Below are 56,570 nucleotides of genomic sequence, written 5' to 3'. Positions count from 1 at the left end.
CGTGCGCCGGAGCCGCCGTCGGCCGGGGTGAGGGTTGACGGCCGATGACGGCTCCGGGGCTCCGAGCGGGGGTCGGCATCCCCCGCGTGCTCGGGTCAGCGGTGGTCGCTGCCGGCCGACTGGGTCGCCGCCCGGCCCGCCTCCAGACGGGCGACGGGGATCCGGAACGGCGAGCAGGAGACGTAGTCCAGCCCCACCTCGTGGAAGAAGTGGACCGACTCCGGGTCGCCGCCGTGCTCACCGCACACGCCGAGCTTCAGATCGGGCCGGGTCGCGCGTCCCGCCTTCGCCGCCGCCCGGACCAGGGAGCCGACACCGTCGCGGTCGACGGTCTCGAAGGGTGAGACCCCGAAGATGCCCTTCTCCAAGTAGGCGGTGAAGAAGGACGCTTCGACGTCGTCCCGGCTGAAGCCCCACACCGTCTGGGTGAGGTCGTTGGTTCCGAAGGAGAAGAACTCGGCGGCCTCCGCGATCTGACCGGCGGTCAGCGCGGCGCGCGGCAGCTCGATCATCGTGCCGATGGCCAGCTTGAGTTCGGTGCCGGTGGCCTGCTGGACCGCGGTGATGACCTGGTCGGCCTCCTCGCGGACGATCTCCAGCTCCTGGACGGTGCCGACGAGCGGGATCATGATTTCGGCGCGCGGGTCGGCCTTGGCCGCCTTGCGCTCGGCGGCGGCCTCCGCGATCGCCCGCACCTGCATGGTGAACAGACCGGGGATCACCAGCCCGAGGCGTACACCGCGCAGGCCCAGCATCGGATTCTGCTCGTGCAGCCGGTGCACGGCCTGCAGGAGGCGCAGTTCGTTCTCGTGGGTCTCGTGGCGGGACTCGGCCAGGGCCACGCGGACCGACAGTTCGGTGATGTCGGGCAGGAACTCGTGCAGCGGCGGGTCCAGCAGACGGATCGTCACCGGCAGACCGTCCATCGCCTCGAACAGCTCGACAAAGTCCTTCTTCTGAAGGGGCAGCAGCTGCTTGAGGGACTCCTCGCGCTCGTCGTCCGTGTCGGCGAGGATCAGCCGCTCGACCAGTTCGCGCCGGTCGCCGAGGAACATGTGCTCCGTACGGCACAGTCCGATGCCCTGGGCGCCGAAGCGGCGGGCGCGCAGCGCGTCCTCGGCGTTGTCCGCGTTGGCCCGAACCCGCAGCCGGCGTTTGCGGTCGGCGAAGGCCATCATCCGGTGCACGGCCTCGACGAGTTCGTCGGCATCGTCGGCGCCCGGGTGCATCCGGCCCTCGAAGTACTCGACGACCGGCGACGGCACCACGGGGACCTCGCCCAGATACACCTTGCCGCTGGAGCCGTCGATGGAGATGACGTCGCCCTCCTCCACCACCTGCCCGCCCGGCACGGTCATCCGGCGCCGCTTGGTGTCGACCGTCAGTTCCTCGGCACCGCACACGCACGTCTTGCCCATGCCGCGCGCGACCACGGCGGCGTGGGAGGTCTTGCCACCGCGGGAGGTCAGGATCCCCTCGGCGGCGATCATGCCGTCGAGGTCGTCGGGGTTGGTCTCGCGGCGCACCAGAATGACCTGCTCCCCGGAGCGGGACCATTTGACGGCGGTGTACGAGTCGAAGACCGCCTTGCCGACCGCGGCGCCCGGTGAGGCGGCGATGCCCCGGCCGATCTGCTCCGTCTTGGCGTGCTCGTCGAAGCGCGGGAACATCAGCTGGGCCAACTGGGCGCCGGTGACGCGCTGGAGCGCCTCGGTCTCGTCGATCAGGCCCTGGTCGACGAGCTGGGTGGCGATGCGGAAGGCGGCCCCGGCGGTGCGCTTGCCGACCCGGGTCTGGAGCATCCACAACCGGCCGCGCTCGATGGTGAACTCGATGTCGCAGAGGTCCTTGTAGTGGTTCTCCAGCGTCGCCATGATCCGCATCAGCTGGTCGTACGACGCCTTGTCGATGTTCTCCAGCTCGGCGAGCGGCACCGTGTTGCGGATGCCGGCGACGACGTCCTCGCCCTGCGCGTTCTGGAGGTAGTCGCCGTAGACGCCCTGCTGGCCGGAGGCGGGGTCGCGGGTGAAGGCGACGCCGGTGCCGGAGTCGGGGCCGAGGTTGCCGAAGACCATGGAGCAGACGTTGACGGCGGTGCCGAGGTCGTGGGGTATGCGCTCCTGGCGGCGGTAGAGCTTGGCGCGGTCGCCGTTCCAGGAGTCGAAGACCGCCTTGATGGCGAGGTCCATCTGCTCACGCGGGTCCTGCGGGAAGTCCCGGCCGGCCTCCTTCTTGACGATCTTCTTGAAGGCGGCAACGAGCTTCTTCAGGTCGGCGGCCTCCAGGTCGGTGTCCACCGCGGCCTTCTTGGCCTCCTTGGCCCGGTCGAGGGCGTCCTCGAACAGCTCGCCGTCGACGCCGAGGACCGTCTTGCCGAACATCTGGATGAGGCGCCGGTAGGAGTCCCAGGCGAAGCGTTCGTCGCCCGCCTGCTTGGCCAGACCCTGGACGGACTTGTCGGACAGGCCGATGTTCAGGACGGTGTCCATCATGCCGGGCATGGAGAACTTGGCGCCCGAACGGACCGAGACGAGGAGGGGGTCGTCGGTCTGGCCGAGCTTCTTGCCCATCCGCTGTTCCAGGGCGTCGAGGTGCGCACTCACCTCGTCACGCAGTGCCACCGGTTCCTCGCCGCTGTCGAGGTAGACCTTGCAGGCCTCGGTGGTGATGGTGAAGCCGGGCGGGACGGGGAGGCCCAGGTTGGTCATCTCGGCGAGGTTGGCGCCCTTGCCGCCGAGGAGGTCCTTGAGGTCCTTGTTGCCCTCGGTGAAGTCGTAGACGAGTTTTACGTTTTCAATGCGTGCCGGCGCTCCGGCTGGGTGGAGATCTTTGTTTTCCGACACGGGTCTCGACTCTCCTCGGGACTCGGTGGTCTGCCCTGACGGCGGGAACATACCCAGATCGAAGGTGGGTTGGTACGGCTACGCGTGAGTCATGTGTTTGTAACCGGTCGTCTGCCAAGGGATCGAAAGTCAAGGGTTGGCAAGGCGGGGCGGGAGGGCGCCTTCACCTCTTGAACGGGGCGGTGTGCGGAGCGCTGGCAAATCGCTCAGATGAGCAGTTCTGTGCACGGGCGAGTTCGGTCGATGAACGATCACAGGGTGGCACCGAGTGCCAAGCCTTGGAGAAGTGCAGCCACTTGCCATTCGCTCATCTGAGCGCAAGGGGTATCAAGGGTGGCGAGAATCACTCCGTGGGGTGCCGCTTGGTTTCACGATGCGGACGTGGGGTTCACGTCGGAAACGCCGCCGTCACGGAGAAACGACTCGGGCGCCTCCAGGGACACAGCCCGGAGGCACCCGAGGTGCGTCGCGTGTCGTCAGACGGTTGCCTCACGCGCGTAGGTAGTGAAGACGGCCCACTGCCCCCTGGGGAAGGACAGCACCGCCGCCTGCGACTTCGAGTCCCGGACGTGAACGGCACCAGGGCCAGCGGCTACCTCGACACAGTCGCCGCCGCTCGTTCCGCTGTAGCTACTCTTGAACCACGAGAGATCGTTGGGCTGGCCAGAGTGCTGATCGATGCTCATAGCTCCCCTGCAATGCGCTCGATGAGGCAGGCGGATTCCTCGGTGTTGAGGGCCTGTGTTCGCAGCATGCCATGACGCATCCAGAACTCGCTCACCTCGTGCCGGTCAGACCTGACGGTCACGTTGTCCTGAGCCTCCACGTACACGTACTGCTTGCGGTCACCGGACTCAAGCAGCACCATCGCACCGTTGAGCCCGCTGTGGGCACCTCTTTCCGTGGGCATGATCTGCAGCTCCACATTACGCAATGCCGAACACCTCAGCAGGTGCTGCAACTGCCCCTGCATCACGGCCGGGCTGCGCACCACGCGTCGGATCGCGGATTCCTCGACGATGAACACGAAGGCGATGGGCGGCTTTGGGTCGGTCAGAAGCGCCTGGCGGGCCAGCCGGGCGGCGACGCGCTGCTCGATCGTCTCGTCGTCCAGAGGCGGGTAGTGCGCTTCGAGCAGCGCTTCCATGTATTCCTCGGTCTGCAGCAGACCAGGGATCAGCGAGGGGTCGTAGGAGAAGCGGCTGACCGCCTCCGCCTCAAGCGCGGCGAAGTCCTGGAAGAACAAAGGAAACTTGGCCAGGTCCACGTCCTCCTGCAGCGCCTCCAGCGCCCCGCACGCCTCCAACACCCGCTCCACCGCCCGCGTGAACGACGCCTTGGCCGGTCGCCGCCCCTGCTCCACCGACGCGACCGTCTCCACCGAATAGCCGATGACATCCGCGAGGGCCTGCTGGGTGAGTCCGGCGCGCTCGCGGAAGAGGCGGACGAGCTTGCCGTAGGCGATCCATACTGCGGGGAATTCCCTATTCGGCTTGCGGCGGAAAGCCGTAAGGCAATCACGTTCCCGTTCGCTGCTCTTGGCCATGACGTCCACGCCCCCTGCCCGACTCGGGTGTCTGTTCGGGAGGTGCAACGAGCCGACCGCCGTACAGGTGACGGCACGGGACCCGTACAAACGCCGTACGAACCCGTACAACCGCCGTACCGCGCCGCACGTACGAGGGCGTGACCTGTTTGCGCACGTCGCGTGACGGGACGGTTACGCCATGGAATCGCCCGAAGTCGTCGTCGCCGAACAGGCCACGCCCGTCCCACAGTTCACGATCCTCCTCAGCGCCACCGCCCGAGGCGCCCGCCTGGCCCGCCACCTCGCGACGCAGCAACTGGCCTCCTGGGGGATCCCGTACTCCACCGACGCGGCCTGCGCCGTCGCCCTCGTCACGGCGGAACTGGCGGCCAACGCGGTCACCCACGGCCGCCTGCCCGGCCGGAACTTCCGCCTGACCCTGCTGAGGCACCCGGACCGCATCCGTATCGAGGTCACCGACGCCCGCCCCGAGTACGTACCGCCGACGGCCCCGCAGACCGCACCGCCCGCCCCGGAGTCGGACTCGGGACGGGGCCTGCTGCTGGTCGAGGCGTACGCCGACCGCTGGGGCTGCGAGGCCCGGGACAGCTGCACGAAGACGGTGTGGGCCGAGATCGCGCACCGCTGACCGCCCGTGGGCGGCTGGGGCGGGGATCCCTGCCCGAGAGCGTCCAGCGAGAGTCGGCTCTTCCGATAGCTCCGGTGACGACCATGTCGCCCATGTCGAACCCGCTGGCCTCGCCTTGGCCGGGGCGTACCGTGAACTGCGCAGTGATCAAGGAGAGTAACTCATTCCTCTGGACACGGCTGCCGGTTCACCACCGTGCAAAGGGCTCCCGCGCGGCAATGTCCGGACAGGCCCGGTCGAGCGCACGGCGGAAACCATGAGCCAGCGCCGCCAGCATGTCTTCGGCGTCTGAAAGCGAGGCTGTTTCGGTCGCCGGGTCGGGAAGCCAGCTGGTCTGCGTCGTACAGGTCATGGTGATCTGTTCGGCAACCGGGTCGAACGCGATGACCCGTTCGATCCCCTGCCCGTAGAGGTCGATCCGCGCCCGCTCCTTCCGGCGGAGGGCCGTACATGCCTGGGGAAGTTGCTCGATGACCGACGACAGGTCGTAGGAGACATCCACAGGCCACGGATCCTGGCCGAACCCTGCCACGTGGAAGCGGCAGTCCGTCTCGGCCAGGAGCTCGCAGGCATCCATGACCAGCGACTCGTAGTCCTCGGCGAGTTCGAGGTCATGAGTCACGGGGACGTCGGAGGTGGGCGGAGACACAGCCATACGGAAGTGCACGGAGCTGCTCATTTCTTCAGGATCGGGAACGCCGTCCTGTAAGAGCCATCGGGTTTGTGGACCAGCCTCGCGTAGTTGTCCTCGACGATTTCACCGTCCGGCATGATGACCTTCCCCATTCCCGGAGGCAGTTCCACTTCACGCACCCCGCCGTTGGGGTCGTGATGCGTTCTCAGGAAATCCAGGGCCTTATCGTTGTCCACCCATTGCCCCTGCTGATGCCCGTGCTGCGGGCGCGGTCGGTCAGACTGGATGAGAGGCAAACGCCCAAGCTCCGGCCGGCAATTGATCGCGGAGCTTGGAAAGTTCGGCCAGGTAGGCTCTCGGATCGAGGTGGAACCCGCGCTGTTCGGGCTTCCAGACGGCCGTGACGTACTTCATGTGAGACCTTCCGCGGCGAGAGGCGGTCGCCGCCACTTGTGTCCCGTGGTGTCCTCGGCCCCTCTGGGTCCGATACGGCCAACTTTCCGCAGTTCGCTGATGATCCGTCCCTTGATGGCCTTATTCACACCAGGTGGGATCTCGACTTCTGAGGCCTTGATGCCATCAGTAGTAGTCCTCCTGCTTTCGCATCCGGCCCGTGGGCTCGATCTCGTCTCGCAGGAATGTGTACACCTCCTCCTCTCCGTCGAGCAGCACTGCGTAGGCGGGGGAAGCCGATTCGTCAGGCGGCTCCGTGATGCCGAGGATGCCTCCGAGCTTGCCTTCCAGATCGGGCCTGTCGGGGGCCCGGAGCACACGCACTTCCGCATAGAACGGGAGGGTGTCCGCCATTGGGCGTCGGTCCATTTCACTACTTGTGGGTGATCTCGCCGTCGAGTGACACATTAAGGTGGCTGCCGTCCCGGCTGAGCCAGCCCAGCTTGGCCTTGCCCAGCTTGCTCAACTGGACGTCCCACTCGAACGGCTGCCCGGCGGTCCGGGACGGTCCCTTGATCCATTCATTACCGAAGCGGTCGATATAGCCCTTCCTGGGGCCGCGTGGCAGGCCTGTCGTGACCGAGTACGGACAACGCGCCTCGGCATCCTCAGCCGCACGGAGTGATGATCTCCCAGTCCTTTGTGGGGTCCCCAGTCAGCAGGTACTCGCTCAGATACATGTCCGTGTCCTCGCAAAGGTCGTCCTCCAGGTCCCAGACGGACTCGCACTCGGGGCAGAGGAAGAACCTCTGTCCCGTGTCCTTGCGCTCGTAACAGCGCACCCAGTCCTGGCCACAGTGCGCGCAGGCGACCTTATCCATCAGTTCCAGCTCCTCGGGAAGGCCGTGATCACTTCGTTGCCGTGTTCGACGGTGATCGAAATATATTCCTCCCCGGCGTTGTAACCCACCTGTCGGCTCATGGGGATGATGTAGGTGGTACGAGCACCCTGCTGGTTGACCGACACCGCCATGGCGCGCCGGCTCCATGCCTCGTCGACCGTTTCCAGCACACCCTTGTTGCCCGTGTCAAAGACTCCGTGAGCCGGCTTCGCAGGGTTCTCCCGGGTGTGCTGCATGACGTGAGTGATGCGGTGCCCCTCGGCCGAACCCGGACCGTAGTCCAACCCTTCGGGCGAGCGATACCAACTGCCCCCGAGGTCCTCCAGCTCACAGCCGTACAGACCCAGCGGGTCTGACCAGGTGCCGGGATGGCGGACGTAAGCCGAAGGGTTAGGGGCCGGTTTCAGGCCCAGGGGGTCCTGGCTGAGGTAGCTGGCGGTCTCGGCGTCGTAGTAGCGGAAGTAGTTGTAGTGCAGGCCGGTTTCCGCGTCGGCGTACTGGCCCGGGAACCGCAGCGGGCAGTCGACGGCGGGCTCGACCGGGCCGACGATGGTGGTGCCCCACAGCGTGGTCCGGCTCTGCCATGTCGTCTCGCCCTCAGCGGTGACCAACTCGGTGGGCGTGCCGACGGCATCCGTCACGACCACTTGGAAGACGACCGCGTGGCCGGGTGACGACTCCTCTGCCAGTCTGGCGAGGAATGAGGCATCGCGTCCGACGGCCGATCGCCGGTGATCGGTCTGGGCTATCGGCCGGTGGGTGCCGGGCTCATAGTCCCAGGTGGTTACCTTGCCGTCCGGGCCGGTCTGTTCCACCAGCCTGGTGTCGTCCCAGGAGAAGTCGATGCGATCGGCCTGCGTTCCGTCTTCCGCCAGACGGTACTTGCACAGGCGGCGCCCGAACGGGTCGTACGCGTACCTCCAGCGTTCGCCGTCCGGCGTGCCGACCTCGACCAGGCGGTCCTCAGCGGTCCAGATGTACGTCCAGGTCCGCGTCTGTCCGTTGAGCAACTTACGGGTCTTGCGGACCAGGCGTCCCTGGGCATCGTGCTGGTAGGTGCTGCGGCCGGCACGGCGGACGAGGGTGCCGTCGAATTCGCGCTCCTCGGCGGAGCCGTGGCCGGGTGCCGACGCCTGCACCAGATTGCCGACCTGATCGTAGACATAAGTCTCGGTCCAGCCGTGGGCACGCACGCCCGTGACGCGTCCCGTCGCGTCCAGGTCGAACCGGCGGGTGCCCGCGGTGAGCTCGCAGATCTCCGTCAGATAGCCATCGTTGCGGTAGGCATAGGCACGGTGCTGGAGCAGGTTCTGCGCATCGGCCGAACCCGCGGTGAGGGACTGGAGTGTCAGGCGGCCGGCCGCGTCCCACGTCTGGCTGAGCAGGACATCGATACCGAGACGGCGCTCCGTCTCGTGTCCGGCGGCATCATGGGTGAAGGCCAGGGCGCCCGCCTCCGAGTGAAGCCCCAGGGGCCGCCCTGCCACGTCGTACGTCCACAGCGAGGCCAGTCCGGACGGAGCCTCGCGGCGGATGCAGCAGCCCAAGGGATCGTAGGCGTAAGCCGTGACGCGATCGCCGACAGTCTCGCTGAGAGTACGCCCGAGGGCATCCCGGGCGAGGACCACTTCGGTGTCTCCGTTGACCGCCCGGGCGAGCAGCCCGTCCGCTCCGTACTCGAAGGTCGTCGCCTCACCTGTGCTGGTGCGCTGCTCCATGACACGGCCGACCGCGTCCCGGACGAAGCTCAGCGTCTCCCCGGCCCCGTTGGTACGTGAGACGAGTCGCCTCGCGCCGTCGTACGTGTACGTCAGCGTGCGGCCGTTGAAGTCCGTCTCGGCCGTCAGGCGGCCGGCTTCGTCATAGGTGTACGACCATGTCCGGCCCTGCGGGTTGGTAACACCTGTCAGGCGCAATTCCGTGTCGTACGAGAACGCGTAGGTGGCGCCGTCCGGGTCCGTCCTGGTGGCGGGGACGTCGAAGTGGGTCGCCGCGTGGTGGGTTGAGTTGCCTGCCGTGTCCGCGTGTGTCAGCAGGTTGCCCTCGGCATCCCACGTCCACGATTCGCGGGTACCTTCGGGCCGTTCCCGCCAAGAGGGCTTGCCCTCCATTGTCCAGCCCAGGCGTGTGGTGTGGCCCAGAGGGTCGGTCACCTCGACCACCCGCCCGAACGCGTTCCGGCGGATTGTTGTCGTGTGCCCCAGTTCGTCAGTGAGAGAGATGGGCAGACCCGCCGCATCGTAGGCCACCGTACGGGTGTGACCGAGTGCGTTGGTGATGGCGGTCGGGCGGCCCGCCTCGTCGTTCGTGTACCGTGTCTCGGCGCCGGTCGGATCCACGGTCCTGAGCAGGTTGCCTCGCTCGTCGTACATGTGGTGCCAGATCGCGCCACCCGGTTCGACCACCTCGGTCGGCAGGCCGAGCGCGCTGTAGGAGGCCTGGGCAAGCGAGCCGTCGGCGAGGGCGAGGCCGATGAGATGGCCCAAGTCGTCGTACGTGTACCGCCTGGTGCGCCCCAGTGGGTCCGTCACGGCGACCGGCCGGGCTCCGTATTCGTCCCACTCCGTGCGTGTGACATGGCCCAGCGGGTCCGTCTCCTCCACGACCAGGCCGTCGGCGTTGTACCGGTGCGCCGAGACGTGCCCCTGGGAGTCGGTGTACGTCGTGGTGCGGTCGGTGTCATCGTAGGTGAGGGTGCCGGAGAGGATGCCGTCGATGCCCTCGGTGCGGATCACGCGGCCGCGGTCGTCGTAGACGTAGGAGAACCAGGTGCCGTTGCGGTCGGTCCAGCGGGTGACGCGGCCCTCGGAGTCGTAGGTGAAGCGCAGGGGCTTGCCGCTGGAGTTGACGACCTCGGTGAGGTTGCCGGAGGTGTCGTAGCCGTAGCGCATGACGACGGTGCCCTCGTCGGGTGCGGTGTCCGGGTGGTAGCGGGAGGGCGGTTCGTCGAGCAGGCGCAGTGCGGTGATGCGGGGGCCCTGGGTGTCGACGGCGACGTAGTAGCCGCCGGAGTGGCGGATGCCGAAGGGGATGCCTTCGTCGTCGCGTTCGACGTCGACGCGGTTGCCGTTGCGGTCGGTCCAGGAGTCGAGGGCCAGGTGGAAGACGCCGAAGGAGGGGGAGGGGACGGGGGCTGCGAAGGTGCGGGTCACGCCCGTGGCCGGGTCGGTGACGGTCATCGCGCCGTCCGGTTTGCCGTCCCACTCCAGGGGCCAGCGGGCGCCCTTGGCCGGCAGTGTCGGCACGCCGGGTTCCGGCACCGGGTACACCAGGCGCATGCCGTCCGCCGCGGCCAAGACGACGCCTTCGCCGTCGATCTGGAGGCACTCGTCGAGGGTGGAGCTCCAGGTCGGGCCGAAGCAGACGCCGCCCCGGTAGGAGGACAGGTGGGTGCGGGTGAACTCCAGCGGCAGACTGCCCGGCAGGGTGAGGTCCGTCTGCGTCATCAGCATGGCGCCGGTCGCGATATCGATGGGCTCGCCCACGCACGGCGTGCGCTCGGCATTGCGGGCTGCCGGGCCCACCTCGACCAGGTCGGGGCGGAGTGACGGCGGGCGCAGGAGCAGCGGGGTGGTCTCGCTCAGGCCTTCCGCGCCCGCCCGCAGGACGCCGCTGCCCGCGCCGAGGGCGCCGCCGAAGATCATGCCGTCCTTGGCGGCCTGGTCGACCTCGTCCAGGCTGAGGCCGTGCTGCAGGCCGGTGGCCATCTTCAGCGGCTGGGCGACGGCGAGGTCGACGGTGACCGACTCGATGCCGCCGAACGCGGCGGCGACCAGCGTGCCGGCGGCGATCTCGGCGATGGTGGTGGAGACCGCGATGCCCATGCTGGCGCCGAACTCGATGACCGCTTCCGTCGCTGCGGCCGCTGCTCCGGAGGCGATGCCCGCGGTGAAGATGGCGAGCGCCACGCCGCCCGCGATCACGGCTGCGTCGATGCCGATCTGCGTCCAGAGCTTGTTGATCGCGTCGTCGATGGCGTCGGCGAACTTGTCGAGCGCCTTGGCCATCTCCCGCCCGGAGTCCGCCAGGTCCTTCAGCCAGCCGCCGTCCTGGTCCTTGGCGTAGCGGCTCCAGAACTTGTCGAACGCCTCGATCGACTCACCGGTGTTGTGGTGGATGATCGAGGAGGCGCTGCGGTGGACCGGGGAGCGGACGTCGTCCACCGATCCGGCGAACGCGCGCCAGGCCTTCGCGGCGTCCCGCAGCTTGCCCGAATCCGCCTCCGGCCACCACAGGCCCATCTTGAGAAGGATGTGGCGGGCCTCGTCCTCAACGCTCACCGGCACCGTCGCTCTGCTTGCCGGTCTTCACCGCCGTGAACATACCGGCGATCAACTCGTCGTTGTCCACGTGCCCGTCCGCCATGTCCACCATGGCCTCGTGAATGCTCGTCAGTCCCAGCACCAGGACACCCGCGGCGCTCTCGATCTTCTTCTGCAGCGGCTTGTACGCCTTGCCGAACTCGGTGCCCTGCTTGTCGTGCCCCCAGGGCTCGCCCAGGCCGTCCAGGGTGTTGACGAGAGTGGTCAGCGCCTTGCTCAGATCGATGGCTCCCTGTTGGAAGGCCGGTGCCGCCGCCTTGATGTCGGCGGTCTTGATGTCCAGCACCTTGCCGGGGACCTTGCCGTCACCCATCGATGAACCCCCGTTCACGGTCGCGGTTTTCGACCATAGAGTGACAGGTTCAAGGAAAGCCCATGCCTTGGTAATGGAAGGACAACTCTCGTAGTCGTGCCTCAGAGCCGTGCGTAAGTGCCGATCGGACAACAGGGGACTCGATTCGGAGCCGAGGTCCGCTTCATCCGGTGGGCAACTCGTCGACTGCGGCCTTGTACAGCGAGAGGCGTCAATGCGGGAGGCAGTGCTGTCGGGCGTGGGGCCAGGCTCCACATCAGGCACCTACAGCGAGAGCCTCACCCAGAAGACACCGTGGCAGCGACTTGATCTCCCCCACGTTGGACAACGGACGAATGTCGCGCCCTAGAAGCGCTCTGTGACGTCTGCCGCAGCAACGGCGCCCGACAAGCAGCCGTTCCGTGAGAGCCGGGAGGCCCGGGGGCCGGGGGCCGGGGGACTTAGACGCCAAGTGCCGTCAGGCGTTCCTCTATTCGCTCCGGGGCGTACAGGTGTTCCACCACCAGTGCTGCCGCGCCCAGCAGGGCTGCCCGTTCGCCTAGCCGGGAGGTGACCACCTCCAGGTGGGCCGTGGAGCGGGGTAGTGCTCGCTGGTACAGGAGTTCCCGTACGCCGGTGAGGAACGGGGTTCCGGCCAGGTCGCCCGCGATCATCAGGACGCCGGGGTTCAGCAGGGTGACCACGGTCGCAAGGACGTCACCCACCTGCCGTCCCGCCTCCCGCGCCAGCGCCGTGGCCTCCGGGTGCCCGGCCGCCAGCAGGTTCCGTACGTCCTTGCCGGACGCCGCCGGGACGCCTGCCTCCGCCAGTCGCCGGGCCACTGCGCCACCGCTGGCGACCGCCGCGAGGCAGCCCGTCGAGCCGCAGCGGCACAGCGCCTCCGCGCCGATCCGGATATGGCCTATGTCGCCCGCCCCGCCGTCGATCCCCCGGTAGATCGAGCCGCCGACCACCACCCCGGCGCCGATACCCGTCGACACCTTCACCAGCACGAACGCCGAGCAGTCCGGGTGTCCGGTGCGCTGTTCGCCGTACGCCATGAGGTTGGCGTCGTTGTCCACCAGGACCGGCACCCGCCGGGCGCCGGTGTGCTCGGTCAGGGCACGGGCGAGACGGCCTCTTATGTCGTAGCCGTCCCAGCCGGGCATGATCGGCGGCTGTACGACCCGCCCGGTCTCGCTGTCCACCGGGCCCGGTACGGCCAGCCCGACCCCGGCGACCTGATCCGCCGGACGGTCCGCCTTCTCCAGCAACTCCCCGAACCACTCGCCGAGTTCGCCGAGCACCGCGTCCGGGCCGTCCTCCACGACCAGGGTGCCGGAGTGCTCGGCGAGGATCTCGCCGGTCAGAGTGAGCACGGCGGCGCGCGCATGCCGGGTGTCCAGGTCGGCGGCGAGGACGATCGCGTGGGAGTCGTCGAACTCCAGGGTGATCGAGGGGCGTCCGCCGAGCGGCGACTCGACGGGGCCGCCCGCGCCCTCGCGCAGCCAGCCCGCGCGGAACAGCCGGTCCAGCCGGTGGCCGACGGTCGCCCGGGAGAGCCCGGTGGCTTGTTGGAGGGCGCCGCGTGTGACGGCGCGCCCACTGCGCACCAGTTCCAGCAGCTCACCGGCGCCTGCCTGACCGCCGCCCCTGCCCGTACCCGTGCGTCCCGGCCTTCCGGTCATGCGCACCCCCTTGTGTTTCTCAACTCTGCATTACATAGTGAGTTTTGCGTGTTAAATAGACGTAACTCTACGGTAGCCACGGCCGAACCGCTCGGCCGGACGTCTCTCGGGGAGCCCCGAAGTGGATCGCACCACCCAACTCACCGCCCGCCCCACACCGCCCGCCATTGCATACGATCCGTCCGGAACGGCCGATTCCGCCGACTCGTCGGGTCCGGCTGCTCCGGCGGATCCTGCCCCAACGGACGGCTCGCTGCACGTCAGGGCGGCGCAGGTGCTGGAGGACAACTGGACCGGCACCTCCACGGTGCCCTCCCGCGGGCTGTACCCGCACCAGTGGTCCTGGGACTCCGCATTCATCGCGATAGGGCTGCGCCATCTCTCGCCGCTGCGGGCGCAGACCGAACTGGAGACGCTGCTGGCCGCCCAGTGGGGTGACGGACGCATCCCGCACATCGTCTTCAACCCCTCCGTCCCGCTGGACGCCTACTTCCCGAGCCCCGACTTCTGGCGCTCCTCGACGGCGGGGCGCGCCGCCGGCGCCCCGCGCACCGTACAGACGTCCGGCATCGTGCAGCCACCGGTGCACGCGCTGGCCGTCTGGCTGGTGCACCGCGCCGACCCCGGACTCTCGCGGGCCCGCGGTTTCCTCGCCCGTGCGTATCCCCGGCTGGCCGCCTGGCACCGCTATCTGCTGCACCGCCGGGATCTGGGCGGGGGGTCCCTCGCATCCGTCGTACACCCCTGGGAACAGGGTATGGACAACAGCCCCTGCTGGGACGCCCCCCTGTCGCGGATCACCCCGGCCCCGGCCCGCTCCTTCCGCCGCGCCGACCTCGACCACGGCGCCGCCGAGGACCGGCCCACGGATCTGGACTACGGGCGGTATGTGCGGCTGGCCGTGGACTACCGGGACCGGGGGTACGACGACGGGCCGTACGCCAACGCCTCCGGCGGGAGCCGCGCCGCGGACCGGTTCGTGGTCGGCCCCACGGCGGACCGGTTCGCGGTGGAGGACCCCGCCTTCAACGCCCTGCTGATCGCCTCCGAGCACGCCCTCGCCCGGATCTCGCACGAACTGGGCGCCACCGGCACGGCCCGGCACGCGCGCGCGGAGCGGCTGACGACGGCGCTGATCGACCGGCTGTGGGACCCGGCGGAGGGCATGTTCTTCTGCCGGGACCTGCACGGCGGCGGGCTGATCCCCGAGCGCAGCGTCTCCGGTCTGGTCCCGCTGCTGCTGCCCGGCCTGCCCCGCGACGTCGCCGCCGCCCTCACCGCCACGGTGAGCGGCCCGCACTTCGGGCTCGGGACCACCACCCGCCTCGTACCGAGCTACGACCTCCTCGGCGAGGCCTTCGACCCGCACCGCTACTGGCGCGGCCCGGCCTGGTTCAACACCGGCTGGCTGCTGGAACAGGGGCTCCGTACGCACGGCGGCACCGAGCGGGCCGACGCGCTGCGGGCGGCGCTGCTGACCAGCGCCGCTGACTCCGGGTTCGCGGAGTACGTCGACCCGTACACCGGCGAGGCGTGCGGCACGCAGGGCTTCGGGTGGACGGCCGCGCTGACGCTGGATCTGCTCCATGAGCCGCCTGCAGGCGACACGAACAACGCGAGCAACAGCAACAACAGCAACAACAGCAACAACAGCAACAACAGCAACGAACACGACACACACGAACGGCACAGCAAGGGCGTCAAGGGAGGGGACCGGAGATGACGGACCGGCATCATCTGCTCGTGCACGGCACCACCTTCGCCGCCGTGGGTGACGGCGGCGAGATCACCGGGGTCCGGGGCACCGGCTCCCCGGACGGCCTGTTCGCGCGGGACGCGCGGCACCTCAGCCGCTGGCAGCTGACGGTCGACGGCGCGGTACCCGAGACGCTGACGCCCGTCGCCGACGGGGACACCGCGCGCTGTGTCCTCGTGCCGCGCGGCGGCCGCGGCGAGCCGCCCGCGTACGCCGTCTTCCGTGAACAGGCCGTCGGCGAGGGGGCGTTCGTCGAGCTGCTGCGGGTCACCAGCAACCAGCCGGTGGCCACCACCGTCCGCGTCGCCATCACCGCCGACGCCGACTTCACCGACCAGTTCGAGCTGCGCTCCGACCACCGCACCTACGCCAAGACCGGCGTCACCCGTCGCCGCCACGTCCTCGATCACGGCGTCGAGTTCACCTACGTCCGGGGCGACTGGCGGTCCTGTACGACGGTCACCGCCGACCCCGTCCCGGACGGCGTCGAGGAGACCGGCACCGGTGCCCGGCGTCTCGTCTGGGCGCTGGAGCTGGAGCCGCACGGCACCGCCGAGCTGACCCTGCGGGTCATGGCCCGCCCGCACGGCGACAAGCGCGCGCTGCGGGTACCCCGCTCCCCCGCCGCGCTCAACGAGCAACAGCTCGCGCTGGAGGGCGAGTTCGTGGAGGGCGTCGCCTTCCCCACCGGCTGGCCCGAGCTGGCGGCAGCCTGTGCGCGCGGCCTCGCCGACCTCGCCGCGCTCCAGGTACCGGCGACCGGCCCGGACGGCGAGGAACTGCGCGTCCCCGCCGCCGGTGCGCCCTGGTTCCTCACCCTGCTCGGCCGCGACGCGCTGCTGACCTCGCTCTTCGCCCTGCCGTACCGGCCCCGGCCGGCCGCCGCCACCCTGCTCGCACTCGCCGCCACCCAGGCGACCACGACCCGCGCGGAGTCCGTCGCCCAGCCGGGGAAGATCGTCCACGAGGTGCGGTACGGCGAGCTGGCCCACTTCGGGCAGGTGCCGTACGGCCGTTACTACGGCTCGGTCGACGCGACACCGCTGTTCCTCGTGCTGCTCGGCGCGTACGTCGAGCAGACCGGCGACACCGCGCTCGCCCGCAGGCTGGAGTCCCATGCCCGCGCCGCCATCGGCTGGATGCTCGACCACGGCGGGCTCACCTCGCGCGGCTACCTCGTCTACCGCGCCGACCAGGGCGGCCTCGCCAACCAGAACTGGAAGGACTCCCCCGGCGCCATCTGCTCCGCCGACGGCAGCCGGCCCACCGGTCCCGTGATGGCAGCGGGCGCCCAGGGCTACGCCTACGACGCGCTGCGCCGCACGGCGTGGCTGGCCCGCACGGCATGGCACGACGAGGTCTACGGCGCGCTCCTCGAACAGGCCGCGGGCGATCTGCGCGACCGTTTCCAGCGAGACTTCTGGATGCGGGAGCACTCCTTCCCGGCGCTCGCCCTCGACGGTGACGGCCGTCAGGTCGACGCGCTCGCCTCCGACGCGGGGCATCTGCTGTGGTCGGGGCTGCTGGACAAGGAGTACGGGGAGGTCGTCGGGCGGCGGCTGCTGGAGCCTGACTTCTTCTCCGGGTGGGGCGTACGGACGCTGGCGGCGGGGCAGGCGGCGTACCACCCGCTGTCGTACCACCGGGGGTCGGTGTGGCCGCACGACAACGCGCTGATCACGCTGGGGCTGGCGCGGTACGGGCTGCACGACGAGGCGCGGGCGGTGGCGCATGCGCTCGTCGACGCGGCGACGGCTGCGGGGCATCGGCTGCCGGAGGTTCTGGCGGGGTATGCGCGGGACGGGCGGGGGGAGCCGGTGCCTTATCCGCATGCGTGTGTTCGGGAGTCTCGGTCTGCGACCGTACCGCTGGCGCTGCTTACGGCTGTTGGGGGTGCGTAGGGGTTCTGTTGTGTGTTCACCCCGGGCCGGTGGGGGCTGGTCGCGCAGTTCCCCGCGCCCCTTGGGGGGTGACCCTTGTTCGTCCACCGCGGGACGGGGGGCGTTCGCGCAGTTCCCCGCGCCCCTGGGGGGTGACTGTTGTTCGTTCGCCGCGGGACGGGGGCTGGTCGCGCCCGCGCGGCGGAGCCGCATATCGATACAGCCCCGCGCCCCTTGGGTGAGCTGGTGCTGGCCGAGTTGTGAAGTCCTCGGTTTGCCCGGTGTTTGCCCTCGTTGGTGAACGGGGGGTTCGGGGCTGTCGTACCGGAAGGTGTCTGTCACAGGTCTCGCGCGGAAGGACCTTCGGGGTGTCGCAGCACACGAGCGATCGCCAGTCATCGAGTACGGCCACGGCCGTCCAGGAATCGGCCCCGGAGCCGAAGTCGGGCGAGAGTGAGACCGCCGAGGTCCACCGGCTTCGGTGGCCCCGGCTCGGTGTCCGGGCCCGGTACCGGAGTTGGCGGGATGGGCATCCCGCCGCAGTCACGGCGCTGTCCGTCGCCGTGAATGTGCTGGCCGCGCTGCTCGTCGTTCTCGCCCTGCTGTTGCCCAACAGTATGGTCGGGCTGGGGCCCGCGAAGTTTCTGCGGATTCCCGGGGAGGCGATCATCGGGGCGGCCGTGGTGATCGCGCTGCCGCGGCGGCCCCGGATCGTGGTCGCTGTGGTGGCCGGGCTGGCGCTCGGGGTGATGACCGTGCTGAACCTGCTGGACATGGGGTTCAACGAATACCTCGGCCGTGGCTTCAACCCCATCCTCGACTGGAGTCTGTTCGCCGACGCGGAGGCGTATGTACGGGACTCCATGGGCGGCACCGTCGCCGTCACCGCGTCCGTCGGCGCGATCGTGCTCGTGGTGGTGGTGTGCGTGCTGCTCTCGCTCGCCACACTGCGGCTCAGCAACCTGCTCGCCCGGCACAGCGCGCGGGCCAGCCGGGGCGCCCTGATCGCCGGGGTCGTGTGGATCACCTGCACCTCCCTCGGGCTCCGGCTCGGCGGCGTGCCGATCGCCTCGGAGCACACCGCGCAGGCGATGAAGACCGAGGTCCAGCGGGTGTCGGACACGATCAGGGACGAGGCGGAGTTCCGGAAGGTCGCCAAGGTCGACGCCTACGGGAACACCCCGGGCTCCCAGTTGCTGACCGGGCTGCGCGGCAAGGACATGGTCTTCACCTTCATCGAGAGCTACGGCCGCAGCGCCATCGAGGACCCGATCATGGCGCCCGGTGTGGACAAGACGCTCGACGAGCGCACCGCCGCGCTGAAGAAGGCGGGTTACGCGGCGAAGAGCGGCTGGCTGACCTCGGCGACGTACGGCGGCAGCAGTTGGCTCGGGCATTCCACGACCATGTCGGGGCTGTGGATCAGCAACCAGCAGCGCTACCGCACCGTCATGGCGAGCGACCACATGAGCCTGACGGACGCGTTCAAGAAGACCGGTGACTTCGACACGGTCGGTGTGATGCCGGGTGTGCAGAAGGGCTGGCCCGAACAGAAGTGGTACGGCCTCGACAAGGTCTACAACGCCTTCCAACTGGGCTACCAGGGGCCGAAGTTCAGCTGGTCGACGATGCCGGACCAGTACGCGCTCCAGCAGTACCAGGAGCGGGTGCACAGCAAGCGGCCCGCCGACGGCAAGTCGCGGATGTCGCTGCTGATCCTGACCTCCAGCCACCAGCCGTGGGCGCCGATCCCGAAGATGGTCGGCTGGGACGAACTGGGCGACGGCTCGGTCTTCAAGGGCATCGAGGCGGCGGGCAACAAGCCCGCGGACATCATCGCCGACACCTCCAAGTCCCGTGCGGAGTACGGCAAGTCGATTCAGTACTCGGTGACCGCGCTCACCGAGTGGCTGGAGCGCTACGGCACCGACGACACCGTGCTCGTCTTCCTCGGCGACCACCAGCCGATCGCCCGGGTCAGCGGCAACCACGCCAGCCGTGATGTGCCGGTGTCGATCGTCGCCAAGGACCCGAAGGTGCTCGACCGGATCGCGGACTGGAACTGGACGGACGGTCTGCGGCCCGCGCACGACGCCCCGGTGTGGAAGATGAGTTCGTTCCGTGACCGCTTCCTCGCGGCCTACGGCTCCACCCCGCATCCCAAGAAGGGGTGAGCCCTGGAACTGTGCACGGCCCGGTCAGCCGCCGGAGGTGTCCAGTTCCGCGTCCTCACCGACGCCCGCACAGTCGTACGGGTCCTTCAGCCAGCCGTCCGGCAGGACCACCCGGTTGTTGCCGGACGTGCGGCCGCGCGGGCCGTCGGCGGCGCCGGTGGGCCAGGGCTGGTCGAGGTCCAGTTCGTCGAGTCCGGCGCGCAGTTCGGCCAGCGAGGACGTGATGGCGAGGCTCTTGCGCATCTCGGAGCCGACGGCAAAGCCCTTGAGGTACCAGGCGACGTGCTTGCGGAAGTCGATGACGCCCCGCGACTCGTCGCCGAGCCACTCCCCGAGCAGCGTGGCGTGCCGGACCATCACCTCGGCGACCTGGCGCAGCGCGGGCCGGCCGATACCGTCGACGCGGTCCTCGAAGGCGGCGACCAGGTCCGCGAACAGCCAGGGGCGGCCCAGGCAGCCGCGGCCCACGACCACTCCGTCGCAGCCCGTCTCCCGCACCATGCGCAGCGCGTCGTCCGCCGACCAGATGTCGCCGTTGCCGAGCACCGGGATCTCCGGGACGTGCTCCTTGAGGCGGGCTACGGCCTCCCAGTCGGCGGTGCCGCCGTAGTGCTGGGCGGTGGTGCGGCCGTGCAGGGCGATCGCGGTGACGCCCTCCTCGACGGCGATGCGGCCCGCGTCGAGGTAGGTGAGGTGGTCGTCGTCGATGCCCTTGCGCATCTTCATGGTGACCGGCAGGTCCCCGGCGCCGCGCACCGCCTCGCGCAGGATCGAGCGGAGCAGAGGGCGCTTGTAGGGGAGGGCCGAGCCGCCGCCCTTACGGGTGACCTTAGGGACCGGGCAGCCGAAGTTCAGGTCGATGTGGTCGGCGAGGTCCTCCTCCGCGATCATGCGGACTGCCTTGCCCACGGTCGCCGGGTCGACTCCGTACAGCTGGATCGAGCGCGGTGTCTCGGACGCGTCGAAGCGGATCAGCTGCATGGTCTTGTCGTTGCGCTCGACCAGCGCCCGGGTCGTGATCATCTCGCTCACGAACAGCCCTTTGCCCCCGCTGAACTCCCTGCACAGGGTGCGGAAGGGCGCGTTCGTGATCCCGGCCATGGGGGCCAGCACGACAGGCGGCAGGACGGTGTGCGGGCCGATCCGCAGGGGGGACTCGGGCAGGGACTCGGGCGTGGGCATTGCTCCATTGTCGCGTATGCGACGTGGTGCGGGGGCGGGCTTGCGCTGTCGGCGGGGGCAGGCGTCCGCTGCCGGCGGGGCCGGGCGTCCATGCGGGTGGGGCCGAGCGTCCATGCGCGTGGGGCCCGCGTGCCCGTGTCAACCGGGCAGGGGCCCGTCATCCGCACGCGGTCATTAGTTAGACGCACTATCGATTCTGGTCTACGATGGCGGCATGCCCGAGCTGAGTCCTCGTCGACGACTCCTGGTGCTCGCGATCTGCTGTATGAGCCTGCTGATCGTGGGTCTGGACGTCACCATCCTGAATGTGGCCCTGCCGTCGATCCAGCGTGACCTGCACACGAGCACGTCAGGTCTGCAGTGGACGATCGACGCCTACACCCTGGTGCTCGCCGCGCTGCTGATGCTGTCCGGTTCCACGGCCGACCGCATCGGGCGCAAGCGCGTCTTCATGACCGGGCTCGCCGTCTTCACGGCCGGTTCGGTGCTGTGCTCCGTGGCGCCCAGCCTGGGCATGCTCGTCGTCTTCCGCATGGTCCAGGCGATAGGCGGATCGATGCTGAACCCCGTCGCCATGTCGATCATCACCAACACCTTCACCGACCCGCGCGAACGTGCCCGCGCGATCGGGGTGTGGGGCGCCGTCATCGGCATATCGATGGCCGGTGGCCCTCTGATCGGCGGTCTGCTGGTGCAGTCGGTGGGCTGGCGGTCGATCTTCTGGATCAATCTGCCGGTGGGCCTCGCCGCCCTGCTGCTCACCCTGCGTTACGTCCCCGAGTCCCGTGCGCCCAAGGCCCGGCGCCCCGACCCGGTCGGGCAACTGCTGGTGATCGCCCTGTTCGGCTCGCTGACCTACGCGATCATCGAGGCCCCGGACAGCGGCACAGCCACCGTGCTGCCCTTCGCCGCCGTCGCGGTGGCCGCCCTCCTCGCCCTGCTCTGGTACGAGCCCCGGCGCGAGGAACCCCTCATCGACCTGCGGTTCTTCCGCTCGGCACCGTTCAGCGGGGCCACCGTGATCGCCATCAGCGCGTTCGCGGCACTGGGCGGCTTCCTGTTCCTGTCGACGCTGTATCTCCAGAACGTGCGCGGCCTCGACGCCCTGCACGGGGGACTGTGGATGCTGCCGATGGCGGTGCCGATCTTCCTGTGCGCCCCGATATCCGGCCGGCTGGTCGGCAACCGGGGACCGCGGCTGCCGCTGCTCATAGCCGGTACCTCGATGACCGCGAGCGCCCTGCTCTTCGCGGCCTTCGAGGCGGAGACCTCGAACGTCACGCTCTTCCTCGGCTATGTCCTGTTCGGCATCGGCTTCGGCTTCGTCAACGCGCCGATCACCAACACGGCGGTGTCCGGGATGCCGCGCGCACAGGCCGGGGTCGCCGCGGCGGTCGCCTCCACCAGCAGGCAGCTCGGGCAGACGCTCGGCGTGGCGGTGGTGGGCGCGGTGCTGGCGTCCGGGGTGGGCTCCTCGCCGTACCGGGAGGTGTTCGTCTCGGCGGCGCGGCCGGGCTGGTGGATCCTTGTGGGCTGCGGTGTGTCGGTACTGGTCCTGGGCGCGCTCACCAGCGGCCGCTGGGCCCGCAGCACGGCGGACCGGACGGCTGAGCGGCTGAACTCGGCGGAGGTCAGGGAGGCGGCGGGCATCCCGGCGTGACGGCGGCGCGGGGATGAGCGGCCGACAGCCGTGTGGCTGATTGGCTGGCTGACTGACTGGCTGGCTGGCTAATTGTCCGATCGGCGCTCCAGGGCGATGGCGTGGAGCTTCTCCAGGTGCTCCCTGGATTCCTCGTCCGCCGGGACATAGGTCAGCAGACGTTGGCCGGTGCCCTGGGTGAGCCACAGGTCGGTGTGGTCGACGGTGATACGGCCGACGTACCGGTTGCGGAACTCCTTGCGCCGGATGGCGGCGCCGACCACTTCGTGCCGGTCCCAGATCTCGCGGAACTCCGGGGACTCGGTGCGCAGCCGCGTCAGCAGTGACTTCCAGCCGGGCTCGGCGAGATGTCCGGCCATCGAGGCCCGGAAACGGGCGGCCATGAGCCGCTGGGTCGTCTCCAGATGCACGATCGACGACCGCCACACCGGATGCGTATAGGAAAGGATCATGCAATTGCGGTCCTGGGGCGGCACCTCGTCGAGGTCGCAGAGCAGGAGGCCGTAGGTGCGGTTGTAGGCCAGCAGGTCGTACTTGCTGTTCTGCACACAGGCGGGGAACGGCTCGATCTGCTCGAGGAGGAGCCGCAGTGCCGGGGTGATCTGCGCGCACTCGGTGGCCGGGTCGGGGTCGACGGCACCGGCGAGCTGGAAAAGATGGGCGCGTTCGCTGCGGTCGAGCAGCAGGGTGCGGGAGAGGGCGTCGAGCACCTGGACGGAGACCTGGATGTCCCGGGCCTGTTCCAACCAGGTGTACCAGGTGACGCCGACCGCGGAGAGCTGGGCGACCTCCTCGCGGCGCAGGCCCGGCGTACGGCGTCTGCTGCCGCGGGGCAGACCGACCTGCTCCGGCGCGATGTGCTCACGGCGGTGGCGCAGGAACGCGGCGAGTTCATGGCGGCGGATGTCGGCGACGCGGCCCCGGGGCGGTGCGAGCGGTGGGGGCACGGTCTCCTGCGCCGTCTCTTGTGCCATCTCCTGTGCCATGGTCATACCTCCAGCATGCCGTCGTAGGGTCGGACGGTGGACCCTGTTGCCGGGTAGTCCTGGTACCAGGATAAGGAGCATCTGGTACCAGCCTCGAACCAGGCGCAGGCTCGATCTCGTGACCGAAACAACCGCTTCGCACACCATCCGGTCGTCGGCCGGGTCCACTGCCACGGGTCCTGTCCTGGGCGGCCTCGGGCTGTTCACCGTGCTGCTCGCCGCGGCGCTGCCCCTGGTCGACTTCTTCATCGTGAACGTCGCCCTGCCCACCATCGGCCAGGACCTGCATGCGAGCGAGGCCGTCCTCGAACTCGTGGTGGCCGGGTACGGCGTCGCCTACGCCGTGCTACTCGTCCTCGGCGGCAGGCTCGGCGACCTGTTCGGCCGCCGCCGGCTGTTCCTCGGCGGTATGGCCGCCTTCGGGCTGACCTCGCTGGCCTGCGGGGTCGCGCCCACCGCCTGGTCGCTGGTCGCGGCGCGAGTCCTGCAGGGCGCGGCGAGCGCGGCGATGCTCCCGCAGGTGCTGGCCACCATCCAGGCGGCCACGCAGGGGGCGCGGCGGGCCCGGGCGATGGGCCTGTACGGCGCGACCGCCGGGCTGTCCATGATCGCCGGGCAGATCCTCGGCGGGATCCTGGTGTCTGCGGACATCGCGGGCACCGGCTGGCGCTCGGTGTTCCTGGTGAATGTGCCGGTCGTGATCGCCGGGCTGGTGCTGGCCGCGCGTGCGGTGCCGGAGACCCATTCCCCGCACCCGGAGCCGGTGGACGGCCCCGGCACGGTGCTGCTGGCCGCGTCTCTGCTGGCGCTGCTCGCTCCGCTCACCGAGGGCCGGGCGGCGGGCTGGCCGCTGTGGACATGGCTGTCGCTGACGGCGTTCCCGCTGCTGGCGGCGGCGTTCTACACGGTGGAGCGGCGGGCCGACCGGCAGGGCCGCACCCCGCTGGTGCCGCCGAGTCTGCTGGCGCTGACCTCGCTGCGGCGCGGGCTGGCGATGATCCTGCCGTTCTCGATCGGCTTCAGCGGGTTCATGTTCATCATCGCGGTGGCGCTCCAGCGGGGGGCGGGGCTGGGCCCGATCCCGGCGGGCCTGTCCCTCGCCCCGATGGCGGCCACCTTCTTCCTGGTCTCGCTGGCCGGTCCGCGGCTGGTGACCCGGTGGGGCACGCGGGTGGTGAGCGCGGGCTCGCTGGTGCAGGCGGTGGGGGTCGGCGTACTGGCCCTGACGGCCTGGCGCTCGTGGCCGGACCTGGGGCTGGTGGAACTGCTGCCGGGTGCGGCGATCGCCGGAGCGGGCCAGGCCATGCAGCTGCCGATCCTGTTCCGGATCATCCTGTCGGAGGTTCCGGCGGCGCGGGCGGGGGTCGGCGCGGGCGTGATGGCCACGACACAGCAGTCGGCGCTGGCGCTGGGCGTTGCCACGCTGGGCACGCTGTTTCTTTCCCTGGTGCCGGGGATGGGCATGAGGGATGCCCTCGTGGCGACGTTGCTGGTCCAACTGGTGGGCGTTGCCCTGACGGGCCTGCTCAGTCTGCGACTGCCTCGGACTGTCGGCTGACGGTTCGCTGTGCGGCGGGTGCGGGTGCGTTGTGGTTCCTCGCGCAGTTCCCTGCGCCCCTGAGGGTGTTCGCCCACACCGGGGTTGAACCTCTGCGCAGTTCCCCGCGCCCCTGAAGGTACGTTGCGTCCAGCCCCCTCAAGGGGCGCGGGGAACTGCGCGACCAGCCACAACGGACCCGCACCAAACCAACAACCGAAACCCCCACCCCCCAGGGGCGCGGGGAACTGCGCGACAAGCCACCCACAACCCGCACCCAGCCAGCAGCCGAATTACCCCCTAGCTCCTTAGGGGCGCGGGGAACTGCGCGACCAGCCACGACGGGCCCAAACCCGAAAGGTCACCGCTCACGACCTGATCGTCAAACCCCGGATCAGCAGGTCCACCACCGCGGTGAACTCGCCGTCGATTCCGGGCCGCGTCCACTCGTACGCATAGCGAGGGTCGTGGAAGAGCGACGTCGCCTGGAAGACGGCCCGGGCCGTCGCCTCGGGGGACGTCGACGCGAACTCGCCGCGTGCCACGCCCGAGGCGACGATTCGTGTCAGCTGCGACGTCAGGTCGGTGAGGTGGTCGTCGACCACCACCCCGGCCTCCCCCGTCAGCACGGTGTACGTGGCGAACAGCTCCGGGTCGTCGCCGGCCTTGTGCCGCTTCGCGTCGAAGAGGGCCGTGAGCCAGGCCCGCAGACGCGTGGCGGCGGCGTCGCCGTGCACACCCGAGTCGTCCGAGTCCGAGTCCGCTATCACCGCAAGCCGCTCCGACGTCCGGTCCAGCCACCGTTTCGTCACCGCCCCCCGCAGCTCCGCCTTGGTGCGGAAGTGGCGGTACACGCTGCCGTGGCTGACGCCGAGCGCGCGGGCCACGTCGACCACGGTGGCCTTCGCCGGTCCATGGCGGCGCAGCACCTCCTCGGTCGCCTCGAGGATGCGCTCGGCGGTCAGGACTTCGGGGGTCGGGGCCATGGCATAGACCGTACCGGGCGGCGAGATCAGCGCTCGGTGCCCAGGTGGCCCATCTGTGCCGCCGGATACCGGGCGCCCGCCGCCGCACCGGCCGGTACGGCCCCCTCGACGGCCGCGAGATCCGCCGCGTCCAGGGTCACGTCCAGCGCGCCCAGCGACTCCGCCAGCCGCTCCCGGGTGCGGGCGCCGATCAGCGGGACGATGTCGTCGCCGTGTCCCGCGCCCTGCGCGAGCACCCACGCGATGGCGATCTGCGCGACGCTCACGCCCTTCTGTTCGGCGATCTTCCGCAGCGCCTCGACCAGGCCGAGGTTGTGCTGCAGATTGTCGCCCTGGAAGCGCGGCGAGAACGCCCGGAAGTCGTTCGCCGCCAGCTGCCGGTCCCCGGTGAAGTGCCCGGAGATGAGGCCGCGCGACAGGACGCCGTACGCCGTGACGGAGATGCCCAGTTCGCGAGTGGTCGGCAGGACCTCCCGCTCGATGTCGCGCGAGATGAGCGAGTACTCGATCTGGAGGTCGGCGACGGGGGCGGTGGCCGCGGCGCGGCGGATGGTCTCGGCGCCCACCTCGCTCAGACCGACGTGCCTCACATACCCCTTCTCGATCAGCTCCGCGATGGCGCCCACCGTCTCCTCGATCGGCACCGCCGGGTCGAGCCGGGCGATCCGGTACACGTCGATGTGGTCGACGCCGAGCCGCTGGAGCGAGTACGCCGCGAAGTTCTTCACGGCGGCGGGACGGCCGTCGTAGCCGGACCAGCCGCCGTCGGGGTCGCGCAGCGCGCCGAACTTCACGCTGACCTGCGCCTGTTCACGCCGCGCGGGGGGCGCGGTGCGCAGGGCCTCGCCGATCAGCATCTCGTTGTGGCCCATGCCGTAGAAGTCGCCGGTGTCGAGCAGGGTGATGCCGGCTTCCAGGGCGGCGTGGATCGTCGCTATCGACTCCGTCCGGTCCGCGTCGCCGTACAGCGCGGACATGCCCATGCAGCCGAGTCCGAGGGCGGAGACCTCGGGTCCGGTGCGGCCGAGACGGCGGGTGGGCATCGGGCGGCCGTGTGGTGCTGCTGCTTCGCTGTGTGTCGTCATGCCTTCCAGCCTGACATGACAGATGACAGATTTCAATATCTGTCAGTCGTTATCTGTCAGCCGTCACGCGGTCGTCAACTCCAGAGGCGCAAAAAACGCCGGGCGGGCCGATCACTCGGCCCGCCCGGCGTCCGGGGCGGAGAGACGGAGGAGGAACTACCCCCGGCGACGGGTCACGCGCCGATCAGGCGGCCCGCCAGGTAGCTCTCGATCTGGTCCAGCGACACGCGCTCCTGCTTCATGGTGTCGCGCTCGCGGACGGTCACCGCGTTGTCCTCGAGGGTGTCGAAGTCGACCGTGACGCAGTACGGCGTGCCGATCTCGTCCTGACGGCGGTAGCGGCGGCCGATGGCGCCGGCGTCGTCGAACTCGATGTTCCAGTGCTGGCGCAGCGCCTGGGCGAGACCCTTGGCCTTCGGGGACAGCTCGGGGTTGCGGGACAGCGGGAGGACGGCGACCTTCACCGGGGCGAGGCGGTGGTCGAGGCGCAGCACGGTGCGCTTCTCCATCTTGCCCTTGGCGTTGGGCGCCTCGTCCTCGACATAGGCGTCGAGCAGGTAGGCGAGCATGGTGCGGCCGACACCGGCGGCGGGCTCGATGACGTACGGCGTCCAGCGCTCACCGGCCTCCTGGTCGAAGTAGGAGAGGTCGGTGCCGGATGCCTTGGAGTGCGCGCCGAGGTCGTAGTCGGTGCGGTTGGCCACGCCCTCCAGCTCGCCCCACTCGCTGCCGCCGAACTGGAAGCGGTACTCGATGTCGGCGGTGCGCTTGGAGTAGTGGGAGAGCTTCTCCTTCGGGTGCTCGTACCACCGCATGTTCTCTTCACGCAGGCCGAGGCCGGTGTACCAGTTCCAGCGCTGCTCCATCCAGTACTCGTGCCACTTCTCGTCCTCGCCCGGCTTGACGAAGAACTCCATCTCCATCTGCTCGAACTCACGGGTGCGGAAGATGAAGTTGCCCGGCGTGATCTCGTTGCGGAACGACTTGCCCATCTGGGCGATGCCGAACGGCGGCTTGCGGCGCGAAGTGGTCTGCACCTGGCCGAAGTTGGTGAAGATGCCCTGGGCGGTCTCCGGGCGCAGATAGGCGACGGAGCCGGAGTCCTGGGTCGGGCCGAGGTGGGTGGAGAGCAGACCCGAGAACTGCTTGGGCTCCGTGAAGGTGCCCTTGTTGCCGCAGTTGGGGCAGTTGATGTCGGCGAGGCCGCCGGCGGGGGCGTGACCCTTCTTCTCCTCGTAGGCCTCCTCCAGGTGGTCCGCGCGGTAGCGCTTGTGGCAGGAGGTGCACTCGGTGAGCGGGTCGGTGAAGGTGGCGACGTGGCCGGAGGCGACCCAGACCTCGGTGGCCAGGATCACGGACGAGTCGATACCGACCACGTCCTCGCGCGCCGTCACCATGTAGCGCCACCACTGGCGCTTGATGTTCTCCTTGAGCTCGACACCCAGCGGCCCGTAGTCCCAGGCGGCGCGCTGGCCGCCGTAGATCTCACTGCAGGGGAATACGAAGCCACGGCGCTTGCTCAGGCTGACGATGGTGTCGATCTTGTCGGCGGCCACGGTGCTCTCTTCATTACGACGACGGGCGACGAAGCGAGACGCTTCACAGCGAATGCTTCAGCGTACCGGCGGGTGCTGGCCCTCGACCAAATCGTATGGCGGTCCGGAGCCTTGTTGACAACGGTTTCCATATTTGTTGAAAATGACTGTCATGAACGTACGACGACAGCACATATCGGGGGTCGCCGTCGCGGCCGTCACCGCACTCGGCCTCGGCACCCTCTCCGCGTGCTCGGTCGGCAGCGCGGTGTCGGGCAACACGGACAAGTTCGACGTCGTCGCGTCCTTCTACCCCATGGCCTACCTCGCCGAGCAGATCGGCGGCGGCCGCGTCCATGTCATCACCCTTACCAAGCCCGGCCAGGAGCCGCACGACCTGGAGATCAGCGCCCTGCAGACCGCGCAGCTGGAAGAGTCCGACGCGGTGCTCTACCTCAAGACCCTCCAGCCCACCGTCGACAAGGCCGTCGCCCAGTCCGGGGTGAAGACGAAGATCGACGCCGCTTCCCTCACCACCCTGGAGACGCACGGCAGCGAGGTCGGCGGGCACGCCGCCGCGCACGACGACTCCCACGCCTCCCCCGGCTCCCATGGCGAAGAGAGCGGCAAGGACCCGCACATCTGGCTCGATCCGGTGCGCTACGCCGAGGTCGCCCGGGGCGTCGGTGCGGCCTTCGAGAAGGCCGACCCGGACCACGCCTCCGACTACCGGAAGAACACCGCCGATCTCGTCGCCCGGCTCGACGCCCTCAACACCCGTTATGCGAACGGGCTCAAGGACACGAAGACCAAGGTCTTCATCACCACGCACGCCGCCTTCGGCTATCTCGCCGAGCGCTACGGCCTCACCGAGGAGGCCATCAGCGGCCTCGACCCCGAGTCCGAGCCCAGCGCGGCCCGCGTCAGGGACCTGGAGAAGCTGGCGAAGGCCGACGGCGTCTCCACCGTCTTCTACGAAACGCTCGTGAGCGACAAGACCGCGAAGACCGTCGCCGGTGACTCGGGGCTCAGGACGGACGTCCTCGACCCGGTCGAGGGGATCACCGGCGCGTCCCGCGGCAAGGACTACATCTCGGTCATGGACGCCAATCTCGCGGCGCTGAAGACCGCCCTCGGAAGCGACAAGTGACCTGTCCTGCGACAAGTGACCTGTCCTGTATGGAAAGCGACGTGAGCGACATGAGTGAGATCAGTGGCCCGGGAAGCGGTCCGCGCGAACCCGTCGTGGCGCTGCGCGGCGTCAGCGCCGAGCTGGGCACGCGGCCCGTGCTGCGCGGCGTCGACCTCACCGTGCGGCGCGGCGAGGTCGTCGCCCTGCTCGGGGCCAACGGCTCGGGCAAGTCGACGGCGATCCGCACCGTCATCGGCCAGGTGCAACCCAGCGCCGGGGAGATCGAGCTGTTCGGCACCCCGCGCCGCCGCTTCCGCGACTGGGCCCGGATCGGCTACGTACCGCAGCGCACCACCGCCGCGGGCGGCGTCCCCACCACCGTCACCGAGATCGTCGCCTCCGGCCGCCTCGCCCGCACCCGCTTCGGCCCCTTCCGCGGCGCCGACCGGGCCGCCGTACGCCGTGCCCTCGACCTCGTCGGCATGGCGGACCGCGCCAAGGACTCCGTGACCGCGCTGTCCGGCGGGCAGCACCAGCGCGTCCTCATCGCCCGCGCCCTGGTCTCCGAGCCCGAACTGCTGATCATGGACGAGCCGATGGCCGGCGTCGACCTCGCCAGCCAGGAGATCCTCGCCGGAACCCTGCGCGAGCAGGTCGCCGACGGGGCCACCGTCCTGCTGGTGCTGCACGAACTCGGCCCGCTGGAGCCGCTGATCGACCGCGCGGTGGTGCTGCGTGACGGCTGTGTGGCCCACGACGGGCCACCGCCGCGCGCCGTGGGACAGCACGCGCTGCCCGGTCACGACCATGTCCACCCGCACGCATCCGCGGGCACCGAACCGATCCGTACGGGACTGCTGAGCTGATGAACCTCCTCGACTACGACTTCATGCGGCGCGCGCTGCTGGCCGCCGTGCTGGTCGGTGTCACCGCCCCCGCGATCGGCATCTACCTCGTGCAGCGCCGCCAGCCCCTGATGGGCGACGGCATCGGGCATGTCGCCATGACCGGCGTCGGCCTCGGCTTCCTGCTGAACTCCTCCCCCGTGTGGATGGCCACCGCCGTCTCCGTGGTCGGCGCCGTCCTCATGGAGCTGATCCGCTGGTACGGCCGGACCCGCGGCGACATCGCCCTCGCCATGCTCTTCTACGGCGGCATGGCCGGCGGCGTGATGCTCGTCAGCCTCACCCCGAGCGGCTCCACCGCCAACCTCAGCTCGTATCTCTTCGGGTCCCTCTCGACGGTGTCCCCGTCCGACGTCACGGCGATCTCGGTGCTCGCCGGGTTCGTCGTCGTGGTCACCGTCGGGCTGCGCCGCCAGCTCTTCGCGGTCAGCCAGGACGAGGAGTTCGCCCGCGTCACCGGGCTTCCCGTGCGCGCGCTCAACCTGCTCACCGCGGTCACCGCGGCCGTCACCGTGACCGTCGCCATGCGGGTGGTCGGGCTCATCCTCGTGTCCGCGCTGATGGTCGTACCGGTCGCTGCGGCCCAGCAGCTCACCCGGAGCTTCGCCGCCACCTTCGCCATCGCCGTCGCCATCGGGGTGACCGTCACCATCAGCGGCACCGTGACGTCCTTCTACCAGGACGTGCCGCCCGGTGCGACGATCGTGCTGCTGACCATCGCCCTGTTCGTCGTCCTCACCGTCCTCGCCACCCCGCTCACCCGCCGACGCGCCCGCGCCCGCGCCGCCGCACAGCCCGCCGGAGACCCGCTGGAGTGCGCGATTCCGGCCGCGCGGGGCACCGGCGGCACCGCCGAGGAGGCTGGAACCTGACCCTGCACAGGGGCGGCTGGCACAATGGTCCGTCAGGCGCAGACCGTCAGGCGCAGACGTTGAGGAGGCAAACGGTGACCACCGCTGGACCGCCCGTGAAGGGCCGTGCCACCCGGCAGCGGGCCGCTGTCGCGGCGGCCCTCAACGAGGTCGACGAGTTCCGCAGCGCGCAGGAACTCCACGACATGCTCAAGCACAAGGGCGACTCGGTGGGCCTGACCACGGTGTACCGCACGCTCCAGTCCCTCGCGGACGCGGGCGAGGTCGATGTGCTGCGCACGTCCGACGGGGAGGCCGTGTACCGGCGGTGCGTTTCGGGGGAGCACCATCACCATCTCGTGTGCCGGCTGTGCGGGAAGGCGGTCGAGGTGGCGGGGCCGGGGGTGGAGCAGTGGGCGGAGGAGGTGGCCGCGGAGCACGGGTACGTGAATGTGGCGCATACCTTGGAGATCTTCGGTACCTGTGCGGAGTGCTCCGCGGGTTCGGCGGGTTGAAAGTTCCGTCTGCTGTGCAGCAGGGGCTGGGCGGTGTGCTGGGGGCTGCCGCCCCCAGGCCCCCGCTTCGGCCCTGAACGGGCCTTGTCCTCAAACGCCGGACGGGCTGATTTTTGCCGGCCTCGGCCGAATTGGTGCCCTTGGACCCTCCTTACGGGCTAGTTTTCCTCGCCCTTGCCTTCCATGGCCAGTAGTTCCTCGTTCGGGATCGCGCCTCCGAACCTTCGGTCCCTGGAGGCGAATTCCAGGCATGCCCGCCACAGGTCCCTGCGGTCGAAGTCGGGCCACAGGACGTCCTGGAAGACCAGTTCGGCGTAGGCGCTCTGCCAGAGGAGGAAGTTGGAGGTCCGCTGTTCGCCGCTGGGGCGGAGGAAGACGTCCACGTCGGGCATGTCGGGGTAGTACAGGTACTTCTGGAGCGTCTTCTCGTCGACCTTGTCCGGGTTCAACCTGCCCGCGGCGACGTCTGCGGCGATGGCCTTCGTGGCGTCGGCGATCTCGGCGCGGCCGCCGTAGTTCATGCAGAAGTAGAGGGTCAGGCGGTCGTTGTCCTTGGTCTGCTCCTGGGCGATCTGGAGTTCCTTCGCGACCGACTTCCACAGCCGGGGCATCCGGCCCACCCAGCGCACCCGGACGCCGAGTCCGTCGAGGGTGTCGCGGGTCTTGCGGATGAAGTCCCGGTTGAAGTTCATCAGGAAGCGGACCTCCTCGGGCGACCGCTTCCAGTTCTCGGTGGAGAAGGCGTACAGGGAGATCGCCCCCACGCCCATCTCGATCCCGCCCTGGAGCACGTCGAGGACGCGCTCGGCGCCGACCTTGTGGCCCTCCGTGCGGGGCAGCCCGCGCTCCTTGGCCCAGCGGCCGTTCCCGTCCATGACGATCGCCACATGCTTCGGGATCAGCTCGCCGGGGAGCTTCGGCGGGCGGGCGCCGGACGGGTGCGGCTCCGGAATGTTGTACTCACGGCGCCGTCGTCCCAGGAACCCGCTTACGACCATGTCCTTCTCGTCTCCCTCAGAATCGCTTTCCGCCTACTTTTCCACGTACCGCAGCGAGCGCAGGCCACGTTCCAGATGCCAGTGCAGATACGCCGACACCAGTCCGCTGCCCTCCCTGACATGGCGCGCCTCGCACGCGTCCGCCGTCTCCCAGTCTCCCGTGAGCAGCGCACCCAGCAGTTCCAGGGCCGCCGGTGAGGGCACCACGCTTCCCGGCACCCGGCAGTCCGTGCACAGAGAGCCGCCGGAGGCCACCGAGAAGAACCGGTTCGGTCCCGGCATACCGCACTTCACGCAGTCGCCGAAACTCGGGGCGTACCCGTTGACGGCGAGTGAACGCAGCAGGAACGCGTCGAGGACCAGATGCGGGGCGTGCTCGCCCCGGGACAGCGTGCGCAGCGCTCCCACCAGGAGGAGGTACTGCTGGACCGCGGGTTCCCCCTCGTGGTCGGTGAACCGCTCGGCGGTCTCCAGCATCGCCGTACCGGCGGTGTAGCGGGCGTAGTCGGTCACGATGCCGCCGCCGTACGGTGCGATCGTCTCGCTCTGGGTGCACAACGGCAGGCCCCTGCCGACCAGTTCGCTGCCCCGCGCGAAGAACTGGACGTCCACGTGGGAGAACGGCTCCAGACGGGCGCCGAACTTCGACTTGGTCCTGCGCACCCCGCGCGCCACCGCCCGTACCCGGCCGTGGCCCCGGGTGAGCAGCGTGATGATCCGGTCCGCCTCACCCAGTTTCTGGGTGCGCAGCACGATGCCGTCGTCGCGGAACAGGCTCATGCCGTCCATTCTCGCCCACGGCGGCGGGGCCCCAGGCACCCCCGTCGGCACCCCCGTCCTCCTCGCCCTCCCGCACGCTCGCCGCGTCCCGTCGCTCCGCGGCCGTCGCGTCGCGCAGGGCGGCGGGCTCGGCGTCCCACTCCAGGCCGCCGCCGTACGGTCTGAGCTGGATGTAGGGTCCCTCGTGTCCCATCACGAACCCCACCCTTCCGGTGCGGGTGTCGACGACGCAGGTGCCGAGCGGCGGTTGCATGGTGCTCCTCAGGCCGTCCTTCAAGTCCTGTCACACAAGTCCTGTCACGGTCCCATCACAGTCCCGTCCGTCCCGTCCTGTGGCTCCCCACCTGCGTACGGTTTCACTCTTCGGCGTACGGTGACCACGGTCCGCGTCTAGGCTTGGGGCTCGCTCCTTCGGCTCCCGCCGGTGCGCTCTGCCGCAGGAGCCCCGCGTTCCTCCGCTGCAGCCGTGCGCTCCTCCACACCCGCCGTCCGTTCCTCCACTCCCCGGAAGTGCACCGCCATCGCGTGCCGTGCGCCCGCCGCGTCTCCCGCGCGCAGGGCGGTCACGATGTCCCGGTGGCGGCGGACCGTGATCTCGGGTGCGGGGTCGCCGGTCCTGCCGCGGGCGCCCGCGACCCTGCGGAACACCGTCCAGAACACGCCGAGGAGCTGTGGCACCAGGGCGTTGCCGAGGGGGGCGTAGAGCAGTTCGTGGAACTCGCGGTCGAGTTCGGGGAACGGGCGGCCGGTTCCGCTCGTCTCCTCCATCCTCGTGAGCACGTTCTCCAGGCGGTCCAGGTCCGGGGCGCTGACGACCGCCGCCACCCGTCCGACCAGGCCCTCCTCCAGCGCCTCGCGGACCTGGAGGATCTCCGCGAGGGCGCCGGGGTCGTCGTCGCGCCGGGTCAGGGTGCGGAAGGTCAGGCCGTCGACCAGCGGGGTCAGCGACGCCTGGCCGACGTAGGTGCCGTAGCCGTGTCTGATCTCGACGAGGTCGAGGGCCTGCAGCGCCTTGAGGGCCTCGCGGACGGAGTTGCGGCTGACGCCCAGGTCCTCCATCAGCTCCGCCTCGGTGGGCAGGGGCGCGCCGGGTGTGAGGCGGCGGTCGAGGATCAGCTGTACGACCTGGCGCTGTATCCGGCTGTTCCGGGACTCACCGGCCATGCGTGGCATCGTACGCGCAGCGGACGTCCTACGTCCCACCTCTGGCGGTACCCAGGTGCCGCCGCTGCCTGATAAGGCATCAACTCGGCCATTTCACCACGTCATTGGTCCGACCTCTGACGGCTACGCCATTCGTGTGCGATCCCTTGACCGCCCTCACGGCCGCTCCTATGGTCACGCTGATCGGTCCGGACGTAGGACGTCGTATCTCCGACGTCGTATCTCCCCTCCCCCCTCACGCAGAACAGAACGGCCGCACCTCCCCCCGTCCACCAGACCCTCTCCGCTGGAGGAACCGTGCGCGACGTGACCCCTGACGGGCCGGCGTTCCACCGCCGGTCGTTCCTGACGTACACCGGGGCGCTGGGTGTGTCCGCCGCCCTCTCCTCGTCGCTCGCCGCCTGCTCGTCCGGACCGGAGTCGACGAACGACACCGGTGGCGGGGGCGGTGGGAGGAACCGCACGCTGACCGCGGTGATCGGTTACGGCAACGACGGGAGCTGGGACCCGACGCAGACGGCGTCGGCGTTCGCCATGGCCGGCAACAACCATGTCTACGAAGGGCTGCTGGAGACCGATCCGATCACCCGCAAGCCCTGTCCGGCGCTCGGCACGGCTGTGCCCGCCGATCCGAAGGCCACCTCCTGGCGGTTCACCCTGCGCTCCGGGGCGACCTTCCACTACGGGAAACCAGTCACCGCCGACGACGTGGTGTTCGTCTTCGACCGGATCCTCGATCCCAAGACCCAGACCCTGGCGAAGGGGTTCTTCGCGAGCTGGCTCAAGGAGGTCCGGAAGGCCGACGCGCAGAACGTCGAGCTGGTGCTCAAGTTCCCCTTCCCCGACGGGCTCGCGCGGCTCACCCTGGCGAAGATCATGCCGAAGCACGTGTTCTCCCGGCCGGGTGCCTGGGACGACGCGATCAAGGGGCTCGCGGTGGGCTCCGGGCCGTACCGGCTCACCGCGCACCACCCGAAGTCCAACACCGTCTTCGAGTCGTTCGCCGCCTACAACGGGCCGCGGCCGCCCGCGTTCAAGAAGATGAACTGGCTGACGATCGTGGACGCCGCCCCGCGCGTCGCACGGATCTCGGGGTCCGGGGCGGGCGCCCAGATCGCGGACAACATCCCGTACGCCAACATCACGCAGTTGGAGAAGGGCGGAATGCGGGTCGCGGGCGGCGCCGGGATGAACAACCTGTTCCTCATGTTCAACACCTGGCACAAGCCGTTCGACGACGTGCGGGTGCGGCAGGCGCTGCGCTACGCCATCGACACCGCGAAGATGGTCGAGGTGGCCCTCAAGGGGCACGGCAAGCCGTCCTCGTCGTTCCTCGACGAGGCCAACCCCGCCTACCGGCGCGCCAAGACGGTCTACGACTACGACCCCGCCAAGGCGAAGGCGCTGCTGAAGGCAGCCGGGGTGCACGGGCTGAAGGTGGACCTCATGTCGGTGAACGTGAGCTGGATCATGGACTGCCTGCCCACCGTCAAGGCGTCCTGGGACGCGATCGGCGTCGAGACGACGCTGTCCCCGCAGGAGACCACGGCCGTGTTCACGAAGATGGACCAGCAGCAGGACTACCAGGTCGTCGCCGCCGCCTCCAACCCCAACCAGTTCGGCCTCGACGCGGACCTGATCATGCACTACAACTATGGCCCCCAGAACCTCTGGATGCAGTACACCCGGTGGGCCGGTGACCCCGTGGCCAAGCAACTGTTCAAGGACATGGACCAGGCGACCCGGGAGCCCGACGCGACGCGCAAGACGGCGATGGTGCAGGACTACATCGACGTCGTCGCCGAACAGGCCGTGCTCTACCCGGTGGTGCACAACGAGCTGATGACCGCGTGGGACCCGCGCGAGCTCGCAGGTATAAGGGCGCAGCCGTATCCCGGCATCAATCTCCTCCAGGCCAAGTGGGCCTAGCCCTCCCACCTGTGAACAGCCCTCGTCGCACAGGGAGTTGACCGCCCGTGGTCGCCGTCGTCCGTATCCTGGCCCGCCGGGTGCTGCTGCTCGTGCCGCTGATGCTGGGCATCGTGCTGTTCGTGTTCCTGGTGATGCGGTTCTCGGACGTCGACCCGGCGTCCGCGTTCTTCCAGGGCGCCAACCCGACCCCGCAGCAGCTGCACGACTTCCGGGAGCAGAACGGGCTGCTCGACCCGCTGCCGGTGCGCTACGTCCATTTCATCGGCGATCTGCTGCACGGCGACCTCGGCACCAGCGCCCTGACCCGGGCGCCGGTCGTCGACCAGGTCACCACAGCGCTGCCGCTCACCCTCCAGCTCACCTTCCTGGGTCTCGCCATCGCGGTGGTCCTGGCGCTGGCCGGCGGAGTCACCGCGGCGGTTTACCGGGACCGGCTGCCCGACCAGGTCATCCGTGTCGTGTCGCTCACCGGGGTCGCGGCGCCGGGCTTCTGGCTGGCGCTGCTGATGATCCAGTACCTCGCGGTGGACCGCGGCTGGTTCCCGGCCGGCGGCTACATCAACCCCGCCGACTCCTTCACCGGGTGGCTGAAGACCATGACGCTGCCCGCCTTCGCGCTGTCGCTGCCGGTGGCCGCGCAGCTCACCCGGATCGTGCGGACGTCGGTCGTGGAGGAGCTGGACAAGGACTATGTGCGCACCGCGACCGGCAGCGGACTGCCGCCGCGGGTGGTGGTCGGGCGGAATGTGCTGCGCAACGCGCTCATCAACCCGCTGACCGTGCTTGGGCTGCGGGTGGGCTATCTGCTCGGCGGCGCCGTCGTCATCGAGACGATCTTCTCGCTGCCCGGCATGGGCAAGCTGATGATCGACGCCGTCAAGAACGGTGACCCGGCCGTGGTGCAGGGGGTCGTACTGACCACCGCAACCGGGTTCGTCGTCGTCAACCTCGTCATCGACGTGCTCCATCTGCTCGTCAACCCGCGTCTGAGGGAGGCGTCTTGATGCCCCTCACCCGCACGTCCCCTGCCAGGGAGGCGCCTTGATGCCCCTCACCCGCACGTCCCCTGCCAGGGAGCCGTCTTGACGTTCCTCAACCGTGCGTCCCTCACCGCCGCCCTGGCCCGCCCCGGCGTCCGGCTGCGCGGCTGGCGGCGGCTGCCGCCGCTGTCGAAGGCGGCCCTCTGTCTGCTGGCCGTCGTGGTGCTGACGGCGCTGCTGGCGCCGCTGCTCGCCCCGCACGACCCGCTGGACCAGCAGGAGCCCGTCGACGGCACCGGCCGTCCCTCCGCCGCCCACTGGATGGGCCAGGACAGTCTCGGCCGCGACATCCTCAGCCGGCTGATGTACGGGGCGCGCTGGTCGCTGTCGATCGGGCTCGGCGCGACCGGGCTCGCGCTGCTCGCGGGCGCGCTGATCGGCGCGGTCGCGGCCACCTCCCGCAAGAGCGTCGACGAGACACTGATGCGCTGCCTGGACGTGGTGATGGCCTTCCCCGGCATCGCCCTCGCCGCCGTGCTCATCTCCGTGTTCGGCGGCGGCATCACCGTACTGATCTGCGCGATCGCCTTCCTCTTCACCCCGCCCGTCGCCCGTGTCGTACGCGCCAACGTCCTCGACCAGTACGGCGAGGACTATGTGACCGCCGAGCGGGTCATAGGCGCCCGCACCCCGCACATCGTGTGGCGGCATGTGGCGGTCAACTGCGCGGCGCCGGTGCTGGTGTTCTGCACGGTCCAGGTCGCCGAGGCGATCGTCTTCGAGGCGTCGCTGTCCTTCATCGGCGCCGGGGTGCGGCCCCCGGACCCGTCCTGGGGCAGTGTCATCGCGGACGGCAAGAACATGGTCCTCACTGGCGGCTGGTGGGCCACCGTCTTTCCCGGGCTGCTGATGCTGCTGACCGTGCTGTCGCTGAACATCCTGTCCGAGGGCATCTCCGACGCCTGGGCGGCGCCGCCCGCCCGCGAGGTCGAGGCGGACGAGGACCGCCTCCAGACCCCGGAGCCCGGCACCGGCGAGGTGGTGCGGCTGCCCGGTCTCGCCGAGGCGGCCGTACGGCTGCGGGCCCGCGCCCGGCGGGTGCCGCGCGACGGGCAGCCGGTGCTCGCCGTGGAGAACCTCGCCATCGGCTTCGACGCCCGCCACCGCGGCGTCGACATCGTCGACGGCATCGGCTTCGAGGTGCATCCCGGGGAGGTCCTGGGGCTGGTCGGCGAGTCGGGCTGCGGCAAGTCGCTCACCGCGCTCGCTGTGATGGGCCTGCTGCCGCCCGGCGCCCGGGTGCGGGGCCAGATCAGATTCGGCCACCGGGATCTGCTCGCCGAACCGGTGCGGGTGCGCCGTAAGCTGCTCGGCCACCGGATGGCGATGATCTACCAGGACGCGCTGTCCTCCCTCAACCCCGCGATGACCGTCCGCGCGCAGCTGGGGCAGCTTGTACGGCGCGGCGGGCGGCGCAGCCCGCACGAGCTGCTGACGATGGTCGGCCTCGACCCCGAGCGCACCCTGCGCAGCTATCCGCACGAGCTGTCCGGCGGCCAGCGCCAGCGCGTCCTGATCGCCATGGCACTGTCCCGCGACCCCGAGCTGATCGTCGCCGACGAGCCGACGACCGCGCTCGACGTGACCGTCCAGGCCCAGATCATGGAGCTGCTGCTACGGCTCCAGGCCGAACTGGGCTTCGCGCTGATCCTGGTCTCGCACGACCTCGCGCTGATCGCCGACGTCACCGACCGGGTCGCAGTGATGTACGGCGGGCAGATCGTGGAGACCGGCGTGACCGCCGACCTGGTGGCCGCCCCGGCCCACCACTACACGCGCGGGCTGCTCGGCAGCGTGCTGTCGCTGGAGTCGTCGGCCGAGCGGCTCACCCAGATCAAGGGCGTCGTCCCGGCGCCCGCCGATTTCCCGGCGGGCTGCCGCTTCGCCGACCGCTGCCCGCTGGCGAGCACGGTATGCCACACGACGGCCCCCTCCCCGGCCGGTCCGCCCGCCCACACGGTGGCCTGCCATCACCCGGCCATCGACCTGGCGACGACGGAGAGCGAGGCGGTGACATGAGCACACCTCAGGGTGGCATGAGCACACCCCAAGAGGCACCGCCGGACTCCGAGACAGCCGCACTGGTCGAACTGCGCGACGCACACGTCGTCCACCGGGCCCGCAGCGGCGGCCTGTTCACCCGGGACCGGGTGTACGCCCTGACCGGCGCCGATCTCTCCGTGGCGCCCGGCGAGACGGTCGGGGTGGTCGGCGAGTCGGGGTGCGGCAAGTCGACGCTGGCGAAGGTGCTGGTGGGGATCACCCGGCCGACCTCCGGAACCGTGCTGTACCAGGGGCGTGAGCTGTGGTCGCTGGCGCCCGACGAGCGCCGTAGCGCCGTCGGCGCGGGCACCGGAATGATCTTCCAGGACCCCTCGACGGCCCTCAACCGCCGCCTTCCCGTCGGCCGCATCCTGCGCGACCCGCTGGACGTCCACCGGCGCGGCAGCCGGGCCCGACGCGAGGAGCGGGTGCGGGAGTTGATGGCCCTGGTCGGGCTGCCCGGGGTGCTCGCGGACGCCCTGCCCGGGCAATTGTCCGGCGGTCAGCGCCAGCGCGTCGCCATCGCGCGGGCCCTGGCCCTGGACCCCGCCCTGGTCGTCGCCGACGAGCCGACCAGCGCCCTGGACGTGTCGGTGCGCGCGCAGATCCTCAATCTCCTGCTCGATCTCAAGGAACGCCTGGGTCTCGCCCTGGTGTTCGTCTCGCACGACATCCAGACCGTACGGCGGATGAGCGACCGGGTGATCACCATGTATCTGGGCCGGATCGTCGAGGAGGCCCCGGCCGCCGAGGTCACCGGCCGCTCCCGGCACCCGTACACCCGCGCCCTGTTCTCCGCGACACCGGGCCTGCTCACGCCCGTCGACCCGATCCCGCTGACCGGCCCGGTACCGTCGGCCACCCGCCCGCCGAGCGGCTGCCCCTTCCGTACCCGATGCTGGAAGGCGGACGGGATCTGCGCCACGGCGATGCCGGGCTTTACGGTCGAATCACGGACCGAGTCATCAACCGTGTCATCGGCCGGGCACCGCTACCGGTGCCACCATCCTGTACAGGAGGACCGGGCCGGACACGACCTGGTGCACCAGCCGGGCCACCAGCCGGACCCGAAGGAGCCATGATGACCTTGCCCGCCCCGCTCACCGGTGTCGTACCCCCCCTCTGCACGCCCCTGACACCGGATCGCGAGGTGGACGTCCCCTCCCTGCTCAGGCTGGTCGACCACCTGGTGTCCGCCGGGGTGCACGGGCTGTTCGTGCTCGGCTCGTCGTCCGAGGCCGCGTATCTCACCGACCGTCAGCGGCTGCTGGTCGTGGAGTCGGTGACCGCCCATGTGGCAGGTCAGGTGCCGGTGCTGGCCGGGGCCATCGACATGACCACGCCGCGGGTGCTGGACCATGTCGCGGCGGTCACCTCGGCGGGCGCCGACGCGGTCGTGGTGACCGCCCCCTTCTACACCCGCACCCACCCGGCAGAGATCGCCCGCCACTACCGGCTGGTCGCGGCCGCCTCACCGGTCCCGGTGGTGGCCTACGACATCCCGGTCGCCGTCGGCAGCAAGCTGCCCGCCGCGCTGGTCCTGGAGCTCGCCGAGGAGGGCGTGCTGGCCGGGGTCAAGGACTCCAGCGGCGACGTGGCCGGCTTCCGCGAACTGACGACCGGCACCCGCGAACGCACCGGCCTCGCAGACTTCTCGGTGCTCACCGGCTCCGAGGTCGTCGTCGACCTCGCGATGTCCCTGGGCGCGCAGGGCGCGGTGCCGGGCCTGGCCAACGTCGACCCGGACGGCTACGTCCGTCTCCACCGGCTGTGCGTCTCGGGCGACTGGGCCGGGGCACGCGCCGAACAGGAGCGGCTGTGCACCCTGTTCGGCCTGACCGGCGCCGGCGACCCGTCCCGCATGGGCGGCAGCTCCTCGGCCCTGGGCGCCTTCAAGGCGGCCCTGCACCTGCGCGGCGTCATCGCCTGCCCGGCGACAGCGGAACCCCAGGTCCCGCTGTCTGCGGCGGAGGTGGAGCGGGTGGGCAAGTTCCTGGCGGGGGCGGGGCTGCTCTAGCGCTCCGCTGGAAATGCCGCGATGTGCCGTCTGTCGTCTGCGGCACCATCGTGGCTGGTCGCGCAGTTCCCCGCGCCCCTTCAGGGCGCTGCCGAACCGCAGCGGACTTCGCCCGACCTGCTTAGGCGCCGTCCCCTGGCGGTCGTCCTAGGTCGTCCCTCCAACGAGTCCGTCCCCCCTACGAGCCCCCGTACAGGTCCCCCAGCCGCAGCCGACGGAACTCGATCGTGTCGTACGTTCCCGTAGTGCCGGTCTCGTACAGGATGCCGGTGGTGCGGTGGGCGAGGGGGACCAGGTCGGAGTAGGCGGCTCGCTGGTCGGAGAGGGTCAGGGCCCTGGTGAAGGTGGCGCCGGAATCGGTGCTGGTCCAGATCGCCATGGCCCGGCGGGCTGTCGGGACCGACGGGGCGGAGAACAGCAGGGGACCGTGCGGGAGTTGGAGGACGCTGCCCTCGACGACCGGGACGTCGGCCAGCGTGGGCTGCGCGGTGAACGGGCGTTCCAGGGTGCGTCCGCCGTCGCCGGAGTAGCTGTCGAGCCGGTTGCCGGGGTTACTGCCGTTCTGGTCGCGGGCGCTGAAGTAGAGGCGGCCGTCGGGGAGTTCGGCGGCGCTGGACTCGTTGGCGTTGTCGAGGCCGTCGTAGCTGTCGTCGACGAGGCCGAGCCGCCAGCTGCGTCCGCCGTCGTCGCTGTAGATGGCGTGGGCGCCGTACCAGCGGGCCTCCTGGCCGGTGTCGGACGAGCCCTCCGGCGGGGCGGCGGAGTGGTCGCAGGGGACGACGAGACGTCCGGCATGCGGGCCCCGGGTGAGGGCTACGGCGTGCCCGGGTCCGGTGGCGTACCAGCGCCAGCCGGCGGGCTTGACCTCGGCGGTGATGTCGCGCGGCAGGGTGAAGTGCCGCCCGTCGTCCTGGCTGCGCTGTACGAACACCCGACGGCTCTGCTCGGGGGTCGTCTCCCCGCGCATGATCTGTGCTTCGGTGACCGCGCCGCTGTTGTAGCTGGTCACCAGCACGACCGCGCCGGTGCGGGGATCGACCACCGGCGCCGGGTTGCCGCGGGTGTCGCCGTCCCCCGCGGCGACCACCTGCTGCGGGCCCCAGGTGCAGCCGCCGTCGCTGGAGCGGCGCAGCACGACGTCGATGTTCCCGGTGTCCCCGGCGCTGTCGCGGCGGCCCTCAGCGAAGGCGAGGACCGTGCCGTGCGGGGTGGTGACCGCGGCGGGGATGCGGTAGGTGTCGTAGCCGCCGGAGCCGGCGACGTACGGGACCGAGGACGCGCAGCCCTCATCGGCGTGGGCCGCCGTGGCGGTGGCGGTGACCGTGGCGGTGGCGGTGAGCGGGGCCACGAGGAGGGCGGCGCCCAGGAGGGTGCGCGGCAGAAGCGTGCGCGGCAGGTGGGTGCGGCTGAGGGGGGTCACCGTCAGATGCTCCCCGCCCGCCACCGCCGCCACTCCGGTGTCACCGGCATGGGCGACACGGGCGACACGGCCTACGACGGCGTACGCGCCGCAGCCATCAGGCGGGTCACCTCGGTCGAGCAGATGGTGAGCGCCGCGCCGACCGTGGCGAGGACATCGCGTTCGGCCGGGGTGTAGGGCCCGTCGGCGAGGGCGATACGGGCGCCCTGGAGGAGGATCGCCTCGCGGCCCGCGGGGGCGAGGTGCGGGGCGAGCGGGTCGAGGGCCTCGTGGAGTTCGATGGCGAGGCTTGCACCGGACGGGTGGTCGAAGATACGGCCGCCGTCCGCGGCGAGTGCCTCGACGAGGGTGCCGAGCTGTTCCGCCGTGCAGTCGGGGAAGCCGGCGGCGCGGACCGCGGTGACCGCCGCCTCCAGCGACGTACGGGCGCAGGCGCCGCCCGCGGCGAGCACGGCGAGGGCGACGGTGTGCACGGCGTCGCGGAGCATCGCGGAGAAGCGGCCGGTGGTGGGGTGGTCGAGGACGTCGGCGCCGTAGTGGTGCCCGCAGGAGGCGCACTCCACGACCGGTCCCGCGACCCCGCGCGGCAGGAGCGGCACGCCGAGCAGAGTGAGGCGGCGGCGGCCGGTGAGGCGCTGGTAGTTACGGTCGCCTCCACAGCCGGGGCAGAAGAACTCGCCGTCGCCAATCGGTGTCCAGGCGGTGCGGGTCCCCACGATGCGGGCGCGCCTGCTGGCACGGCCGTTTCGTCCCCGGACTGGCAGCACGTCGCACCTCCGTAACCCCGCGGCAACATCGCCGCGCTGGCGTGATGTTAGCCACAGGGGCGGGGCGGAGTCATTACCCCGTACGAGACCTTTCCGTGACCTGAACGCCCCGTTGGCCGGAAACGACCGGGAAACGACCGGGCCCCGGCCGCCGAGCACGGCGGCCGGGGCCCTGACATGCCAGGTCAACCGGGGTTTTCTACGGCTTCAGCGGGTGGCCCGGTTGACCGCGGACACGACCGCCTTGAGCGACGCACGCGTCGTGTTCGCGTCGATGCCGATGCCCCACAGGACCTTGTCGTCGATTGCGCACTCGATGTACGAGGCGGCCTGCGCGTGGGCGCCCTCGCTCATCGTGTGCTCCTGGTAGTCCAGCAGGCGTACGTCGACGCCGATGGAGCCCAGGGCGTCGAAGAACGCGGAGATCGGACCGTTGCCGGAGCCGGTGAGGACGACGTCCTCGCCGTCCACGGTGGCCTGCACGGTCAGGGTGTCGACGCCGTCCGTGTCGGTCGTGGACTGGCCGTTGCGGACCTGGATACGGCCCCACGGGTTGTCCGGGTTCGGCAGGTACTCGTCCTCGAAGACCGCCCAGATCTCCTTCGGCGTGACCTCGCCGCCCTCGGCGTCGGTCTTCCCCTGGATGATCTTCGAGAACTCGATCTGCATCCGGCGGGGCAGTTCCAGCTTGTGGTCGTTCTTGAGGACGTACGCCACACCGCCCTTGCCGGACTGCGAGTTGACGCGGATGACGGCCTCGTAGGAGCGACCGACGTCCTTCGGGTCGATCGGCAGATACGGCACCGCCCACTCCAGGTCGTCGACGGTGACGCCCCTGGCCGCGGCGTCGGCCTCCATGGCGTCGAAGCCCTTCTTGATGGCGTCCTGGTGGGAGCCGGAGAAGGACGTGTAGACCAGGTCGCCCACGTACGGGTGGCGCGGGTGGACCTCCATCAGGTTGCAGTACTCCCACGTACGACGGATCTCGTCGATGTCGGAGAAGTCGATCTGCGGGTCGACGCCCTGCGAGAACAGGTTCATGCCCAGGGTGACCAGGTCGACGTTGCCGGTGCGCTCACCCTGCCCGAACAGACAGCCCTCGACGCGGTCGGCGCCCGCCATCAGCGCCAGTTCGGCGGCGGCGACGGCGGTGCCGCGGTCGTTGTGCGGGTGGATGGACAGACAGACGTACTCGCGGCGGGACAGGTTGCGATGCATCCACTCGAAGCGGTCGGCGTGCGTGGACGGGGTCGAACGCTCCACCGTGGCGGGCAGGTTGAGGATGATCTCGCGGTCCGGGCCGGGCTGCCAGACGTCCATGACCGCCTCGCAGACCTCCAGCGCGAAGTCCAGCTCGGTGTCGGTGAAGATCTCCGGGCTGTACTGGTACCCGAACTCCGTTTCGGGGCCCAGCAGTTTCTCGGCGTACTCCATCACCAGACGGGTGCCGTCGACGGCGATCTGCTTGATGTCGTCCTTGGAGCCGCGGAAGACCACCCGGCGGAAGACCGGGGCGGTGGCGTTGTAGAGGTGCACATTGGCGCGCCGGGCGCCCTTCAGGGACTCGACGGTCCGCTCGATCAGGTCCTCACGGGCCTGGGTCAGCACGGAGATCGTCACATCGTCCGGGATCGCGCCCTCCTCCTCGACGATGGAGCGCACGAAGTCGAAGTCGGTCTGGCCTGAGGCCGGGAAGCCGACCTCGATCTCCTTGTAGCCCAGCTTGACCAGTTGGTCGAACATCCGGCGCTTGCGCTCGGGCGACATGGGGTCGATCAGGGCCTGGTTGCCGTCGCGCAGGTCGGTGGAGAGCCAGCGGGGGGCGACGGTGATCCGGGTGTCCGGCCAGGTGCGGTCCGGGATGTCTACCTGCTCGTACCGGCCGTACTTGTGGATCGGCAGGGAACTGGGCTGCTGGCGGTTCGCCATGATTGCGTGGGCTCCTCGGGTGTCCGGCGTGACCGGTGGGACCGGTGTCCGATCGGGGACGGCCGACGACACAACGCCAAGCACCGCGGGGAGGGGGTCGGCCTTCGACTACAGGCCCTCGCCGCGGCAGCTAAGGAGAAGCAGCCCGAAATGCATGATGCTCCGCAGCCTAGCCGAGCCGCGCCCGATGCGCGGCCCCGTATCACTATGCGGGACCACATCAGCATGCGGGACCACACGGATCAACAGGACAAATCAACGGGACAAAACGTACGCCATAGCACGCCACGCCACAGCCGCGTGTCAAATGTCCGGCTTTTTCATCAATCATGGTGGCCGGTAGTGACAGGGTGATAACGCAGTGCCAAGGTGCCGGTCATGACGACCAACGGGGGCTTCGAGCCCGTCTTCTGCACGATCGTCCCGCCGCACGTCCTCGACCGGCTGGCCCAGCACGAGGACCCGGCACTCTCCGGACCCGCCCGCGCGTCCCTGGAGCACGACGCCTTCCAGCGCACCCACCGCCGCCTGACCACGGTGATCGGGGTGCCCACCGTCCCCGCGCCCCCCGGCGCCGACGGGGGCCGTCCGCAGCGCACGATCTACGACGCCGGGCACAGCCAGAACCTGCCCGGCCACAAGGTCCGCAGCGAGGGCTCCGAGCCCGGCCAGGACGCCACCGTCAACCGCGCCTACAGCGGCCTCGGCGCCACCTTCGAGCTCTACCAGAAGGTCTACGGCCGCGACTCCATCGACGGCGCGGGCCTGCCGCTCGACGCCACGGTCCACTTCGGCGAGAACTACGACAACGCCTTCTGGAACGGCGAGCAGATGGTGTTCGGCGACGGGGACAACGAGATCTTCCTCGACTTCACCATCCCCGTCGACGTGATCGGCCACGAACTCACCCACGGCGTCACGCAGTACACCGCCAACCTCGACTACTTCGGGCAGTCCGGCGCGCTCAACGAGTCGATGTCCGACGTCTTCGGCTCGCTGATCAAGCAGTACGCGCTCGGCCAGACCGCCGCCGAGGCCGACTGGCTGATCGGCGCCGGGCTGCTCGCCCCGCGCGTCACCGGAGTGGCGCTGCGCTCCATGAAGGCGCCGGGCACCGCCTACGACGACGACGTGCTCGGCAAGGACCCGCAGCCCGCCACCATGGACGGCTATGTGACCACCGGCCAGGACAACGGCGGCGTCCACCTCAACTCCGGCATCCCGAACCACGCGTTCTACCTGGTCGCGACCGAGCTCGGCGGTCACGCCTGGGAGCGGGCGGGCCAGATCTGGTACGACGTGCTGACCGGCGGCAAGCTGAAGAAGAAGGCGTCCTTCGCTGCCTTCGCCACCCTCACCGCGGCGGCCGCGAAGGCCCGCTACGGGGAGGGCGCGGAGTCCCAGGCGGTGCTCAAGGCCTGGGAGACGGTCAAGGTGCACACCAAGTAGGCGCCATGGCCCTGTTCGCCTCCACGTACTAGACAGGTACCCATGCGTATCGAAGTGCGGCGTACGGGCGGGTTCGCGGGCATCGAGCGGCGCGCCGAGGTGGACACCTCGGGGCGCCCCGACGCCCGCGCCTGGCAGGACCTGGCCGAGCGGGCGCTCGCCGCCGGCTCGGCCGGCCCGCCCGCCGGGGTCCCGGACGGTTTCAGCTACCGCGTCACGGTAGACGGCCGGACGTTCTACGCGGCCGACCCGCACCTCACGGCGGAGCAGCGGGAGTTGATCTCCAAGGTGCTGAGAGAGGGCGCGTGAGGGGGGCGTAACTCGTATGCAGTGCTGGGGCGTTGACTTCCGTTACCCCGGGTACGGATGATCCGCCCATGGCGACTGACCCGTACGCGTCCCCGGCTCCCACTTCCACTCCCGCTCCCCTCCCCCGCTTCCCGGACGGCTTCCTGTGGGGTGTCTCGACCTCGGCCCATCAGATCGAGGGGGCCGCCGAGCTGCGCGAACCGTCCGTCTGGGACGCGTTCACCGCCGAGCCGGGCCGGGTGAAGGACGGCAGCACGGCGGCCGTGGCCTGCGACCACTACCACCGCTACCGCGAGGACGTGGCCCTGCTGGCGGACCTCGGTGTCGACGCGTACCGCTTCTCGATCTCCTGGCCGAGGGTGAACGCCCCCGGCGGCCTCGACTTCTACGACCGCCTCACCGACGAACTGTGCGCGGCGGGCGTCCGCCCGGTCCCCACCCTCTACCACTGGGACCTCCCGGCCGGCCTGGACTGGCTGGACCGCGACACCGCCGCCCGCTTCGCCGACCACGTCTCCCGCGTCGCCGCCCGCCTCGGCGACCGCGTCACGAAGTGGATCACCCTCAACGAACCGGCCGAACACACCCTGCTGGGCCACGCCCTGGGCGCCCACGCCCCGGGAAAGCAGCTCCTCTTCGACGCCCTCCCCGTCGCCCACCACCAACTGCTCGCGCACGGTCTGGCGGTACGGGCCCTGCGCGCGTCCGGCGCCACGGACATCGGGATGGCCAACTCCCACGGCCCGACCTGGCCGGCCTCCGACGAGCAGCCGGACGTGGAGGCGGCGGACTTCTACGACACCCTCCTGAACCGCCTGTTCGCGGAGCCGCTGCTGCTCGGCGAGTACCCGGCCGGCCTGGGCGACCTGATGCCCGGCGACGTGGCCGCGGACCTCAAGGTGATCTCCGAACCCCTCGACTGGTACGGCATCAACTACTACGCCCCGACCCGGGTGGGCGCCCCGAAGGGCGCCGAGATCGAGTTCGGCGGCCTCACCCTCCCCGCCGAACTCCCCTTCACCGTCCTGGACATCGAGGGCGTCCCGGTCACCGACTTCGGCTGGCCGGTCGTCCCGGAGGGCCTGACGGAACTCCTCACCAACTTCCACACCCGCTACGGCGACCGCCTCCCTCCCCTCATGATCACCGAGAACGGCTGCTCCGGCGACGGCCTCGACGACCAGCACCGCATCACCTACCTGGACGCCCACCTCCGCGCCCTGCACCGCGCCCTGGAGGCGGGCGTGGACGTCCGCGGCTACTTCGTCTGGTCCCTCCTGGACAACTTCGAATGGGCCGAGGGCTTCGCCCGCCGCTTCGGCCTGGTCCAGGTCGACTACGAGACCCTGGAGCGCACTCCGAAGGCGTCGTACGCCTGGTACCAGCAGACCCTCCGGTCCCAGCGCTGATCCGCCCTCGGCGGGCCCCAGCCCCGGAAAAGTCCTACGGCGTTGTCACTCCCCCGTCGTACTCTGGGAAGCGCGAGGCCGCCCTCGGTGGTGCGGCCGTGATGAGGAGGAACCGCAGGCCTTCAGCGCCGGCCCATGACTCAGACACCCACAGCTCGTACCCCTGCTCAGGGGCAGGCGAGAGCGCAGTTCACGGTTCCCGCCCAGCATCCGATGGTCACCGTGCTGGGATCAGGCGACTCCCTGCTGCGCGTGATCGAGAAGGCTTTCCCGGCGGCCGACATCCATGTCCGGGGCAATGAGATCAGCGCGGTCGGGGACGAGGCGGAGGTCGGCCTCGTCCAGCGGCTGTTCGACGAGATGATGCTGGTGCTGCGCACCGGGCAGCCGATGACGGAGGACGCGGTGGAACGCTCGATCGCCATGCTCAGGGCGAGCGAGAACGGGACGAACGACGGCCAGGAGACCCCGGCCGAGGTACTGACGCAGAACATCCTGTCCTCGCGCGGCCGCACCATCCGCCCCAAGACGCTCAACCAGAAGCGCTACGTCGACGCGATCGACAAGCACACGATCGTCTTCGGCATCGGCCCCGCCGGCACCGGCAAGACCTATCTGGCCATGGCCAAGGCCGTGCAGGCCCTCCAGTCCAAGCAGGTCAACCGGATCATCCTCACCCGTCCGGCGGTCGAGGCCGGAGAGCGGCTGGGCTTCCTGCCGGGCACCCTCTACGAGAAGATCGACCCCTATCTGCGCCCGCTGTACGACGCGCTCCACGACATGCTGGACCCGGACTCGATCCCGCGGCTGATGGCGGCGGGGACCATCGAGGTCGCCCCGCTGGCGTACATGCGTGGCCGGACCCTGAATGATGCTTTCATCCTCCTGGACGAGGCCCAGAACACCAGCCCCGAGCAGATGAAGATGTTCCTCACCCGGCTGGGGTTCGACTCGAAGATCGTCATCACGGGTGACATCACCCAGGTCGACCTGCCGGACGGGACCAAGTCGGGTCTGCGGCAGGTGCAGGAGATCCTGGAGGGCGTCGACGACGTCCACTTCTCCCGGCTGTCGTCCCACGACGTCGTACGGCACAAGCTGGTGGGCCGTATCGTCGACGCGTACGAGTTGTACGACAGCAAGCACGGCACACAGAACGGCACGCACAAGGGCGGTCGGGGCAGGGCCGGGCACAAGGGGAAGTAGACAAGCGCAGCGTCATGTCGATCGACGTCAACAACGAGTCCGGTACCGAGGTCGACGAGCGGTCGATCCTCGACATCGCCCGCTATGCCCTCGCTCGGATGCGCATCCACCCACTCTCCGAGCTCTCGGTGATCGTGGTGGACGCCGACGCCATGGAGCAGCTCCACATCCAGTGGATGGACCTGCCCGGGCCGACCGATGTGCTGTCCTTCCCGATGGACGAGCTGCGCCCGCCGACGAAGGACGACGACGAGCCCCCGCAGGGCCTGCTCGGCGACATCGTGCTCTGCCCCGAGGTCGCCACCCAGCAGGGCGCCGACGCGCCGACCAAGCACTCCATGGACGAGGAGCTCCAGCTGCTCACCGTCCACGGAGTGCTGCATCTGCTGGGCTACGACCACGAGGAGCCCGACGAGAAGGCCGAGATGTTCGGTCTTCAGGCCGCCATCGTGGACGGCTGGCGCACGGAGCAGGGCATGACGGGCCCGTCCCCCGCGCCGACCGTGTCATGAGCCCCCAGCTCGTCACCGGGGCGGTCCTGCTGGTCGTGGTCGCCTGGCTCGCCGCCTGCGCGGAGGCGGGCCTGGCACGGGTCTCCAGCTTCCGCGCCGAGGAAGCGGTCAGATCCGGCCGCCGCGGCGCCGAGAAGCTGGCCCAGGTCACCGCCGATCCGACGCGCTATCTCAATGTGGCGCTGCTGGTCCGCGTCACCTGCGAGATGGCGGCCGCCGCGCTGGTCACCTACGCCTGTCTGAAGGAGATCGACGGCACCTGGCAGGCGCTGCTCACCGCGATCGGCGTCATGGTGCTGGTGTCGTACGTCGCGGTCGGGGTCTCCCCCCGCACCATCGGCCGCCAGCATCCGCTGAACACGGCGACGGTCGCGGCGTACGTGCTGCTGCCGCTGGCCCGGGTGATGGGCCCCATCCCCTCGCTGCTCATCCTCCTCGGCAACGCGCTCACCCCCGGCAAGGGCTTCCGGCGCGGCCCGTTCGCCTCGGAGGCGGAGCTGCGCGCGATGGTGGACCTCGCCGAGAAGGAGTCGCTGATCGAGGACGAGGAGCGCCGGATGGTGCACTCGGTCTTCGAGCTCGGCGACACCCTGGTACGCGAGGTGATGGTGCCGCGCACCGACCTGGTGGTGATCGAGCGCCACAAGACGATCCGCCAGGCCCTCACCCTCGCGCTGCGCTCGGGTTTCTCGCGCATACCGGTCACCGGCGAGAGCGAGGACGACATCGTCGGGATCGTGTATCTGAAGGATCTCGCCCGCCGGACGCACATCAGCCGCGACGCCGAGTCGGACCTGGTGTCCACGGCGATGCGGCCCGCGTTCTTCGTGCCGGACACCAAGAACGCCGGTGATCTGCTGCGGGAGATGCAGAAGGAGCGCAATCACGTCGCCGTCGTCATCGACGAGTACGGCGGCACGGCCGGCATCGTCACCATCGAGGACATCCTGGAGGAGATCGTCGGCGAGATCACCGACGAGTACGACCGTGAGCTGCCGCCCGTGGAGGAACTGGGCGACGACCGCTACCGGGTCACCGCCCGCCTCGACATCACCGACCTCGGCGAGCTGTACGGCATCGAGGAGTACGACGACGAGGACGTGGAGACCGTCGGCGGGCTGCTGGCCAAGGCGCTGGGCCGGGTGCCCATCGCGGGCGCGTCGTCGGCCGTGGAGCTGCCCGACGGGCGGGAGCTGCGGCTGACGGCGGAGGCGGCGGCGGGCCGCCGGAACAAGATCGTGACCGTGCTGGTGGAGCCGGTCGGCCCGGCAGACCCGGACCCGGACCCGGATGCCTCCGGCGGCAGGCGCGACCGGGACCGGGACCGCGAGAAGGAGTCCCCGTGACGCCCCAGGAACTGCGCGCGCTCTGTCTGTCCTTCAACGCCGTGGAGGAGGACTTCCCCTTCACCCCCGAGATCTCGGTGTTCAAGGTGCTGGGCAAGATGTTCGCCCTGACGGACCTGTCGGGACGCCCCCTCACGGTCAACCTCAAGTGCGACCCCGAGGACGCGGTGCGCCTGCGCGGCGAGCACGAGGGCCTGATCGTGCCGGGCTACCACATGAACAAACGCCACTGGAACACGGTGACCGCCGACGGCACCCTCCCGGACCGCCTGGTCCGAGAACTGATCGAGGACTCCTACGACCTCGTAGTCGCCGGCCTCCCGAGAGCGGAACGGCTACGGCTCGACCGCCCGTGAGCCCCCCTCGGCGGCGGTCAGTGCGGGCTGCGGGCAACTCGTCGAGCGGGCCCAGCCGTGGCAGCATGGCCGAGCAGCCAACGCCCTGAAGGGGCGCGGGGCTGTATCGATATGCGGCTCCGCCGCGCGGGCGCGCTCAGCCACGACGAACCCGCGCCAAACGGACGAGGCCAGCCCCTCGAAGGGGCGCGGGGCTGTATCGATATGCGGCTCCGCCGCGCGGGCGCGAGAAACCACCGACAACCCGCACCCGACCGCCGCGCAGCGCAACCCGCTTCGTATTCTCTGCCCATGACCGACACCAACACCCTCGACCCCGAGGACCGCAAGATCATCACCCTCGCCCGCTCAGCCCGCGCACGCAACCACGTACCGGAGGGCGCCGCCGTCCGCGACGAAACGGGCCGCACCTACGTCGCCGGAAGCGTCGACCTCCCCTCGCTGCGGCTGAGCGCCCTCCAGACGGCGGTGGCGATGGCGGTGGCGTCGGGGGCCACCTCCCTGGAGGCGGCCGCCGTGGTGACCGAGGCCGCGGGCGCCGCCGAGGCGGACCTGGCGGCCGTACGGGACCTCGGCGGGGCGGGGACACCGGTACTGCTGGCCGGGCCGGACGGGGTGGTACGGGAGACCGTCACCGCGGAGTGAACCCACCGCGAGCCACCGCGAGCCACCGCGTGAACCGTCCGCGACGCCCCGCGCGCAGGTCGGCCTGAAATCGTCCTTGCCGTAACGCGGTCCCGGGCGCATCAATGGGACCGGTAGTTCCGACGGGTCGTCAGAAACCCGCACCCGCGCGCAGTGTGACCGCACCCACCTGCCGCGGACGTCCCGCCGGTACGCCACTCCCGCCACCCCCCACATGGCATTCCCCACACGGGAAGGGAGCCCCAACCCCCATGAAAAGCAAGCGAATCACAACAGGTGCGGCACTGGCGGCCGGAGCCCTCGCGGTCACCGGCCTCGCGTTCGCCCCCACGGCGGCCGCCGTCAGCCCGACGACGGCCACCATCAAGGCAAGCTGCGGGCTCTTCGGCGGCGGCAGCGCCACCCTCACGGCCACCCAGACCGGCACCTCGGCCACCATGACCCTCTCGTCGACGGCGATCACCACCCCGCTCGCGCTGTCGGCGAACTCCATCAACTCCACCCTCACCATGGTCAAGGCGAGCGGTGGCACGACGGTCTTCAGCGGGACCGTGAACCCCCCGATGGCCGCCGGTTCCGCGGTCACCGTCGGTCCGCTTCCCGGTACCGTCGCCGCCGGCGACAGCCTGGAGATGTTCGGCGGTTCGCTGAAGATGGTGATCTTCGGTGTCACCGTCACCTGTACGGCGAGCGCCAAGCAGTTGCCCGGGCCGTTCGTGTTCTGATACCGCCCCCTGAAAAGCACGGCCCGCCCGCAGGGGCCGTTCCCGATGCGGCAGGAGGACGGCGGATCTGATGATCCGTCAGTTTTCCTGCCGCATCTGCATTGACTTCTCACCTCGCCTCCACATCAATGGCCCCCTGTTCCCGGCGCAGAAGAGCCGCTGCGCAGGTATCCCTTCAGGAGGGGGCAAGGATGGGTTCGAACGGTCGGATCCCCTGGTGGTCCAGGGGATCCCGAAGACGGCGTCTGGTCCCGGTGCTCGGCGCAGCCGCCCTCGCGGTCACGGCGAACGGCGCGCTGGCCTGTCCGGCCGGCGCGGCAGGCACCAACGTGAACTACGCCACGCACTGCATCCCCCCGGCGATCGCGGGCCTCCCGCCGATCGACGGCACCACCACCGCGAACATCTCCGTGGACAAGGAGAACGCCAAGGTGGGCGACACGGTCAATGTGACCTACACGGTCGTCACGCCCGCCGCGAACAACCCCACCGATCTGGCCCTGCCGGCCGACATCATGACGCCCACCGGCAAGGTGACCCTCGGCGGCGCACAGAGCGGCGACGTCACGGTCACCGGGCCCAAGAAGAACGACCCGGTGCCGGGCAAGGGGGTCTTCCCCTCCTTCTCGATGACCGGGACGTTCACCGTCACCCACGCGGGCACGATCAACCTCTCGCCGGGTGACTACAACATCCACACCAGCTACATCCTGGAGCTGGACACCCCGTGCACGGTGACGAATCCGCCCGCACCGGTTTCGGACAGCATCACCGCGACCGATGCGACGCAGCCCAACACCCGTGCCATCGACGTAAATCCGAAATCCGGCAAGCCCGGTGACAGCGTGACCGTCACGGGCAGCGATTTCACGCCGGGCGCCACCGTCACCCTCGCCGGACGCTCCGGGGCCGCTCAGACCGCGGACACGGCGACCGTGACCGCCACGTCCGCCGGCACCATCAGCGGTTCGCTCGTGGTCAACGACAAGACGACCACCGGGATCGTGGCGTACGAGGGCAGCGCGTGGAGTGACAGCAAGGGCGCGGGACCCGCCGCGTACACCGTCGTCGACGACACGCCGGTGCCCGCCGGGAGCCAGCGGCTGACCACCACCGTCAAGGCGGGGTCGCTGTCCATGTCCCAGGCCGGGGACTCCGTCATCCTGTCGGCGGTCGACTTCGGCAAGGGCGGGGCCTCCACCGGCAGCCTCCAGCCGGTGACCGTCAAGGACTTCCGCGGCGGCCCCGCGGGCTGGTCCCTGACCGGCAAGGTCACCGACTTCACCGGGCCCGGCGCCACGATCGACGCCGGGAAGCTGAGCTGGACGCCGTCGTGCAGCACCAAGGCGGGCAGCCCGAGCACCTGTCAGGCCGGTTCGGCGGGCACCGTGGGCGGTTCGGGGGCAACCCTGGCGTCCACGCCCAACGGCACGCTCACCGGCGGCGAGTTCACCGCCGACGCCCAGCTCTCGCTGGACGTCCCGGCGTTCACGCCTCCCGGGTCGTACTCCGGGGTGCTGACGCTCACGCTCACCTGAGTCACCTGACCGCAGCCACACCGTGTCAGGCGGCCGGGCGGCCGCCCCACAGGCCCGCACCCGCCCGTCCGCCCCGGCACCGCTCTCGCCTGAACACCGTCTGTCCCGTCCGTGGGGGGTCCGCACCCATGCGCAAGCCGTACGTCCTCCTCCTGCCGCTGTCCCTGCTCCTGGCCCTTCTGCTGCCGGTCGCCGCTCCCGCCCGCGCCGCGGACAACGGGAGCTGGTCCGTCTACCCCGCCTCCTCCGCCGTCGCCGCGCGGCCGTACTTCTATCTCTCCGCCGACCCCGGGCAGACCATCGAGGACAAGGTGGTCGTCGCCAACAAGACCGGCGGGCCCCTGACCTTCCGGCTCTACGCCGCCGACGCCTACAACACCGCCCGCGACGGCGGGTTCGCGGTGCGCACGGCGAAGGAGCGGATGCGGGGCGTGGGCGCGTGGGCGCGTCCGGCGAAGTCCCGGGTCACCGTGCCCGGGCACAAGTCGGTCACCGTCCCCGTCACGCTACGGGTGCCCGAGGGTGCCGAACCGGGCGACCACCCGGGCGCGATCGTCGCGCTGGACGAGAGGGTGGAGACGGGCGACGGTTCACTCGCGCTCGGGGTGCAGCGGGCCGTCGGCGCCCGTGTCTACCTCAAGGTCAGCGGGCCCACGCTGCCCGCCATCGCCGTCGAGAAGGTGCACATCAGCCACCACCAGCCCCTGGTGCCGGGCCTCGGCGACAGCACCGCGACGATCTCCTACACCCTGCACAACACCGGCAACGTCACCCTCGACCCCGAGGTCGAGCTGAAGGCCCGGGGCCTCTTCGGCCGGACGCTGCTGGCGCGGAACCTGACCCGGATCCCCGCCGAGCTGCTGCCCGGCCAGCGGGTCCGGCTCACCGAGCCGTGGCGCGGGGCGCCCCAGCTGGACTGGGGCGACATCACGCTGACGGCGCGCGCGAAGGGGACGCGGGAGTCGGGCGGCACGTCGTTCCTCGCGCTGCCGTGGCTGGTGGTGGCGGTGGCGTTCGCCGCCGGGGTGGTCGGCGGTGCGCTGCTGGTACGGGCGCGCCGGGGCCGGGGGCCGCTGCCGGTGAGGGCCCTGCTACGACGCCCGGCGACCGCGCTCCGGCGCCTGGCGGCGCGGCTCAGCGTGCGGCTCAGAGTGCGTCGGGGCCGCGTTCGCCCGTCCGTACCCGGACGACCGTCTCCACCGGAAGCGCCCACACCTTCCCGTCCCCGATCTTCCCCGTCTGCGCGGCCTTGACGATCGCGTCGATGGCGTCGTCGCTGACAGCGTCGTCGACGACGACCTCGATACGGACCTTGGGCACGAGGTCGACGCGGTACTCGGCACCGCGGTAGACCTCGGTGTGGCCGCGCTGACGGCCGTAGCCGCTGGCCTCGGTGACGGTCAGACCGTGCACACCGAGCTCCTGGAGGGCGGTCTTGACCGCGTCGAGGCGGTGCGGCTTGACGATCGCGGTGATGAGTTTCATGCCGGGGGCGTGACCTTCTGGGTGGTGGGCTGGTCGGTGGGCTGGGCGGCGGGGACGACGGAGGC

51 protein-coding genes (1 of these 51 only partly in view) are annotated in these 56,570 nt (G+C 70.1%); 26 read left to right on the top strand and 25 right to left on the bottom strand.

Going from position 1 to position 56,570, the window contains the following annotated elements:
* Positions 1-95: 95 nt before the first annotated feature.
* From ppdK to ACSYGN_RS27445, 3 genes are all read right to left on the bottom strand, one after another.
* Positions 96-2,843, bottom strand: a complete 2,748-nt coding sequence (gene ppdK, locus ACSYGN_RS27455) for a pyruvate, phosphate dikinase (RefSeq protein ID WP_460400138.1) — start codon at positions 2,841-2,843, stop codon at positions 96-98.
* Positions 2,844-3,319: 476 nt separating this feature from the next.
* Positions 3,320-3,529, bottom strand: coding sequence for a DUF397 domain-containing protein (locus ACSYGN_RS27450; protein WP_460400136.1), 210 nt, complete (start codon positions 3,527-3,529; stop codon positions 3,320-3,322).
* Entirely contained in the window at positions 3,526-4,389 is an 864-nt protein-coding gene (locus tag ACSYGN_RS27445) for a helix-turn-helix domain-containing protein (protein ID WP_460400134.1), read from the bottom strand. The genes ACSYGN_RS27450 and ACSYGN_RS27445 overlap by 4 nt, the downstream gene beginning before the upstream one ends.
* Positions 4,390-4,570: 181 nt before the next feature.
* Here ACSYGN_RS27445 and ACSYGN_RS27440 point away from each other — a divergent pair, with 181 nt between their 5' ends.
* On the top strand, positions 4,571-5,020 hold the full coding sequence (locus ACSYGN_RS27440) for an ATP-binding protein (RefSeq protein WP_460400132.1): 450 nt from the start codon (positions 4,571-4,573) through the stop codon (positions 5,018-5,020).
* A gap of 187 nt (positions 5,021-5,207) precedes the next feature.
* Here ACSYGN_RS27440 and ACSYGN_RS27435 read toward each other — a convergent pair whose 3' ends face one another.
* From ACSYGN_RS27435 to ACSYGN_RS27400, 8 genes are all read right to left on the bottom strand, one after another.
* Complete coding sequence (locus ACSYGN_RS27435) at positions 5,208-5,699, bottom strand: hypothetical protein (RefSeq protein WP_460400131.1); 492 nt, start codon at positions 5,697-5,699, stop codon at positions 5,208-5,210.
* On the bottom strand, positions 5,696-5,890 hold the full coding sequence (locus tag ACSYGN_RS27430) for a hypothetical protein (protein ID WP_460400129.1): 195 nt from the start codon (positions 5,888-5,890) through the stop codon (positions 5,696-5,698). The genes ACSYGN_RS27435 and ACSYGN_RS27430 overlap by 4 nt, the downstream gene beginning before the upstream one ends.
* Positions 5,891-6,233: 343 nt before the next feature.
* Positions 6,234-6,461: a hypothetical protein gene (locus tag ACSYGN_RS27425; RefSeq protein ID WP_460400127.1), complete on the bottom strand. Its 228-nt coding sequence runs from the start codon at positions 6,459-6,461 to the stop codon at positions 6,234-6,236.
* 19 nt (positions 6,462-6,480) lie between these two features.
* Positions 6,481-6,762 (bottom strand): polymorphic toxin type 17 domain-containing protein, encoded by a 282-nt coding sequence (locus ACSYGN_RS27420; RefSeq protein WP_460403781.1) that lies wholly within the window; start codon positions 6,760-6,762, stop codon positions 6,481-6,483.
* Positions 6,716-6,928, bottom strand: a complete 213-nt coding sequence (locus ACSYGN_RS27415; protein WP_460400125.1) for a hypothetical protein — start codon at positions 6,926-6,928, stop codon at positions 6,716-6,718. Before ACSYGN_RS27415 ends, ACSYGN_RS27420 begins: the two co-directional genes overlap by 47 nt.
* A complete protein-coding gene (locus ACSYGN_RS27410; RefSeq protein ID WP_460400123.1) occupies positions 6,928-11,229 on the bottom strand; it encodes a DUF6531 domain-containing protein in 4,302 nt (1,433 codons plus the stop codon). The genes ACSYGN_RS27415 and ACSYGN_RS27410 overlap by 1 nt, the downstream gene beginning before the upstream one ends.
* Positions 11,219-11,584 (bottom strand): hypothetical protein, encoded by a 366-nt coding sequence (locus ACSYGN_RS27405; protein WP_460400121.1) that lies wholly within the window; start codon positions 11,582-11,584, stop codon positions 11,219-11,221. The genes ACSYGN_RS27410 and ACSYGN_RS27405 overlap by 11 nt, the downstream gene beginning before the upstream one ends.
* 440 nt (positions 11,585-12,024) lie before the next feature.
* The gene (locus tag ACSYGN_RS27400; RefSeq protein ID WP_460400119.1) at positions 12,025-13,251 is read right to left on the bottom strand and encodes an ROK family protein; all 1,227 of its coding nucleotides are present in this window, start codon (positions 13,249-13,251) and stop codon (positions 12,025-12,027) included.
* Positions 13,252-13,372: 121 nt separating this feature from the next.
* On the opposite strand from ACSYGN_RS27400, the gene ACSYGN_RS27395 reads away from it, so the two are divergent.
* The 3 genes from ACSYGN_RS27395 (at position 13,373) to ACSYGN_RS27385 (ending at position 19,061) form a co-directional block, all read left to right on the top strand.
* The gene (locus ACSYGN_RS27395; RefSeq protein ID WP_460400117.1) at positions 13,373-14,974 is read left to right on the top strand and encodes an MGH1-like glycoside hydrolase domain-containing protein; all 1,602 of its coding nucleotides are present in this window, start codon (positions 13,373-13,375) and stop codon (positions 14,972-14,974) included.
* The gene (locus tag ACSYGN_RS27390; protein ID WP_460400115.1) at positions 14,971-16,908 is read left to right on the top strand and encodes an amylo-alpha-1,6-glucosidase; all 1,938 of its coding nucleotides are present in this window, start codon (positions 14,971-14,973) and stop codon (positions 16,906-16,908) included. The genes ACSYGN_RS27395 and ACSYGN_RS27390 overlap by 4 nt, the downstream gene beginning before the upstream one ends.
* Positions 16,909-17,504: 596 nt before the next feature.
* A complete protein-coding gene (locus tag ACSYGN_RS27385; protein ID WP_460403779.1) occupies positions 17,505-19,061 on the top strand; it encodes an alkaline phosphatase family protein in 1,557 nt (518 codons plus the stop codon).
* Positions 19,062-19,085: 24 nt separating this feature from the next.
* Here the strand turns inward: ACSYGN_RS27385 and dusB are convergent, their stop codons facing one another.
* Positions 19,086-20,243: a tRNA dihydrouridine synthase DusB gene (dusB, locus tag ACSYGN_RS27380; protein WP_460400113.1), complete on the bottom strand. Its 1,158-nt coding sequence runs from the start codon at positions 20,241-20,243 to the stop codon at positions 19,086-19,088.
* 214 nt (positions 20,244-20,457) lie between these two features.
* Between dusB and ACSYGN_RS27375 the strand changes: the two genes are divergently transcribed.
* Positions 20,458-21,903 carry an MFS transporter gene (locus ACSYGN_RS27375; RefSeq protein WP_460400111.1) on the top strand — a complete coding sequence of 482 codons (1,446 nt, stop codon included), beginning with the start codon at positions 20,458-20,460 and terminating at the stop codon, positions 21,901-21,903.
* Between the two features lie 68 nt (positions 21,904-21,971).
* On the opposite strand, the gene ACSYGN_RS27370 is transcribed toward ACSYGN_RS27375, so the two are convergent.
* Positions 21,972-22,895 (bottom strand): helix-turn-helix transcriptional regulator, encoded by a 924-nt coding sequence (locus tag ACSYGN_RS27370; protein ID WP_460400109.1) that lies wholly within the window; start codon positions 22,893-22,895, stop codon positions 21,972-21,974.
* A 112-nt stretch (positions 22,896-23,007) separates the two neighbouring features.
* Between ACSYGN_RS27370 and ACSYGN_RS27365 the strand changes: the two genes are divergently transcribed.
* A complete protein-coding gene (locus ACSYGN_RS27365; protein ID WP_460400107.1) occupies positions 23,008-24,447 on the top strand; it encodes an MFS transporter in 1,440 nt (479 codons plus the stop codon).
* Between the two features lie 347 nt (positions 24,448-24,794).
* On the opposite strand, the gene ACSYGN_RS27360 is transcribed toward ACSYGN_RS27365, so the two are convergent.
* The 3 genes from ACSYGN_RS27360 to ACSYGN_RS27350 all read right to left on the bottom strand — a co-directional run bounded on the left by ACSYGN_RS27360 (position 24,795) and on the right by ACSYGN_RS27350 (position 28,053).
* Positions 24,795-25,412: a TetR family transcriptional regulator gene (locus ACSYGN_RS27360; protein ID WP_460400105.1), complete on the bottom strand. Its 618-nt coding sequence runs from the start codon at positions 25,410-25,412 to the stop codon at positions 24,795-24,797.
* Positions 25,413-25,438: 26 nt separating this feature from the next.
* Positions 25,439-26,455, bottom strand: a complete 1,017-nt coding sequence (locus ACSYGN_RS27355; RefSeq protein ID WP_460403777.1) for an aldo/keto reductase — start codon at positions 26,453-26,455, stop codon at positions 25,439-25,441.
* A 215-nt stretch (positions 26,456-26,670) separates the two neighbouring features.
* Positions 26,671-28,053: a glycine--tRNA ligase gene (locus tag ACSYGN_RS27350; RefSeq protein WP_460400103.1), complete on the bottom strand. Its 1,383-nt coding sequence runs from the start codon at positions 28,051-28,053 to the stop codon at positions 26,671-26,673.
* A 151-nt stretch (positions 28,054-28,204) separates the two neighbouring features.
* Here ACSYGN_RS27350 and ACSYGN_RS27345 point away from each other — a divergent pair, with 151 nt between their 5' ends.
* The 4 genes from ACSYGN_RS27345 to ACSYGN_RS27330 all read left to right on the top strand — a co-directional run bounded on the left by ACSYGN_RS27345 (position 28,205) and on the right by ACSYGN_RS27330 (position 31,435).
* Positions 28,205-29,182 (top strand): metal ABC transporter substrate-binding protein, encoded by a 978-nt coding sequence (locus tag ACSYGN_RS27345; protein WP_460400101.1) that lies wholly within the window; start codon positions 28,205-28,207, stop codon positions 29,180-29,182.
* A gap of 50 nt (positions 29,183-29,232) precedes the next feature.
* On the top strand, positions 29,233-30,030 hold the full coding sequence (locus ACSYGN_RS27340) for a metal ABC transporter ATP-binding protein (RefSeq protein ID WP_460403775.1): 798 nt from the start codon (positions 29,233-29,235) through the stop codon (positions 30,028-30,030).
* Complete coding sequence (locus tag ACSYGN_RS27335) at positions 30,030-30,941, top strand: metal ABC transporter permease (RefSeq protein WP_460400099.1); 912 nt, start codon at positions 30,030-30,032, stop codon at positions 30,939-30,941. The genes ACSYGN_RS27340 and ACSYGN_RS27335 overlap by 1 nt, the downstream gene beginning before the upstream one ends.
* A gap of 74 nt (positions 30,942-31,015) precedes the next feature.
* Complete coding sequence (locus tag ACSYGN_RS27330) at positions 31,016-31,435, top strand: Fur family transcriptional regulator (RefSeq protein ID WP_460400097.1); 420 nt, start codon at positions 31,016-31,018, stop codon at positions 31,433-31,435.
* A gap of 158 nt (positions 31,436-31,593) precedes the next feature.
* Here the strand turns inward: ACSYGN_RS27330 and ACSYGN_RS27325 are convergent, their stop codons facing one another.
* The 4 genes from ACSYGN_RS27325 to ACSYGN_RS27310 all read right to left on the bottom strand — a co-directional run bounded on the left by ACSYGN_RS27325 (position 31,594) and on the right by ACSYGN_RS27310 (position 34,386).
* A complete protein-coding gene (locus ACSYGN_RS27325) occupies positions 31,594-32,433 on the bottom strand; it encodes an isoprenyl transferase (protein ID WP_460400095.1) in 840 nt (279 codons plus the stop codon).
* 33 nt (positions 32,434-32,466) lie between these two features.
* Positions 32,467-33,213, bottom strand: coding sequence for a DNA repair protein RecO (gene recO / locus ACSYGN_RS27320; protein ID WP_460400093.1), 747 nt, complete (start codon positions 33,211-33,213; stop codon positions 32,467-32,469).
* Positions 33,161-33,466: a hypothetical protein gene (locus tag ACSYGN_RS27315; RefSeq protein WP_460403963.1), complete on the bottom strand. Its 306-nt coding sequence runs from the start codon at positions 33,464-33,466 to the stop codon at positions 33,161-33,163. The genes recO and ACSYGN_RS27315 overlap by 53 nt, the downstream gene beginning before the upstream one ends.
* Before the next feature lie 137 nt (positions 33,467-33,603).
* A complete protein-coding gene (locus tag ACSYGN_RS27310) occupies positions 33,604-34,386 on the bottom strand; it encodes a FadR/GntR family transcriptional regulator (RefSeq protein ID WP_460400091.1) in 783 nt (260 codons plus the stop codon).
* A 288-nt stretch (positions 34,387-34,674) separates the two neighbouring features.
* Here ACSYGN_RS27310 and ACSYGN_RS27305 point away from each other — a divergent pair, with 288 nt between their 5' ends.
* The 5 genes from ACSYGN_RS27305 to ACSYGN_RS27285 all read left to right on the top strand — a co-directional run bounded on the left by ACSYGN_RS27305 (position 34,675) and on the right by ACSYGN_RS27285 (position 41,409).
* Positions 34,675-36,306: an ABC transporter substrate-binding protein gene (locus ACSYGN_RS27305; RefSeq protein WP_460400089.1), complete on the top strand. Its 1,632-nt coding sequence runs from the start codon at positions 34,675-34,677 to the stop codon at positions 36,304-36,306.
* A gap of 47 nt (positions 36,307-36,353) precedes the next feature.
* A complete protein-coding gene (locus tag ACSYGN_RS27300) occupies positions 36,354-37,313 on the top strand; it encodes an ABC transporter permease (protein ID WP_460400086.1) in 960 nt (319 codons plus the stop codon).
* Positions 37,314-37,391: 78 nt separating this feature from the next.
* Positions 37,392-39,368, top strand: a complete 1,977-nt coding sequence (locus ACSYGN_RS27295; RefSeq protein WP_460400084.1) for a dipeptide/oligopeptide/nickel ABC transporter permease/ATP-binding protein — start codon at positions 37,392-37,394, stop codon at positions 39,366-39,368.
* 17 nt (positions 39,369-39,385) lie between these two features.
* Positions 39,386-40,474, top strand: coding sequence for an oligopeptide/dipeptide ABC transporter ATP-binding protein (locus ACSYGN_RS27290; RefSeq protein ID WP_460400082.1), 1,089 nt, complete (start codon positions 39,386-39,388; stop codon positions 40,472-40,474).
* Positions 40,474-41,409, top strand: coding sequence for a dihydrodipicolinate synthase family protein (locus tag ACSYGN_RS27285; protein ID WP_460400080.1), 936 nt, complete (start codon positions 40,474-40,476; stop codon positions 41,407-41,409). Before ACSYGN_RS27290 ends, ACSYGN_RS27285 begins: the two co-directional genes overlap by 1 nt.
* Positions 41,410-41,587: 178 nt before the next feature.
* Here ACSYGN_RS27285 and ACSYGN_RS27280 read toward each other — a convergent pair whose 3' ends face one another.
* From ACSYGN_RS27280 to leuA, 3 genes are all read right to left on the bottom strand, one after another.
* Positions 41,588-42,829: a sialidase family protein gene (locus ACSYGN_RS27280; RefSeq protein ID WP_460400078.1), complete on the bottom strand. Its 1,242-nt coding sequence runs from the start codon at positions 42,827-42,829 to the stop codon at positions 41,588-41,590.
* 71 nt (positions 42,830-42,900) lie between these two features.
* Positions 42,901-43,596, bottom strand: a complete 696-nt coding sequence (locus tag ACSYGN_RS27275) for a TerB family tellurite resistance protein (RefSeq protein WP_460400076.1) — start codon at positions 43,594-43,596, stop codon at positions 42,901-42,903.
* 207 nt (positions 43,597-43,803) lie between these two features.
* Positions 43,804-45,525 (bottom strand): 2-isopropylmalate synthase, encoded by a 1,722-nt coding sequence (leuA, locus tag ACSYGN_RS27270; protein ID WP_460400074.1) that lies wholly within the window; start codon positions 45,523-45,525, stop codon positions 43,804-43,806.
* 378 nt (positions 45,526-45,903) lie between these two features.
* Here leuA and ACSYGN_RS27265 point away from each other — a divergent pair, with 378 nt between their 5' ends.
* The 11 genes from ACSYGN_RS27265 (at position 45,904) to ACSYGN_RS27215 (ending at position 56,273) form a co-directional block, all read left to right on the top strand.
* The gene (locus tag ACSYGN_RS27265) at positions 45,904-46,974 is read left to right on the top strand and encodes a M4 family metallopeptidase (RefSeq protein WP_460400072.1); all 1,071 of its coding nucleotides are present in this window, start codon (positions 45,904-45,906) and stop codon (positions 46,972-46,974) included.
* A gap of 42 nt (positions 46,975-47,016) precedes the next feature.
* Positions 47,017-47,283, top strand: a complete 267-nt coding sequence (locus ACSYGN_RS27260; RefSeq protein ID WP_460400070.1) for a protealysin inhibitor emfourin — start codon at positions 47,017-47,019, stop codon at positions 47,281-47,283.
* A 68-nt stretch (positions 47,284-47,351) separates the two neighbouring features.
* Positions 47,352-48,692 carry a GH1 family beta-glucosidase gene (locus ACSYGN_RS27255; protein ID WP_460400068.1) on the top strand — a complete coding sequence of 447 codons (1,341 nt, stop codon included), beginning with the start codon at positions 47,352-47,354 and terminating at the stop codon, positions 48,690-48,692.
* A gap of 135 nt (positions 48,693-48,827) precedes the next feature.
* Positions 48,828-49,898 carry a PhoH family protein gene (locus tag ACSYGN_RS27250; RefSeq protein WP_460400066.1) on the top strand — a complete coding sequence of 357 codons (1,071 nt, stop codon included), beginning with the start codon at positions 48,828-48,830 and terminating at the stop codon, positions 49,896-49,898.
* A 14-nt stretch (positions 49,899-49,912) separates the two neighbouring features.
* A complete protein-coding gene (gene ybeY, locus ACSYGN_RS27245) occupies positions 49,913-50,410 on the top strand; it encodes an rRNA maturation RNase YbeY (protein ID WP_460400064.1) in 498 nt (165 codons plus the stop codon).
* Positions 50,407-51,756, top strand: coding sequence for a hemolysin family protein (locus tag ACSYGN_RS27240; protein WP_460400061.1), 1,350 nt, complete (start codon positions 50,407-50,409; stop codon positions 51,754-51,756). Before ybeY ends, ACSYGN_RS27240 begins: the two co-directional genes overlap by 4 nt.
* Positions 51,753-52,112, top strand: a complete 360-nt coding sequence (locus ACSYGN_RS27235) for an MmcQ/YjbR family DNA-binding protein (RefSeq protein WP_460400059.1) — start codon at positions 51,753-51,755, stop codon at positions 52,110-52,112. Before ACSYGN_RS27240 ends, ACSYGN_RS27235 begins: the two co-directional genes overlap by 4 nt.
* 291 nt (positions 52,113-52,403) lie before the next feature.
* A complete protein-coding gene (locus ACSYGN_RS27230; RefSeq protein WP_460400057.1) occupies positions 52,404-52,757 on the top strand; it encodes a cytidine deaminase in 354 nt (117 codons plus the stop codon).
* Between the two features lie 251 nt (positions 52,758-53,008).
* Positions 53,009-53,482, top strand: a complete 474-nt coding sequence (locus ACSYGN_RS27225) for a hypothetical protein (protein WP_460400055.1) — start codon at positions 53,009-53,011, stop codon at positions 53,480-53,482.
* Between the two features lie 191 nt (positions 53,483-53,673).
* A complete protein-coding gene (locus tag ACSYGN_RS27220) occupies positions 53,674-55,020 on the top strand; it encodes a WxL domain-containing protein (protein ID WP_460400053.1) in 1,347 nt (448 codons plus the stop codon).
* Between the two features lie 128 nt (positions 55,021-55,148).
* Positions 55,149-56,273, top strand: a complete 1,125-nt coding sequence (locus tag ACSYGN_RS27215; RefSeq protein WP_460400051.1) for a WxL protein peptidoglycan domain-containing protein — start codon at positions 55,149-55,151, stop codon at positions 56,271-56,273.
* Here ACSYGN_RS27215 and ACSYGN_RS27210 read toward each other — a convergent pair.
* Both ACSYGN_RS27210 and ACSYGN_RS27205 read right to left on the bottom strand, forming a co-directional pair.
* A complete protein-coding gene (locus ACSYGN_RS27210; protein WP_460400049.1) occupies positions 56,167-56,505 on the bottom strand; it encodes a P-II family nitrogen regulator in 339 nt (112 codons plus the stop codon). The genes ACSYGN_RS27215 and ACSYGN_RS27210 overlap by 107 nt on opposite strands.
* Positions 56,502-56,570, bottom strand: partial view of an ammonium transporter gene (locus ACSYGN_RS27205; protein WP_460403773.1) — the 3' end only. 1,266 nt of this gene lie beyond the right edge of the window; 69 of the gene's 1,335 nt are visible here — the last part of the coding sequence; its start codon lies off the right edge, out of view; it ends in the stop codon at positions 56,502-56,504. The genes ACSYGN_RS27210 and ACSYGN_RS27205 overlap by 4 nt, the downstream gene beginning before the upstream one ends.

This window comes from Streptomyces sp. YIM S03343 (assembly GCF_054729195.1).
This window is presented reverse-complemented; position numbering and strand designations above follow the sequence as displayed.

Excerpts from the sequence above, each read along its gene's own strand:
- ACSYGN_RS27340 (WP_460403775.1), top strand. The coding sequence starts at position 29,233 with ATGAGTGAGATCAGTGGCCCGGGAAGCGGTCCGCGCGAACCCGTCGTG.
- ACSYGN_RS27230 (WP_460400057.1), top strand. The coding sequence starts at position 52,404 with ATGACCGACACCAACACCCTCGACCCCGAGGACCGCAAGATCATCACC.
- ACSYGN_RS27260 (WP_460400070.1), top strand. The coding sequence starts at position 47,017 with ATGCGTATCGAAGTGCGGCGTACGGGCGGGTTCGCGGGCATCGAGCGG.
- ACSYGN_RS27400 (WP_460400119.1), bottom strand. The coding sequence starts at position 13,251 with ATGACCGGAAGGCCGGGACGCACGGGTACGGGCAGGGGCGGCGGTCAG.
- ACSYGN_RS27360 (WP_460400105.1), bottom strand. The coding sequence starts at position 25,412 with ATGGCCCCGACCCCCGAAGTCCTGACCGCCGAGCGCATCCTCGAGGCG.
- ACSYGN_RS27335 (WP_460400099.1), top strand. The coding sequence starts at position 30,030 with ATGAACCTCCTCGACTACGACTTCATGCGGCGCGCGCTGCTGGCCGCC.
- ACSYGN_RS27435 (WP_460400131.1), bottom strand. The coding sequence starts at position 5,699 with ATGAGCAGCTCCGTGCACTTCCGTATGGCTGTGTCTCCGCCCACCTCC.
- dusB (WP_460400113.1), bottom strand. The coding sequence starts at position 20,243 with ATGCCCACGCCCGAGTCCCTGCCCGAGTCCCCCCTGCGGATCGGCCCG.
- ACSYGN_RS27220 (WP_460400053.1), top strand. The coding sequence starts at position 53,674 with ATGGGTTCGAACGGTCGGATCCCCTGGTGGTCCAGGGGATCCCGAAGA.
- ACSYGN_RS27370 (WP_460400109.1), bottom strand. The coding sequence starts at position 22,895 with ATGACCATGGCACAGGAGATGGCACAAGAGACGGCGCAGGAGACCGTG.
- ACSYGN_RS27265 (WP_460400072.1), top strand. The coding sequence starts at position 45,904 with ATGACGACCAACGGGGGCTTCGAGCCCGTCTTCTGCACGATCGTCCCG.
- ACSYGN_RS27255 (WP_460400068.1), top strand. The coding sequence starts at position 47,352 with ATGGCGACTGACCCGTACGCGTCCCCGGCTCCCACTTCCACTCCCGCT.
- ACSYGN_RS27325 (WP_460400095.1), bottom strand. The coding sequence starts at position 32,433 with ATGGTCGTAAGCGGGTTCCTGGGACGACGGCGCCGTGAGTACAACATT.
- ybeY (WP_460400064.1), top strand. The coding sequence starts at position 49,913 with ATGTCGATCGACGTCAACAACGAGTCCGGTACCGAGGTCGACGAGCGG.
- ACSYGN_RS27445 (WP_460400134.1), bottom strand. The coding sequence starts at position 4,389 with ATGGCCAAGAGCAGCGAACGGGAACGTGATTGCCTTACGGCTTTCCGC.
- ACSYGN_RS27450 (WP_460400136.1), bottom strand. The coding sequence starts at position 3,529 with ATGAGCATCGATCAGCACTCTGGCCAGCCCAACGATCTCTCGTGGTTC.
- ACSYGN_RS27345 (WP_460400101.1), top strand. The coding sequence starts at position 28,205 with ATGAACGTACGACGACAGCACATATCGGGGGTCGCCGTCGCGGCCGTC.
- ACSYGN_RS27425 (WP_460400127.1), bottom strand. The coding sequence starts at position 6,461 with ATGGCGGACACCCTCCCGTTCTATGCGGAAGTGCGTGTGCTCCGGGCC.
- ACSYGN_RS27390 (WP_460400115.1), top strand. The coding sequence starts at position 14,971 with ATGACGGACCGGCATCATCTGCTCGTGCACGGCACCACCTTCGCCGCC.
- ACSYGN_RS27405 (WP_460400121.1), bottom strand. The coding sequence starts at position 11,584 with ATGGGTGACGGCAAGGTCCCCGGCAAGGTGCTGGACATCAAGACCGCC.
- ACSYGN_RS27315 (WP_460403963.1), bottom strand. The coding sequence starts at position 33,466 with ATGCAACCGCCGCTCGGCACCTGCGTCGTCGACACCCGCACCGGAAGG.
- ACSYGN_RS27355 (WP_460403777.1), bottom strand. The coding sequence starts at position 26,455 with ATGCCCACCCGCCGTCTCGGCCGCACCGGACCCGAGGTCTCCGCCCTC.
- ACSYGN_RS27215 (WP_460400051.1), top strand. The coding sequence starts at position 55,149 with ATGCGCAAGCCGTACGTCCTCCTCCTGCCGCTGTCCCTGCTCCTGGCC.
- recO (WP_460400093.1), bottom strand. The coding sequence starts at position 33,213 with ATGAGCCTGTTCCGCGACGACGGCATCGTGCTGCGCACCCAGAAACTG.
- ACSYGN_RS27375 (WP_460400111.1), top strand. The coding sequence starts at position 20,458 with ATGCCCGAGCTGAGTCCTCGTCGACGACTCCTGGTGCTCGCGATCTGC.
- ACSYGN_RS27225 (WP_460400055.1), top strand. The coding sequence starts at position 53,009 with ATGAAAAGCAAGCGAATCACAACAGGTGCGGCACTGGCGGCCGGAGCC.
- ACSYGN_RS27385 (WP_460403779.1), top strand. The coding sequence starts at position 17,505 with ATGGTCGGGCTGGGGCCCGCGAAGTTTCTGCGGATTCCCGGGGAGGCG.
- ACSYGN_RS27210 (WP_460400049.1), bottom strand. The coding sequence starts at position 56,505 with ATGAAACTCATCACCGCGATCGTCAAGCCGCACCGCCTCGACGCGGTC.
- ACSYGN_RS27285 (WP_460400080.1), top strand. The coding sequence starts at position 40,474 with ATGACCTTGCCCGCCCCGCTCACCGGTGTCGTACCCCCCCTCTGCACG.
- ACSYGN_RS27415 (WP_460400125.1), bottom strand. The coding sequence starts at position 6,928 with ATGGATAAGGTCGCCTGCGCGCACTGTGGCCAGGACTGGGTGCGCTGT.
- ACSYGN_RS27310 (WP_460400091.1), bottom strand. The coding sequence starts at position 34,386 with ATGCCACGCATGGCCGGTGAGTCCCGGAACAGCCGGATACAGCGCCAG.
- leuA (WP_460400074.1), bottom strand. The coding sequence starts at position 45,525 with ATGGCGAACCGCCAGCAGCCCAGTTCCCTGCCGATCCACAAGTACGGC.
- ACSYGN_RS27440 (WP_460400132.1), top strand. The coding sequence starts at position 4,571 with ATGGAATCGCCCGAAGTCGTCGTCGCCGAACAGGCCACGCCCGTCCCA.
- ACSYGN_RS27250 (WP_460400066.1), top strand. The coding sequence starts at position 48,828 with ATGACTCAGACACCCACAGCTCGTACCCCTGCTCAGGGGCAGGCGAGA.
- ACSYGN_RS27290 (WP_460400082.1), top strand. The coding sequence starts at position 39,386 with ATGAGCACACCCCAAGAGGCACCGCCGGACTCCGAGACAGCCGCACTG.
- ACSYGN_RS27240 (WP_460400061.1), top strand. The coding sequence starts at position 50,407 with ATGAGCCCCCAGCTCGTCACCGGGGCGGTCCTGCTGGTCGTGGTCGCC.